This is a genomic window from Janthinobacterium sp. UMAB-60 (assembly GCF_900095235.1).
Taxonomy (GTDB): Bacteria; Pseudomonadota; Gammaproteobacteria; order Burkholderiales; family Burkholderiaceae_D; genus Janthinobacterium.
Genome location: NZ_LT607494.1, coordinates 1 through 48,389, shown reverse-complemented (window position 1 = coordinate 48,389; position 48,389 = coordinate 1). Strand labels below are relative to the sequence as shown.

The window sequence follows — 48,389 nt, the reverse complement described above, 5'->3', positions numbered from 1 at the left end:
CCGTGCGCCGTCGAACATCCTCGTGTATGCAGTGGCGGGGAAAAAATTTGCGTATTTCAAGACCAGCATGCCGGAACAATGGCGCTTCAGCCTGCGTGTCAGCGCGGAGCGCTTTGTCGAGCTGACGGACATGCCGGGCGTGAAACCGGCCCGCTACATGGGCCGCTTTCACTGGGTCAGCATCGTCGATGTGACACGCTTCCCGGCCGATTACCTGGCGGAACTGGTGCAGGATAGCCACGCGCGCGCCGTGGCCAGCCTGACGCGCGCGCAAAGAGCGGCCATCGCCTAGAGCGCTTCCTCGCCCGCCATGGCGCGGTCGATGTCTGCGCGCGTCAGATCCGGCGCCAGTTGCAGGATGAACTCGTAGGCGTAGGCGCGCAGGTAGGCGCCGCGGCGCACGGCCAGGCGCGTCGTGTTGGTGGCGAACAGATGCGACGCTTCTACCGCCCTTAGTCCCTTGTCGCGGCCATGGTCGAAGGCCATCGAGGCCACGATGCCCACGCCCAGGCCCAGCGCCACATATTGTTTGATGACGTCGGAATCCATGGCCGTCAGGATGATATCGGTGGCCACGCCCGCCTTGGCGAACGCATCGTCGATATGGCCCCGTCCCGTGAAACCCTTGTCGTAGGTAATCAACGGGTATTTCGCCAGGTCTTCCAGGCGGATGGGCGAATGTTCGAGCAACGGATGGCCGTCCGGCACGACGATCAGATGGCTCCAGCGGTAGCACGGGAACGACACCAGGTCGGGGAACTGGCTCAGGCCTTCCGTAGCGATGCCGATATCGGTCTTGCCTGACAGTACCCATTCCGCGATATGCTCGGGCGCGCTTTGTTGTAGCGCAATACGCACGTCGGGATAGGCGGCGCGGAAGCCCTGCACCACTTTCGGCAGCGCATAGCGCGCCTGCGTGTGCGTGGCCGCCACCGACAGGGTGCCGCTGGTCTGGCCGCTGTATTCGAGGCTGGCCTGCTGCAGGTTTTCCGCCTCGATCAAGAGGCGGTCGACGATTTTCAAAATGCCCTTGCCCGGCTCCGTCAAGCCCGTCAAGCGCTTGCCGTTGCGCTCGAAGATGACCACGCCCAGCTCGTCCTCGAGTTCGCGGATTTGCCGGCTCACGCCCGGCTGCGACGTGAACAGGGCGTTGGCCACTTCCGTCAGGTTATAGCCGCGGCGGGCCGCTTCGCGGATCGAACGCAGTTGTTGAAAGTTCATATATTTTCAGCCTTTAGGTTCTTGTTGGTTCAACGAACACATGGAGGCGTTTCGGGCGGACAACTAACGTCTCGCCCTCCTTCAGTTGCAGATGCGTAAACCGCTCGTTCGACATCACCGCTTCGATCAGTTCGCTGTTATCGATGCGCTGCAAGTCCAGCTGGGCCAGCGGGCCGATGGCATGCGCGCGGCTCAGTTTCACGACGATGCCTTCGGCGCCCTGCGTGTAGCGGTCGATTTCCAGGTCGTGCGGACGCACATAGGCCGTGCCCTTGCTGTCGCTCACGCCCGCATAGTCGGGCACTTCGAAGCTGGCGTCACCGGTCGCCATCACGCCGTCATGCACGCGGCCGTGGAACAGATTGACGTTACCCAGGAAGCCATACACGAAGGGCGAGGCCGGATGGTTGTAGACTTGTTCCGGGGAACCGAGTTGCTCGACGGTGCCCTTGTTCATCAGCACCACCTGGTCCGCCACTTCCAGCGCCTCTTCCTGGTCATGCGTGACAAAAATGCTGGTGACGTGCAAATCGTCATGCAGGCGGCGCAGCCAGCGGCGTAATTCCTTGCGCACCTTGGCATCGAGCGCGCCGAACGGTTCGTCGAGCAGCAGCACGCGCGGCTCCACAGCCAGCGCGCGCGCCAGGGCGATGCGCTGGCGTTGTCCGCCCGACAGCTGCGGCGGATAGCGGTCGGCCAGCCAGTCCAGCTGCACCAGCTCCAGCAAATCTTTCACTTTACGGCGGATCTGGTCTTCCGACGGGCGCTCGCTGCGCGATTTCACGCGCAAGCCAAAGGCCACGTTTTCAAACACGGTCATGTGCTTGAACAGCGCGTAATGCTGGAACACGAAACCGACTTGGCGCTCGCGCACGTGGCGGTTCGACGCGTCTTCCGCATCGAGCAGCACCTGGCCGCTGTCCGGATGTTCCAGGCCGGCAATGATGCGCAGCAAGGTGGTCTTGCCGCAACCCGACGGGCCCAGCAGGGCCGTCAATTCGCCGGCGGGAAAGTCCAGCGAGATATTGTCGAGGGCGACGAAATCGCCGAAGCGCTTGTGGATGTTTTTAACTGCGATGGTCATATCAGTGCTCCGTGGAACGTAAGGCGGAATCGTCGGCGTCGCTCTCGTTCAAACGCCACTCAATGAAAGCTTTCAAGGCCAGGGTCACCAGGGCCAGCAGGGCCAGCAAGGAGGCGACGGCAAACGCGGCGGCAAAGTTGTACTCGTTGTACAGAATCTCCACCTGCAGCGGCATGGTGTTCGTTTCTCCGCGGATATGGCCGGAGACGACGGACACGGCGCCGAACTCACCCATGGCGCGGGCGTTACACAGGATCACGCCGTACAGCAAGCCCCACTTGATGTTGGGCAAAGTCACGCGGCGGAAAGTATTCCAGCCCGAGGCGCCCAGCACGAGGGCAGCCTCTTCCTCTTCGCTGCCCTGCGACTGCATCAGCGGGATCAGTTCGCGCGCGACGAAGGGGAAGGTAATGAAGATGGTCGCCAGCACGATGCCGGGCACGGCAAACAGGATCTTGATGTCGTGTTCCTGCAGCCACGGACCGAACCAGCCCTGGGCGCCGAACATCAGCACATAGATCAGGCCGGAAATCACGGGCGAGACGGAAAACGGCAAGTCGATCAGGGTCAGCAGGATGCTCTTGCCGCGGAACTCGAACTTGGCGATGCACCACGACGCCGCCACGCCGAACACCAGGTTCAGCGGCACGGCGATGGCCGCCGTGATCAGGGTCAGCTTGATGGCGGAAATCGCGTCCGGATCGATGATGGCGGCAATGTACGCTTCCCAGCCCTTCTTGAACGCTTCGGCAAATACGGCCACCAGGGGCACGATCAGGAACGCCGTCAGGAACAGCAGGGCGATGGTGATCAATACCGTGCGCACCCACAATGGCTCCAGCACGACGGGGCCGACATTCGGTTCGAAACGGCGCGCTTTTGGCAGCGCATCTTCCACATTCGCCACGGCGGTGATATTCGTACTCATGATTTCTTCGCCTTTCCGCGCGTCCATGCTTGCAACAGGTTAATCGTCAACAACAGCAGGAAGGACACCACCAGCATCACCACGGCAATGGCCGTGGCGCCCGCGTAATCGTATTGTTCCAGCTTGGTAATAATGAACAGCGGCGTGATTTCCGACACCATCGGCATGTTGCCGGCGATAAAGATCACGGAACCGTACTCGCCCGTGGCGCGGGCAAAGGCCAGCGCAAAGCCCGTCAGCAAGGATGGTAGAATCGTGGGAAAGATGACGCGGATAAACGTTTGCAAGGAATTGGCGCCCAGGCTGGCGGCCGCTTCTTCCAGTTCCTTTTCCGCGTCTTCCAGCACCGGTTGCACGGTGCGCACGACAAACGGCAAGCCGATGAAGGTCAGCGCCACCACCACACCCAGCGGCGTAAACGCCACCTTGATGCCAAGCACGCCTTCGATGAACTGGCCGAACCAGCCGTTCGACGAATACAGGGCCGTCAGGGTGATGCCGGCCACGGCCGTCGGCAAGGCGAACGGCAAGTCGACCAGCGCGTCGATGATGCGCTTGCCGGGGAATTTATAGCGCACCAGCACCCAGGCCAGGATGCCGCCAAACACCACGTTCAGCAGGGCGGCGATCAGCGAAGCGCCAAACGTCAGCCGGTATGACGCCATCACGCGGTCGGACGTGACGGCGCTGAAGAAGGCATCCCACGTCATGGTGAAGGTTTTCAGGAACACCGACGACAGCGGAATGAGGACGATCAAGGCCAGGTAAAAGAGCGTGAAGCCCAATGACAGCTTAAAACCCGGCATGACCCGAAACGGCGCTCCGCGCGCCTTGATCGGTGCTGCTGATGCTGATGCTGCAGACATAGAAACCCCTTCTTATTACATTTTTGAGTTATAGGGTGCAATATTCACATGCATTCGTTATAAAAAGAACTAACTATTTCTCATTTGCTTAGATGGATTTTGCATACTTGCCGGCAGAATCTATGGGCGAAAAAAAACGCACCGGCGAGGTGCGTTTTTGGGTGCCACTTGAGAAACCCCAACGAAATACCGGGGTCGGACCCTAAGGGTCCGACCCCAGAACTTGCTTCTGGGGTACATCAGCGACTGCCCCCGGAATTACTTGTTCGGCTGCGGCGTCAGACGGAGATATGGCTTGGCAGCCGTAAAGCCCTTCGGATATTTCTGCTTGATCACATCCGGATCTTGCACGGTCAATGGAATGATGACGTCGTCGCCGTCTTGCCAGTTACCGGGCGTGGCCACCGTGTAGCCATCCGTCAGCTGCAGGGCGTCGAGGACGCGCAGGATTTCATTGAAGTTGCGGCCCGTACTGAGCGGATACGTGAGGATCAGCCGTACTTTCTTGTTCGGGTCGATGATGAAGACGGAGCGCACGGTGGCCGTGACGGACTGTTCCGGGTGGATCATGTCGTACAGCACCGATACCTTTTTGTCGACGTCGGCGATGATGGGGAAGCCCACCACCGTGTTTTGCGTCTCTTCGATATCCTTGATCCAGCTCTTGTGCGACTCGGCCGCGTCCACGGACAGGGCGATGGCCTTCACGTTGCGCTTGTCGAATTCCGGCTTGAGCTTGGCCGTCAGGCCCAGTTCCGTCGTGCACACGGGGGTAAAGTCGGCCGGGTGGGAAAACAGCACCACCCAGGAATTGCCGGCCCACTCATGGAACTTGAGCGTACCGATCGAGCTGTCTTGTTCAAAATCAGGGGCGACATCGCCCAGGCGTAAGGTCATCGTGATCTCCTTGATAGGTTGTGTAGCGGGATGTTCGTCGTATCAGGCTGCCTGACGGTGGCGTTTGTCGCTTTGCGCCAGATCAAACAGCGTTTGCAGTTGCGCCTGGCCGTAGACCCAGTCGCCAAGGCGCGACTCGGCGTTGATATGGCCGAGCTCTCCGCCATCGATGTATTTGCAATTCCAGCGCCGCGCCCACTGCGCCGCGTGCTCGGCCGTCATCCACGGGTCCGTCTGGCTGGCGATCAAGATGCCGGGGCAAGGCAGGCGCTTTTGCGGCAAGGCTTGCGCCACGCCGAACTTGTCCGGGTCGGCCGGCCCCACCAGCAGCACGCCGGCCACGCCCTGCGGGTCGCGCGCCAGGCTGTGCGCCGTCGCCAGGCAGCCGAAGCTGTGGGCGACGATCAGGGTCGGGCGCGCATCTTGCCGCCGCACCTGGTCCAGGCGCGCCGACCAAGTGGCCAGCTCGGGTGCGTTCCAGTCATCCTGCTCGACCCGCTCGAATTGCGGATACAGGCGCTGCCAGCGGCTCTGCCAGTGCTCGGGACCGCTGTTATGCAAGCCCGGCACGATCAGTACCCGGTAATCGGAAAAGCTGCGCAGCGCCATGATGTGTCCTTGCGTGATCTATTCCGGCAAGCGTTGCCGCCTGCCGGTGAAGATTACTTCGGCTGATAGATCTGGTCGAAGATGCCGCCGTCGGCAAAGTGCGCCTTCTGGGCCGCCGTCCAGCCACCGGCCACTTGCTCGATGGTGAACAGGTTGACCTTGGCGAACTGCGACGCGTATTTCTTCGCCGCCTTGTCCGTTGCGGGACGGTAGTAATTCTTGGCGATGATGTCTTGCGCTTCGTCCGTGTACAGGTAGTTCAGGTAAGCCTCGGCCACCTTGCGCGTGCCGTGCTTGTCGGCAAACTTGTCGACGACGGCCACGGGCGGCTCGGCCAGGATGCTGACGGACGGCGTGATGATGTCGAACTTGGTCGGGCCCAGTTCCTTGACGGCGAGATAGGCCTCGTTTTCCCAGGCGATCAGCACGTCGCCGATACCCCGTTCGACGAAGGTGGTGGTGGCGCCGCGCGCGCCGGAGTCGAGCACGGGCACGTTTTTATACAGTTTGCCGAGGAAATCCTTGGCCTTCGCTTCGTTGCCGCCCGGCTGGCGCAGCGCGTAGCCCCACGCTGCCAGGTGATTCCAGCGGGCGCCGCCCGAGGTTTTCGGGTTCGGCGTGATGACGGACACGCCCGGCTTGACCAGGTCGTTCCAATCCTTGATGCCTTTCGGGTTGCCCTTGCGCACCAGGAACACGATGGTCGAGGTATACGGCGCGCTATTGTGCGTCAGGCGTTTTTGCCAGTCGGCGGCCAGCAGCTTGTGCTCGGCCAGCGCATCGATGTCGTAGGCCAGGGCCAAGGTCACCACGTCCGCTTCCAGGCCGTCAATGACGGCGCGCGCCTGCTTGCCGGAACCGCCATGCGATTGCTTGATCTTGACGTTGTCGCCCGTCTTGCCTTTCCACTCCTTGGCAAATGCCGTGTTCACATCCTGGTACAGCTCGCGCGTCGGGTCATACGACACGTTGAGCAGGGTGATATCGGCAGCCTGCGCCGTTTGCAGAATGGCAAACGCGCTGATGGCGGCGGCAATGATGATTTTTTTCGACAGCATCTAAGATCCCCGTATGGTTGAACTTTCAGAGCCACCAGATTACGGCGCAACGGCCGCAAAGAGAACGAAGCGTTTCGCCGTTTGATATGCAATTTTCGCATATGGACGACGCGCAACGGGGATTTAGCAGTTAATAAAAACGGTTAAATAATATGACGGCCCAGGTGGCAAAGGCCAGGATGCAGGTCAGCAACACGGCGGCGCTGCCGAAATCCTTGGCGTTTTTCGACAACGGATGAAGTTCCAGCGAGATGCGGTCGACCACGGCTTCCAGCGCGGAATTGATCAATTCGACGATCAAGACCAGCAGCAGCACGCCGATCAGCACCAGTTTTTCAAAGGCGGAGATGCGCAGCAGCAAGGCGATCAGCGTGCCGACGACGAACAAGCCCAGTTCCTGGCGGAACGCATGTTCATGGCGCCAAGCCGCCTTCAAGCCGTCGAGCGAGTAGAAAAAGGCGGAGAAAATCCGTTTCAAGCCGCTCTTGCTCTTGAATTCATTGACAGGTTGCATAGTTTTCCATGGTTTAAAGTCCATCCAGCCGCCAATTATGACGTCCAACATGAGAATTGTGACAATTTATTCGCTGAATATCTCGGAACATTTCACTATTTTTTCACATCATGGTATAAAGATGCATGAATACTGCATCGCACCAAATCCATCATGAAAATTGAACCGGTCGCTGCCCCGAAGACGACGATCCAGGTGATCGAACGCATGGTCGCCCTGCTCGATGCCCTGGCCAAATATTCCGACCCGGTCAGCCTGAAGGAATTGTCGAAAGTTTCCGGCCTGCACCCATCGACGGCGCACCGCATCCTCAACGACATGGTGCTGACGCGCTTTGTCGACCGCATCGAACCTGGCACGTACCGGCTGGGCATGCGCCTGCTGGAACTGGGCAATGTCGTGAAAAGCCGCCTCAGCGTGCGCGAAGCGGCGCTGGACTTCATGCGCCAGCTGCACAAGAAAACCCAGCAAACGATCAACCTGTCCGTGCGCCAGGGCGACGAGATCGTCTACATCGACCGCGCTTTTTCCGAGCGCTCGGGCATGCAGGTGGTGCGCGCCATCGGTGGCCGTGGTCCGCTGCACCTGACTTCGACAGGTAAATTATTCCTCTCCGTCGACGAGCCAAAAGCCATCCGCGCGTACGCCACGCGCACGGGCTTGGCCGGGCACAACAAGAATTCCATCACGGATCTGCAAAAACTGGAACGCGAACTGAGCCTGGTGCGCGAGCGCGGCTATGCGCGCGACAATGAAGAGTTGGAACTGGGCGTGCGCTGCATGGCCGCCGGCATCCGCGACGACTCGGGCAAGCTGATCGCCGGCCTGTCGATCTCGGCGCCAGCCGACCGCCTGCAGGATGAGTGGCTGGGGGATCTGGTGGAAACGGCGAACCAGATTTCCGTCACCCTGGGTTTTATCCCGCAAGACTAAAGATAAAGGGCAGCAACGCTGCCCTTTATCTTCTTAACCGCCAGGCAAACTCATGTTGGCAGGTTTTAAAGCCTCCAGCCACTTGCGCATGCGCCCCGCGTCGGCCGTGCGCGACTGTTTCCCTTTGGAGTCGAGGAAAACCATGATCACGGCCCGTCCTTCGATGACGGCCTGCATCATCAGGCAACGTCCCGCCTCATTAATAAAACCCGTCTTTTGCAAGCCGATTTCCCAGCCCGGATTCGCCACCAGGTGATTCGTATTGCCGAACTGCATGGGCTGGCCGCTGGCTTCGACGATGGCTTTCGGGTCCGTCGAGTATTGGCGCAGCAGCGGATGGCGGAAGGCGGCCATGGCCAGCTTGCCCAGGTCGCGCGCGCTGGCCACGTTCATTTTCGACAAGCCGCTGGAATCGACGTAATGCGTATCCATCATGCCCAGCTGGCGCGCCTTGCTGTTCATGGCGTCGACAAACGCGGGCAAGCCGCCCGGATAATTGCGGCCCAGCGCCGAGGCGGCGCGGTTTTCCGAACTCATCAGGGCGATATGCAGCATATTCGCGCGCGTCAATTGCGAACCCACTTTCAGGCGTGAGCTGCTGAACTTGGCACGATCGACGTCCTCGTCCGTGATGGTCAGCAATTCATCCATGTCCTGGCGCGCTTCGACCACCACCAGGCCCGTCATCATCTTGGTGATGGAGGCGATGGGCAGGGCGACATTCGAATTCTTTTCAAACAGCACTTCCGAATTGGCCTGGTCCAGCACCAGCGCCACGCTCGATTTCAAGTCGAGCGGATCGCGCGTGAGGTTCAGGCCCGCCAGATCGCCCATGGTGGGCATCGGTGCGGCCATGGGCACGGCCACGCTGCTGACTTTTTGATAGATGACCTTGCGTTTGCCGCGCACCATGACGACCCGGCGCACGCTCTTTTCGCGCGGCGCGGCCGTCGTGCCCTTGCGCAGCACGACTTTGACTTTCTTGGTGTTGTGTTTCTTGGAGGCTGAGGATTTGCCGTTCGCTTCTTTGGCGTGCACGGCCGCAGCCGGCGCCAACGCAAACAGCAGGGAAGCCAGGACACCCAGCGCAAGTTTAAACTTAGCCATTCGATAATTCCCCGTGAAGCTGTTGCCTTATTGCAGTGTAGCGAAATGCAGAGTAATCGCAAGCCTATTTAACAGTTGGGACAGTATTTATTGCAGCAACGAAATACAAATCGTTGGCGATCAGCAAACAAACTCATCCTTAATCAACTGATTGCTTGTGCAAAACGCTAGCGTGTCTATTTATCCATGAATTTAACAAAGCCGGCCAGCGGCTCGCGTTCCGTGTTCAGGCGGTTCTCGATCTTGTCCGGGTCGGCATAGCCGAGGGCCATGCCGCACACCACCATTTCGCTGGCCGGCACGCCCAGTTCCTCGCAGATGATGTCATGGTAATGGATGAAGGCCGCTTGCGGGCAGGTATCGAGTCCCCGCGCGCGCGCCGCCAGCATGATGTTTTGCAAGAACATGCCGTAGTCGAGCCAGGAACCCTGTTCCAGCACCCGTTCGATGGTAAAGATCAGGCCCACGGGCGCATCGAAAAACTGGAAATTGCGTCCATGCTGGGCCGCCATGCCGGCCGTGTCGCCCCGCTCCAGGCCCAGCAACTGATACAGGTCCAGGCCGATCTTGCGGCGGCGTTCGATGAACGGCGCCGTCCACTGGCGCGGGTAATAGGTGTAGGACGCCGTGCGGGCGGGGGCGTCCGTCGCCTTCGGTGCGGCATAGACGTCGAGGATGCGGCGCGACAGGCGCAGGCGCGCTTCGCCCGACAGTACATACACTTTCCACGGCTGCATGTTGGCGCCCGAGGGCGCGCGCGCCGCCACTTCCAGGATGCGCGCGATCTCGTCCTGCGCCACCGGCGTGGGCAAAAAAGCACGGATCGAACGGCGCGACAGGATGACGCTATCGATGGCTTGCTGCGCCGACGGTGTTTCAGATGCTTGCTTGCTCACTGCCCTGCTCTCCCGCTATTTCTTGACAACAAACACCACGCCGACCACGGCCACCAGCATGCCGGCGATGCCCAGCATATTAAATGCTTCGCCAAACATCAGCCAGGCCATCACGGCCGTCGTAGGCGGTGTCAGGTACAGCAAGCCCGTCACTTTCGTGGCGTCGCTGCGGCGGATCAGGGCGAACAGCAGGAAAATGGCGCCGATGGACAGCACGAGTACCGACCACAGCAAGGCGCCGATAAAATTCGCCGTCCATTGCACGTTGCTGAAATGCAGGTCCAGTCCCTCGAAATACAGGGCGAATGGCAACACGACCACGATGGAGGCGGCGAACTGCACCACCGTGCCGGTGCGCAAGTCGAATTGCGGACAGTGGCGTTTTTGATACATGGTGCCGGCCGTCATCGACAGCAAGGCAAACACGCACAGCAGCACGCTTTCCACGGTCAGGCCCACGAGATTGATCTTGGCGTACACGACGAGGGCCACGCCCAGCAAGCCAAAGAGCAAGCCCAGCCACTGACGCGGGCGCACGGATTCGCCGATCAGGGGCGCGGCGCAGGCCGTCAGCACGGGCTGCATGCCAACGATCAGCGCGGAGAGGCCGGCCGGCATGCCCAGCTTGATGGCGCACCAGACGCCGGCCAGGTAGCCGGCCTGCATCAAAATGCCGGCCACGGCGATCTGGCGGAACTGCCCCACGGGCCACGGCGCGCGCAGGACCAGCACCAGCGGCAGCAGGATCACCAGCACGCCCAGGAAGCGCAGCAACAAAAAGGTCAGCGGCGGCGCATAGGGCAGGCCGAACTTGGCGACGATAAAACCTGTGCTCCATAACAACACAAAAAAGCCGGGCAAGGCCATCGGCGCCAGGGTCGTCAAGAAAGCGGCTTTGGGGGCTTTGCCGCTGGCGCCAGCCGCGACGGGAAGATTGGACATGGTATCAACTCGGGAAACGGGGTCGGCACCGGGGCGCTGCGCCAGTGCGGGAGGCAAAGTCTAGCATGCTGCGCCGCACCCGTCCTGAAAGGCGGGGAAATAACAGTTTAGGGCTAAACCATTAACACCCAGAAATCAAATATTTCTCTTTAGAAACAATGGTTTTTGATGCAAATCTATTCAATTGTTGCATCGCACAAGAATCGCTTGACTTCATTTTTTTTCGCCGTAGAATAGGGTTTGTTGCGTTGCACAATTCTTGTTCAGCTTGAAAATTTAGATTCACCTGCTTTCCCAAACGGTACACGCAGCATCAAATTAACCAGATTTCGATTTTTTGGAGATTTATATGTTTTCAATTCCTGAGCAATTTTCGTCCGCTACCAAAACCAACCTGGAAGCCCAATTCGCCCTGTTCTCGTCGCTGACGAGCAAAGCCTTCGAAGGCATCGAAAAGATCGTCGAACTGAACCTGACCGCTGCCAAGGCAACGCTGGAAGAATCGACCGCCGCCGCCAAGCAATTGCTGTCGGCAAAAGATCCACAAGAATTCTTCTCGCTGAGCGCTGCTCAAGCCCAGCCTAGCGCCGAAAAAGCCATCGCTTACGGTCGTCACCTGGCTGCCATCACGTCGGGCACCCAAGCCGAGTTCAGCAAAGCAGCTGAATCGCAAATCGCTGAAACCAACCGCAAAGTCCTGTCGCTGGTGGAAGAAGTCACCAAGAACGCACCAGCCGGTTCGGAAAACGCCGTCGCCATCCTGAAAAGCGCCATCGGCAACGCCAATGCAGGCTACGAGCAGTTCTCGAAAACCAGCAAGCAAGCCGTCGAAGCCATCGAAGCGAACCTGACATCGGCCGTGAACCAGTTCACGCAAGCGGCTGAAAAAGTCGTGCCACGCACGGCTGCCAAGTAATTATTGCGCGACCGCTACGGCGGTCCGCTGTTATCGGCTCCTCCAGGCATCCATCCGCACTTCTCCGACGGATGCCATTATGCCCCAGCCCAGCTGGGGCATTTTTTATGCCTGAGCACTTCCTGAACGCGCTTACTCCCCCAGATACGCCGCCTTCACGCGCGGGTCATCGAGCATGGCGGCCGCGTTGCCGCCCATGGTGACCAGGCCGGAATCCATCACATAACCGCGGTGCGCCGCTTGCAGGGCCAGGCGGGCATTCTGTTCGACCAGCAAGATCGTGATGCCTTCGGACGACACCTTGCGGATCACCTCGAAGATTTTCTCGACCATGATGGGCGACAAGCCCATCGACGGCTCGTCGAGCAGCAGCAGCTTCGGATGACTCATCAGCGCGCGCGCCATGGCCAGCATCTGCTGCTCGCCGCCGGACAGGGTGCCGGCCATCTGCGCCGCCCTTTCCTTCAGACGGGGAAAGACGTCGAACCACTTGGCAATGTCATCCTCGACACCGGCCTTGTCCGTGCGCGTGTAGGCGCCCATCATGAGGTTTTCGCGGATCGACATGCGGGTAAACACGCCCCGCCCTTCCGGCACCATCGCCAGTTTCTTTTCCACCAGGTGAAACGACTTCGTGCCCTTGAGCGATTCGCCCAGGTAACTGATCGTGCCCTCGACCTTGCAGGCCGGCAAGGTGCCCGTGATGGCTTTCAAGGTCGTTGTCTTGCCCGCGCCGTTCGCGCCGATCAGGGCGATCAGCTCGCCCTCATTGACTTCCAGGTCGATGCCTTTCACCGCCTTGATGCCGCCGTAGGCCACGTGCAGGCCCGCCACTTTCAATACCGTCTTGTTCAAGCCATTGTTACTCATGCGTGCGATCCCCCCAGGTAAGCCTCGATGACGGCCGGGTTTTGTTGTATTTCGGCCGGCAAGCCTTCGGCGATGCGCTTGCCATATTCGAGCACCGTGATGCGGTCGCACAGTCCCATCATCAGTTTCACGTCGTGCTCGATCAACAACACGGTCTTGCCTTCCGCCTTGATTTTCACCAGCAACTCACGCAGGGCCAGCTTTTCCGTCGCGTTCATGCCGGCCGCCGGCTCGTCGAGGGCCAGCAGCGTGGGATCAGTGGCCAGCGCGCGGGCAATTTCCAGGCGCCGCTGGTCGCCATACGATAAAAAGCGCGCCGTGCGGCTGGCGAACTGGGCGATGCCGACGAAATCGAGCAGTTCCATGGCCCGCTGGCGGATGGACGCCTCTTCCTCGCGCGCCGCCTTGTGGCGGAAGATGGCGCCGAACACGCCCTGGTGCGAGCGCACGTGGCGCCCCACCATGACGTTTTCCAGCGCCGTCATGTCGCCAAACAGGCGGATGTTCTGGAAGGTGCGGGCGATGCCCGCCTTGGCCACCTTGTGCGGCGCCGACGGCGAATACGGCTTGCCGGCCAGCTCGAAGGTGCCCGTGTCGGGCTGGTACAGACCCGTGATGACATTGAAAAACGTGGTCTTGCCGGCGCCGTTCGGGCCGATCAAGCCGTAAATCTGCCCTTGCCGGATGGTAATGCCCACATCGGTCAGCGCCTGCAAGCCGCCGAAACGTTTGTTCACGCCGGCAATATTCAAGATGATCTGTTCGCTCATGGTGCGTTCCTTCCCTTAAGCGGACACGACGCCGGTGGATTTGTTCGGCTGGTCCACGTCGTGGTCGGGCCGGTCTTCGTGCTTCGGCGATGGCCACAGGCCGGCAGGACGGTTGAGCATGATCAACACCATAGCCAAGCCGTACAGCAACTGGCGCAGCACTTCCGCCTCGATTACCACGTGGCCGAACAGCGCCTGCTGGGCCGGCTCCACCACGTGGCGCAGCACTTCGGGTATCGAAGCAAGGATCACGCCGCCGAGGATCACGCCGGGAATATGGCCGATGCCGCCCAGCACCACCATGGCCAGCACGGCGATCGATTCCGTCAGCGAGAACGATTCCGGCGAGACAAAGCCCTGGAACGAGGCAAACATGGCACCGGCCACGCCGCCGAACGAGGCGCCCATGGAAAAGGCCAGCAGTTTGACGTTGCGCGTATTGATGCCCATGGCTTTGGCGGCGATTTCGTCTTCGCGGATGGCCACCCAGGCGCGGCCCAGGCGCGAATGCTGGAGGCGCTTGGTGACGAACACGATGGCGATGCACAGGAAGAGGAATAAAAAGTAATAAGCATTGACGGACGGCATGGAAAAGCCGCCGACCACGACAGTGCTGTTGGTGCCCGCCTCGCCCGCCAGGTTGACGCCGAAGATACGGATGGGGTCGATCAGATTGATGCCTTGCGGCCCGTTCGTGAAATTGATCGGGTCGTTCAAATTGTTCATGAAGATGCGGATGATCTCGCCAAAGCCCAGGGTCACGATGGCCAGATAGTCGCCGCGCAGCTTCAAGGTCGGCGCGCCCAGCAGAGCGCCGAACAGGCCCGCCACGGCAGCGGCCAGCGGCACGATGAGCCAGATCGACAGGTGGATGCCGTTCTCGCGGATTTCCGGTCCCATCAGCTGCACCAGGGTCTCGTCCAGCATCGGATATTGATTCACCACCGATTCGAGCAGGATGGCGAACTGCGGCGATGCCAGCAAGGCCGTCAGGTAAGCGCCCACGGCGTAGAACGCGATGTAGCCGAGGTCGAGCAGGCCGGCGAAGCCGACGACGATGTTCAAGCCCAGGGCCAGCATGATGTACAGCAAGGCCATGTCGATGATGCGCACCCACGAGTTGCCGAACTGCGCGGCAAAGAACGGGAACACCATCAGCAGCGCGGCCAGGCCCAGCATGCCGGCGTAGGCTTTGGTCGGATTTTTCTTAGCGTCAAAATCGAGTAGTGCCATGATTTAATCTCCCAGTTTCACATCAGGCACGGTCGGCCACTCGTTCGCCCATGATGCCGGACGGGCGCAAGGTCAGCACGATGATCAGCACGACGAAGGCAAAGATATCCTGGTAGTGGCTGCCCAGAAAGCCGCCCGTGATGTCGCCGATATAGCCGGCGCCCAGGCTTTCGATAATGCCCAGCAAGATACCGCCCAGCATGGCGCCATAGATATTGCCGATGCCGCCCAGCACGGCCGCACAGAAGGCCTTCAAGCCGGGGATGGCGCCCATGGAAAATTGAATCGAGGCATAGTTAGCGCCCCACATCACGCCCGCCACGGCCGCCAGCGCGGCGCCGATGGCAAAGGTGGCAACGATGACCTTGTCGGAATCGACGCCCATGAGTCCCGCCACGCGGGGGTTTTCCGCCGTGGCGCGCATGGCGCGGCCCATGCGCGTTTTTTCCACCAGCAATACCAATCCACCCATCGACAAGGCGGCCAGGGCCAGCAGCAATACTTGCGTTTGCGAAATCACGGCGCCGCCTATGTTGATGGGGTCGGTCGACAGCAATTGCGGGAAGGGCAAGGGATTGCGCGTCCAGATCATCATGGCGAAGGTTTGCAAGAGGATGGAGACGCCGATGGCGGTAATCAGGGGGGCGAGGCGGGGGGCGTTGCGCAGGCGGCGGTAGGCGACCCGCTCGATGATGATGTTGACCAGAATACAGATGGGAATGGCGCCGAGAATGGCGGTGGCCAGTTTCAGATAGCCGGGCCAGTCCGGCACATAAATGCCCAGCAGCTTGAGGATGGTCAAGCCCACCATGGCGCCGATCATGAGCACATCGCCGTGGGCGAAGTTGATCAGGTTCAACACGCCGTACACCATTGTGTAACCGAGGGCGACTAAGGCATACATGCTGCCCAACACCAAGCCGTTGATGATCTGCTGGATGAATGTATCCATGATTGCCCTATCAAATATGCATTTTTCGGGAACAACTTCCACCAGAATATGTCGCTGATACAAAAACGGCACCGGAGGAAGAATTCCTGCAGTGCCATCTCTGGACCGTTCTCACCAGCATGGTGCACGCACTCAAAACGGGCGTGACCTTGCTTAGTCATAACGACAACATATTCAAGCTTGGAACAATCATAACGATCTTTTGCAAAAACTAAGCTTGGAATAAATCGATCATTTCCGAATTAAATTCGGTTTTGAGGTGACTCCTCATCGATACTCAATCGTCCTGCAGGCTCAGGCGACGTCGCGCTTGAGGCCATCGAGGCCTTTCGGCATCGGGAACGTGACGGCTTCCTGCACCCCGTCGAGCGGGCGCACGCTCTTCACGCCGCACTCTTTCAAGCGGTCGATGACGGCTTGCACCAGCACCTCGGGCGCCGAGGCGCCAGCCGTCACACCCACGCGCAGCTTGCCTTCCAGCCAGGCGGGGTCGATCTGCGAGGCATTGTCGACCATGTAGGCTGGCGTGCCCATCTTCTCGGCCACTTCGCGCAAGCGGTTCGAATTCGAGCTGTTCGGGCTGCCCACGACGATCACCACTTCCACTTGCGGCGCCATGAATTTCACGGCTTCCTGGCGGTTCGTGGTGGCGTAGCAAATGTCGCCTTTTTTCGGCTCGGCGATGTTCGGATATTTCGCTTTCAAGGCCGCAATAATGTCGCTGGTGTCGTCAACTGACAACGTTGTTTGCGAAACATAGGCCAGGCTGTCCGGATTGGCAACCTGCAATGCCGCCACATCGTCGAGCGTTTCCACCAGATGCATGCCCATATCAGCCTGCCCCATCGTGCCTTCCACCTCGGGATGGCCGTCGTGGCCGATCATGATGATCTCGCGGCCTTCGCGGCGCATCTTGCCCACTTCCATGTGCACCTTGGTGACCAAGGGGCAAGTCGCATCAAAAATGCTCAGGCCGCGCGATTCCGCCTCGGCGCGCACGGCTTTCGACACGCCATGCGCGGAAAACACGAGCGTATTACCAGCAGGCACGTCATCGAGGTCGTCGATGAAGATCGCACCCTTGTTGCGCAAGTCGGCCACCACATAGGCGTTGTGGACGATTTCATGGCGCACATAGATCGGTGCACCAAATTGCTGCAAGGCACGTTCGACGATTTCAATCGCCCGGTCGACGCCAGCGCAGAAACCGCGGGGCTGGGCCAGTAACAGTTCTTTATCCATCGCTATTCCTTACAGGACCGAAATGAGCTTGACTTCAAAGCGCAGCGGCTGGCCGGCCAGCGGATGGTTGAAGTCGAACAGGGCCGAATCTTCGCGCATTTCGCGCAGCACGCCGGCAAAGCGGCCGCCGCCCGGCGCGGCGAAGTCGACCAGGTCGCCGATCTTGTAGTCGGCACCGGGCACGGAGTTTTCGTCCAGGGTCGCGCGCGAGACGGATTGCACCAGCTCGGGATTGCGCTCGCCAAAGCCTTCGCCGGCGGCCAGCTCGAACGTCTGGTGCGTGCCTTCAGGCAAGCCCAACAGGCGCTGCTCGAGAAATGGTGCCAGCTGGCCCTGTCCCAGCATCAAGGTCGCAGGATTTCCGCTAAAGGTAGTGACAATATCAGTACCGTCAACAGTAGCAAGACGATAATGCAGGGTGAGGTAAGCCGCTTCGGTGACGACTGCTGGTTGCTCGTTGGACATAGTGAGTTTTCAAGTAGCTGATGCAAAACGATATTGTAAGCCACACTGGCCGCGCCTGCCCCATGGCTTCGTCAAAGAAGGCCACACTGGGACACGCGCCGGTGACAAACAGGAGAACAGCATGGGCATCAAGGACTGGCCGGCCAGCGAACGGCCGCGCGAACGCCTGATCGAGGATGGCGCGCACTCGCTGTCGGATGCGGAATTGCTGGCCGTCTTCCTGCGCACGGGCGTGCGCGGCAAGAGCGCGGTGGAACTGGCGCGCGACACGGTGGAGCACTTCGGCTCCCTGCGGGGCCTGTTTGGCGCCAGCCTCGTGAGTTTTTCCGCCGTGCATGGCATGGGCAGCGCCAAGTTCGCCCAGCTGCAAGCGGTGCTGGAGCTGGCGCGGCGTGCCATCATCGAGGATTTGCAGGCGGGCCAGGCCCTCAATTCGCCGCACGCCGTCAAAGACTATCTGCGCCTGACCCTGGGCAACCTGGCGCACGAAGCGTTCCATGTGTTGTTTTTGGACGTCAAGAACCGCCTGATCACGACCCAGGAAATGTTTCGCGGCACCCTCACCCACACCAGCGTGTATCCGCGCGAAGTGGTGAAACAGGCGCTGCTGCACAACGCGGCCAGCGTGATGCTGGCCCATAACCACCCGTCCGGCACGCCGGAACCGAGCGAATCGGATTTACTGCTGACGCGCGCGCTGGTGCAAGCGTTGTCGCTGGTGGACGTGCGCATCCTCGACCATTTCGTCGTGGCTGGTCGGCAAGTGCATTCGTTTGCGGAACACGGCCAGATCTAGGCCGGCACCGCCCTGGGTCACAGTTAACCATGTGTAAACAAGGACATACGTGACAGCAGCAAGATGCTTATCTACCAGTAAACAACGCGGTTTACCAGCGGTTTCCCTATGAAGAACAGGCAAACGTCAAATTGTTAAATTTTTCCAATACAACATGACACAATTGTTTTTCGCAAGTCATTGATAAATCTGCTTATTTTGGATATACTCTCGTTTTTCCAATTTGGAATATCTTTAAGGAGTGCGCCATGGCACGTGTTTGCCAAGTCACTGGGAAGAAGCCGATGGTCGGCAACAATGTTTCCCATGCAAACAACAAAACCAAACGTCGTTTTTTGCCTAACTTGCAGAATCGTCGTATTTTTGTTGAATCTGAAAACCGCTGGGTCTCCCTGCGTTTGTCCAACGCCGGTCTGCGCGTCATCGATAAAGTCGGCATCGACGCCGTATTGGTCGATATGCGCGCTCGTGGCGAAAAAGTCTAATTAGCAGAATAAGGGAGCTATCATGGCAAAATCAGGCCGCGACAAAATCAAGTTAGAATCGACCGCCGGTACGGGTCACTTCTACACGACTACCAAAAACAAGCGTACGACGCCTGCGAAAATGGAGATCATGAAATTTGATCCTAAAGCACGCAAGCACGTAACGTACAAAGAAACCAAAATCAAGTAATTGATATTGTGTTCTCTGATGAAAAAGCCGCTCCGATGAGCGGTTTTTTTATGGACGCGGCGCGCATGGAGCGATGCCGGAAAAGTGCCGCAGCACTCCTCCGGCCTCTCTCTAGCGGATCTTAGTGCCCAAGTTATAACCGATATACATGAATTTATCCGAACTGAAGCCGACCGGTAACAGGCTAGGCCGCAGAATGGTGTTCATGTAGCGATATGTTCCCGATGCCGATATGTACGCATAACCATCGAAATCCGGACCGATATCCGTTTCATTACAAAGACTGGGGTTCCACGACGGCCCATAAAATGTCAGCTTCAGGCGGAACAGATTGGCTTTGGATCCGGGAATGGCGGCGGCAATGCTGCCGCGCAGCTTGCAGCCTCTCTCCGTTGTTCCGCTGATAGCACCACTCGGGGAAATATACGTCGCCCCCGCTCCCACATAGGTGCCGCTGATATCCTCCAGGCTTAGCGCCAGGGCATTGTCCACAGCGTAGGAATCAAAAGATAAGGTAATCGGTTTTCCGCCGGCCACGCTGAGAGTGCCGATGATGCGCTCGCCGGGGACAATTGTGCCGCTTGCCTGCACTTGGTCGATGCTCTTCGATCCATACATCTTGCCATCGGCATTCAGTACCCAGGCATTCCCATTGCGGACAAAGCCGCCGAACACATGAGCAGACCCCAAGTCGGGCGATGGAGACGCACTCACCTGCCAAGCCGTTTCCCCATTCGGAAGAACCAGCGCGAACTCGGGAAATACCTGCTGGGTCGGCCGTCGCCAGATTCCCGCCATCGCGTCTTTGCTGGCGGCGATGGAACCGGCCTCCGGATTGCTGAGTGTGGGTGATACCTGCCGCTCTTCTGCCGCATAGCGCGTAGCGGTCCAACTGCCTTGCGCGGCGCTGTTCGCAATGCTCCAGGTACCGCCCCCGGTGCCATCGGCTTTTAACACACCATAAAAGATGGCGGCCACTTGCGTGCTGTCGGGCGCTTGCGGATTGATTCGCATATTGAGCGTCACCTTCCCATCATTCTCCACCCGCCCACTCAGGAAAAAGTCCCCCATCAGCTTGTCTCGGGACGTGCATAAGCCCGGCGTATAACTACTGCCATAACGCGATACCGAAAAGACATCGCAGTAGCCGGAATTCGTCCCCGCATATTCGATTTTCCAATACTCTTGAGAGGAAAGATTGGGTCCGGCAGGCGGGATGAGATCAGGCGTGGTCAGGAACGGTACATCCTGCGCGACGATCACATCGGTGTAGGCATAACTGGTAGACACCTTGCTGTCGTCGCTGACACCCACGCTGACCATGTAGCGACCTGGCCTGTCCACCTGAAACGTAGCGTGGGCAGTATCGGCATTACGCAATTGCGCTGTACTGGCCAGCGGCTTGGTCACTATTTTCCAGGCATAGCTCAACTTCCCGGCAACAGGCCCGACGCTGGCACTGGCATCAAGCGTGACCGTGGTACCGATAGGGACGCGCTGCTCGGGTCCTGCAACGGCATCAGGAACGGTTTTCATGCTCTCGATCAGCTTATTCATTTCAGTCATCGTCTGCTTGCCTGCCAAGGCAGAGTTAATCAGATGCAACTGATCCTGATTGAAGCGTGCGGACAACTGATCAAGCGCCTTGTCATGTGCGTCGCCAGCACCCATATCGGCTGCCGAGGCGGCCCTCAGTGGCGAGCCGATGAAGTCCTTGAGGGAACCGAGATACAGTGTCGCCCCCAATACGCTGATCACATCCGTGTGCGCATGTACCAGCGCCGCAGCAGTCACGGTTTTTGACAACAGTGACGCATCGAAATTGGCAAACATGGCGCCGGCAGCGCCGCCCAGGACGCGCGCGCTGATCATGGAAGTCAGAGGCGTGATATTGGCCACGGCTTGACTGCCCTCCCCCGCCACGACCGTATGCAGCATAGAGCCATCGGATGGATTAGTAATTTGCAGGATACAAGGCAATTTCCCATCAGGAATAGCCATCTTGTATGTGCCGTCCTCGGCGGTCGCTGCGGATGCCGCGCCTACCTGGCATTTGGCGTGAAGTGCAACTCCCCCCATGGCCTTGCCCGTCGCCGCGGTGCCGCTCACGACCAAATTGACCTTTTCAATCGGATCGGGCTTGACGGGCTCCGTCATGGGCGCAGGAGCCGAGGATCCACCGCCACAGCCTGAAAGGACCGCAATCACACCAGCAAACGTTACATGTCTTGCAAACTTTAACATCACTACATCCCTTCCAATTGAATAAACTGCAATGGAAAGGATTTTACATTATTGTCATTTACGTCAACTCATTACTGAACAAAAAAGCCGGATCCTTTCCAGGATCCGGCTTTGGGTGCTTAAATCCATGAAACCGCTCAATGCACAGGGCATGACGCGCAGTGCCAGCCTATCGTGATACCACCACGAAAGACTCAGGCATAGCTACGCAGGCGCAAGGAGAAATCTTGCAGCGACTGGATGCCCGACGCTTCGGCGCGCGTGCACCAGTCTTGCAGCTTCTGCAGCAATTGCTCGCGCGTAAAGTGCGAACGCTCCCAGATGGCGCCCAGCTCCACGCGCATGTGGTGCATGGTTTCCAGCGCCTTGCTGTGCTGGAACAGTTCCGACAGCTGCTCGTGGTGCGCATCGGCCAGCTTGCCCGGCTCGCGCTGCATCAGCTTGCGCGACGATTTCAGGAAGCGCTTTTCCAGCTCGGCCTTGTGCTTCAGGTGCTCCAGCTCTTCCTTCCAGGCATGCTTGATCGATTTCGCGTACTTGGCCATCACGTCGTAACGGTTGGCAATAACCGACTGCAAGGTCTCGAAGTCCGCTTCCAGCTTGCCGTGCGAGAACTTCGGTTCCGGCGCCAGCTTTTTCACCTTGGCCAGGCCCAGCATTTCCAGCGCGCGAATATACGCCCAGCCGATATCGATTTCATACCATTTCGACGACAGCTTGGCCGACGTCGCATACGTATGGTGGTTGTTATGCAACTCTTCGCCGCCGATCAAGATGCCAAACGGAATGATGTTGGTGGCCGCGTCGGCGCAGTCGTAGTTGCGGTAGCCCCAGTAGTGGCCGATGCCGTTGATGATGCCGGCCGCGGTGATCGGGATCCACATCATTTGCACGGCCCACACGGAAATGCCGATCACGCCGAACAACACAAAATTGATGACGAACAGCGACACCACGCCCAGCCAGCTGTACTTGGTGTACAGGTTGCGCTCGATCCAGTCCGTCGGCGTGCCGTGGCCGTACTTGGCCATGGTTTCCATGTTCTTCGATTCAGCGCGGTACAGCTCGGCGCCTTCCCAGAACACTTTCTTGATGCCGCGCGTCACGGGGCTGTGCGGATCTTCTTCCGTATCGCACTTGGCATGATGCTTGCGGTGGATGGCCGCCCACTCCTTGGTCACCTGGCCCGTCGTCAGCCACAGCCAGAAACGGAAGAAATGGCTGGGGATGGCGTGCAATTCCAGCGCCCGGTGGGCCTGGTGGCGGTGCAGATAAATCGTGACGCTGGCGATCGTGATATGCGTGACCACCATGGTGTACAGGAAAACTTGCCATGCGGACAGATCGGTAATGCCAGTGGCCATGAACTGCAAAACGTCGTGTAAAACGGAACTCAATGTCATTACTGCTACTCCAAGTGGACAGGGCATGCGCACGGTCGCTCCAGTGACTCTAGAGGTCCGGCAGAGTTAATTTTAGGCGTGATTGTACGCCCTAATGGGTGCTATCAGGCAAAATCGGAGGCAGGCAGCGAGGTTAAGGCTGGGTGCCAGATGGCGCGGACTCACCGTCTGCCGCGCTGGCAAGCGGGGCAGGAGGCGTAGCAACAATACGCAATTCGCGTTGCGGAAACGGTACAGTGACCTTATGTTCCTGCAAGGTGCGCCAGATGGCGCGGTTCACATTCGACTTCACGCCGCCGGTGCCGTTTTCCGGGTCTGCGATCCAGAAGCCGATCTGCACATCGAGGCCGTCGGCGCCGAAACGCACAAGGGTCGCCGAGGGCGGATTGCTTTGCGACACGCGCGGCACCTTGGCCGTCGCCGCTTCCAGCAAGGGGAAGATGACATCGATATCCGTTTCATAGCCGACCGACACGGCCGTCGACAGCCAGACCATGCGGTTGCTCAGCGACATATTCTGCACGCCGCCGGAAATCAGCATTTCATTCGGCACGATGGATTCAACGCCATCGCCACCCAGTAATACAGTATAGCGCGTATTGATCTGCGTCACCTTGCCCGTAAATTGACCGACGGTGATCATGTCGCCGATGGTGAGGCTGCGGTCGAGCAGGATGATGAAACCGGAGACGAAGTTGGCGGCGATCTTTTGCAAGCCGAAGCCCAGCGCCACGCCGAAAGCGCCGCCAAACACGGACAGCACCGTCAGGTCGATGCCCACCAGCGACAGGCTGACCAGCACGGAAACGAGGATCAGCACGGCGCGGCCCATGCGCGACAGCACCACGCGCAAGGAAGTGTGCAAGCCCGGCATTTTCATCAGGCGCTCGTCGAGCGAGGTGCCGGCCCACATGGCCAGCACCAGCAGCACGGCCACCGAAATAGCGGCTTGCAAGATGGCAGCCACGGAGACCTTGTTGCGTCCCAGCGGCACGACGATGCCCTCCAGGAAGGCATGCAATTCCGGCCACAGGCCCGTGATGTACAGGGCCATGCCGGCCCACACCACCACCGTGAATATCTTTTCCAGCAACAACATGGTGGGGCTGATATCGCCATGGCGGGCAAAAATGCGGCGCAACACATAAAAACCGAAGCGCACCAGCGCCATCGAGGTACACAGAGGGATGGCGATACTGAGCAGATTCACCGACTGGAACTTGGCCAGGAAATGTTGCGCAATGCCTAGCAGCATGGCCGCCAGCACGGGTGTCAGGATGCGGATGAAACTATCGGTGCGCTGCAAGGTTTCCGGCGTGGCTGGCGTCGTCGCCGCTTCCGCCCGCTTGTGCAGGAACACGCGCAACTGCCGCACCAGCAGCCAGCTCAGCGCCAGGCAGGCAAGGATGACCAGCGCCTGCCACAGGATGGCCGGTTGGCGGAAATCATTGACAAAATCAGTGATCAGGTTGAGCAGCGGGGTTTCATTCATGGCGGATGCGGTCCGGAAGGTGGGACGAAGATGGTACGGATGGGGAGTGATCCCATGCCGCCAGGCGGGCTGGCGGCATTGAAGGCCGCCACTGCAGGGTGCAGCGGTGGCCCGTGACAGGCTTACTCGGCGGGTTCAGCGTCAACGTCGTCGGCCGGTTTCTCATCGGCGTAGACTTTTTTCGGCATGACCTTGCGTTCGAACACGGCGGCGAAGAAACCGTCGGTATGGTGCAGGTGCGGCAGCAATTTCAGGTAGTCGCCCATTTCCAGCTCGATCTTCTGTTCCGCCAGCACCTTGCTCATTGGCACCAGGGTGAAGTCGGGATTGGCCGCCAGGAATTGCTCGGCGATAAAATCATTTTCTTCGTTCAGGAAGCTGCAGGTGGCGTACACCAGGCGGCCGCCGCCCTTGACCAGGCGCGCCGCGCCGGCCAGGATGGCTGCCTGCTTGGCTTGCAGTTCGACGATGGAGTTCGGCTGCTGGCGCCATTTCACGTCCGGATTGCGACGCAGGGTGCCCAGGCCGCTACACGGGGCATCGACCAGCACGCGGTCGATCTTGCCGGCCAGGCGCTTGATCTTGGCATCGCGCTCATGCGCGATCTGCACCGGATGCACGTTCGACAGGCCGCTGCGGGCCATGCGTGGCTTCAGCTTGGCCAGGCGCTTTTCCGATACGTCAAACGCATACAAGCGGCCCGTGTTGCGCATCAGCGCGCCCAGTGCGAGCGTCTTGCCGCCCGCGCCGGCACAGAAATCGACCACCATCTCGCCGCGCTTGGCGCCGACGATCTGCGACAGGATCTGGCTGCCTTCATCTTGCACTTCGATGGCGCCGCTCTGGAACAAAGGCATGTTTTGCAACGATGGCTTCTTGATCACGCGCAGCCCCAGCGGCGCATACGGCGTCGGCGTGCTGAGGATCGGCGCTTCGGCCAGGGCCAGCATCACGTCTTCACGCGTGGCCTTGAGCGAGTTGACGCGCAAGTCCAGCGGCGCAGGCGCGTTCAGCGCATCGGCCAGCTTCATGGTTTCCGCTTCGCCGAACTGGGCGATCAGCTTGTCGAACAGCCAGGTCGGCATGTTGGCGCGCATGTTCGACGGCATCAGGCTACGGTCGATTTGCGTGATGCGCTCCAGCCATTCCACTTCTTCTTCCGTCAGGCCGCCCAGGGAGTCGGCACCCACCGCTTCGGCCAGGCCGAGGATGGTCAAACGGCGCATGGTCGGGCCACTGCCCGCTTCGGCGAAATCGGTAAAGAACGATTTGTTGCGCAGGACGGCATAAATGCCTTCGGCGATGGCGCCGCGTTCGCGCGAACCGAGGCGCGGATGGTCGCGGAAATAGCGCGACAGGGTGGTGTCGGCCGGGGCCGTGAAACGTAAAATTTCGCGCAATACTTCTTCAGCATTGGCAAGTATCGCTGGTGGCAATCTCATTGTTATTCTTCCTGTAATATTTTATTGAGGGTCCACGCGGACCTGGCCATGCTCGACTGACAGTTTATCGTCAATGAACAGGCGGATGGCGCGCGGGTAAAGCAAATGTTCCTGTACCAGCACGCGCGCCGATAAGCTGTCTTCTGTGTCGTCTGGCAGGACGGGGACTTTCGCGCTCGCCACGGCCGGGCCATGATCGAGCTCGGCCGTCACGAAATGCACGGTCGCGCCGTGCTCCGTCACGCCCGCCTCGAGCGCCTGGCGGTGCGTCGCCATGCCCGGGAACAGCGGCAGCAGCGACGGGTGAATATTGAGCATGCGCCCCGCGTAATGCTCGACGAAGGGCGGCGTCAGGATACGCATGAAACCGGCCAGCACGACCAGGTCGGGGGTGTAGCCGTCGATCACGGCTTGCAGCGCCGCATCAAACTGCTCGCGGCTGGCATAATCCTTGTTGGCAACGACTGCCGTCGCTATCCCGTGTTCCGCGGCAAAAACCAGTCCCTGGGCGTCGGCCCGGTTACTGATGACGGCGGCAATACGGGCTGGCCATTGCTCGGCTTGCGCCGCGCGCACGACCGCTTCCATGTTGCTGCCGCGTCCGGAAATGAGGATAACGATATTTTTCATAGCGCGCATTGTACCCGCTATGGCGATGCGAACCAAGAAAGGCCGGCGATATTGTTGCGCCGCAACATGCTCGCACAACACCGGCTTCTGCCGGACAATGCCGGCTGCCTAGCGGGAAAAAGGCGGACTTTACGCTACTGTAACGAGAGTAAGTATTTACTCGAACGAATAGAAGACGCGGAACGGCACTTTCTTCTCGGCCCAGTAGTCGGCCGCATCGCGGAACACGTCGAGCAGGATCTCGCGCGCTTCCTTGTCGAATTTTTGCGTATTTGGCAATTGCTCGAGCACCACCAGGAAGCCCGTTTGCGTACCGGCCTTGTGCATGGTATCCGTCAGGCACAGGCGCAGGGCATCGAAATTCTTTGCCAGGTTTTTCGGAAACAGGAATGCTTCCGCAATAATGCCGATGACTTGTTGTTTGGTCTGTCCAGCGTTGCAATGCGCATATAAAAAGTGCTGCCCGAGACGGATCGCCTCGTCTTGTAACTCGGTCACGCGAAAGGCACGAATGGACTGGACAAGGTTGGGCGGCACGGTTAGTAACAAACTCATTTTTCCCTCAAATCGACCTGTTATGTATGGATTTGTTCTAGCTGCTCTTCTTATTGCATCCCCGCACGCGGGTCAATGCGCACGCGGTGATTCGATCTGTATCAACTTTTATGCGATTCAGTGCGATTTTATATAAGCCATACGCGTATTAGGGTAACGTGTTGTCCTGTATGAATCAACCCGAATATGATGTCAAACGCAAGATTTGTTACAAACCGCTGGTTTCAAGTCATCCAACATCATGTATCGATTGAAAGTGCATGTTACAGACTGTGGGGCAAGGGGCTTGGGCTGTTACATTTTGTTGCCATGCGAACGACAACCGGCCAGCGAGTCGGATTACTATAGACTCAAGTTGTAAAAAATACCCTGAAAGATTCTCTACATAATGAGGTTAGAAATGAACTTGCAAGCCAAATTGATGATGTCAGCCCTTTGTATCGGTGCATTGCCACTCGCCCAGGCCGCCGACTTTGAAGATTTCGGCAAGGTCGTGCGCGTCGTGCCGCAAGTGGAGCAGATCAATCGTCCACGCCAGGAATGCCGTACGGAATACGTGCAAGTGCAAGCGCCGCCGCAACAGCGCAGCGCTGGCGGCTCCATCGTCGGCGGTATCGCCGGCGCCCTGCTCGGTAGCCAGGTCGGTGGCGGCAATGGCCGCACGGCCGCGGCAGCCGCTGGCGCGATTGCCGGCGCCGTCGTCGGCGACCGTGTCGACAACCAGAACAATTACCAGGGCGGCATGCAGGAACAAGCCGTCAAGCAATGCCGTCAGGTCGACCACTGGGAATCGCGCAACAACGGCTACCAGGTCACCTACGACTACCGCGGCCGCAACTACACGAGCATCATGTCCTACGATCCGGGCGAGCGCATCCGTTTGCGCGTCTCCATCGAGCCAGCTCAGCAGTAAGCGCAGCAAGCGGCCCGTACCATGCCAGCCCCAGCGGCTGGCATTTTTTATGGCACGCTATAATGCGGCACACTTTCAGGCCGCCTTATGCTTATCAAACGAAAATCCATCGAACAAGTCGAATCCTCGCGCCCCGCGCGCAAGCCCCGCTACGCCCCTGTCACCCTGTCCGAAATGGATGGCGTGCGCTATCTGCATTTCGGCACGGAATGGGTGCAGGGCGCCATGCGCATCCGCAAGCCGGACTGGCCGGAGCTCGAATACGCGCAGCAGATGATGGCGTGGATGCTGTGGATCGAGCAACCGCAGCGCCTCGCCCAGCTGGGCCTGGGCACGGGAGCGCTGACCAAGTTCTGCTACCGCCAATTTCCCCAGGCGCAAGTCGAAGCCATCGAGCTGAACCCGTCCGTCATCACCATCTGCGCCTCGATGTTCAAGCTGCCGCCCAACGACGAGCGCCTGCACGTGCGCGAGATGGATGCGCTCGACTACGTCAACGACGACGCCAACCATGGCACCCTGGACGCCCTGCAGGTGGACCTGTACGACGCCACGGCGCGCGGCCCCGTGCTCGACAGCGCGGACTTCTATTCCGCCTGCTGCGCCTGCCTGGCGCCGCACGGCATCATGACGGTCAACCTGTTCGGCGACCACCCCAGCTACGCGAAGAACATCAAGGCGATGAAGTTTGCGTTTGCACAGGTGATCTGCCTGCCGGAAGTCCATGATGGGAATGTGGTGGCGATCGCGTTCAAGACAAAAGTGGCGCTCGATGCCGACGCGCAAGCGGCCCTGCTGGAACGCGCCAAGCAAATCGTCGCCGCGACCAAGCTGCCCGCCAAGACCTGGGTCAAGGGCATCGTCAGCACCCTGTAAGCGCCGGTCCCCCCACGCAAGGCCGGCAGCCCTGAAAGGCGCCGGCCATGTCCGCTTCCCCTCCTCCCTCCCCCATTTCACCCGACACGCCGCTGCAACTGCCGCAACTGCTGGCCTGGCTGCAGGAAGACGGCTTGCTCGATGCGGCGCAAGCGGCCGCCATCAGCGCCCAGGCCACCCTGCTGCCGGCGCCGGCCTTGCATCCGCTGTGCAGCATCGCCCATGGCGCACTCACGCTCGACACCCTGTGCGCGTGGCTGGCGCAACGCGCAAGCCTGCCGTATGTGCGCATCGATCCCCTGCACATCGATTTCAGCCAGGTGGCCGACGTCATGACGGCCGGCTATGCCGCCCGTTTTAATATCCTGCCCGTGGAAAGCACGCTTGACCGCATCGTCATCGCCACGGCCCAGCCCTACGCGCTCGCCTGGCAGGCGCAGCTGGGCAAGCTGGCGCCGCGCAAGCTGAGCCTCGTCATCGCCAATCCGCTGCACATCGCCGATGCCATTGCGCAATTTTTCAGCCTGGCCAGTTCCGTCAAGGTGGCAAAACTGGCGTCCACGCAGGACCTGGCACTGCGCCAGAATGTCGAGCAGCTGGTGGAGCTGGGGCGCAACAAGGGCAACCTTGACGCCAACGACCAGCACGTGGTGCGCATCGTCGACTGGCTGTGGCAATACGCGTTTGCCCAGCGCGCCTCCGACATCCACCTGGAACCGAAGCGCGATGCGGGTCTCGTGCGCCTGCGCATCGACGGCCGCCTGCACCAGGCCTACCAGCTGCCGCCCGTGGTGCTGCTGGCCATGACGGCGCGCATCAAGTTGCTCGGGCGCATGGACGTCGTGGAAAAGCGCCGCCCGCAGGATGGCCGCATCAAGACGCGCAATGCGCAGGGCCAGGAAATCGAGCTGCGCCTGTCGACCTTGCCCACCGCCTTCGGCGAAAAGCTCGTCATGCGCATCTTCGACCCGGAAGTGGCCGTCAAGAGCCTGGCGGAGCTGGGCTTTCCGCCCGCGGACGCCGAACGCTGGCGCCAGCTGACGGCGCGCACGCACGGCATCGTACTGGTGACGGGCCCCACCGGCTCGGGCAAGACCAGCACCCTGTACAGCACCCTGAAGGCGCTGGCCGGCAGCGAAGTCAATGTGTGCACGGTGGAAGACCCCATCGAAATGGTTGAACCGGCCTTCAACCAGATGCAGGTGCAAAGCCAGGCCGGCATCGAACTGTCGTTTGCCGATGGGGTGCGGGCGCTGATGCGGCAAGACCCCGACATCATCATGGTGGGCGAGATCCGCGACCTGGCCACGGCCGAGATGGCCATGCAGGCGGCGCTGACGGGCCATCTGGTGCTGTCGACCCTGCACACCAACGACGCGCCCTCGGCCGTCATGCGCCTGCTGGAACTGGGCTTGCCCGCCTATTTGCTGGAAGCGTGCCTGATCGGCGTGCTGGCGCAGCGATTGCTGCGCTGCCTGTGCCCGGGCTGCAAACAGCCGGGCGCCGCCCCGGACGCCGCCGCATGGCAGCGCCTGACGGGCGGCCAGCTGGAACGGCCGCAGGCCATGTACCACGCCGTCGGCTGCGCCCTTTGCCGGCACAGCGGCTACCTGGGGCGTGCCGGCATTTATGAACTGCTGAGCGTGACGGAAACATTCGGCCAGCTGGTCAAGGCGGGCGCCGACCTGCACGCCTTGCGCCGCCAAAGCATCCTCGACGGCATGACGCCGCTGCGCATCGCCGGCGCCCGTAAAATCATTAATGGCACGACCAGCATCGACGAAGTGCTGAAGCTCACGGCAGCCCTGCCTTAGCTGGCCAGCACTTTCTCGCAGGAATGCTTTGCATTCTTTTTCAACTGATATATAATGCGGCCTCTTTCGGGTCGTTAGCTCAGCTGGTAGAGCAGCGGACTTTTAATCCGTTGGTCGCAGGTTCGAATCCCGCACGGCCTACCACGAATGCGCAGTACCAAAAAGCCTATCCTCACGGATGGGCTTTTTGCATTTCCGCGCCCACGGTTATACTGGCCTTTCGTCTGGCCAGCCATGAAAGAAACGCATGAAACTTGCAGCCCTGCTTTTCCCCGCCCTGCTGCTGTGTGCACAAGCGCAGGCGCAAGCGCCCATCGTGCTCGACGGCCAGTACAGCGCGCGCACGGACGAAACGAGCCTGGAGATCATTGGCGACCGCGTCTGCTTCGCGCCCGACAAGGCGCAGTGGGGCCGTCTGCCCCGCCCTGCCGCCACGCACGACGCATGGTTTTGTTTCAGCAACGATGCCCAGGCGCGCCGGCTGCTGCGCGTGCCCGCGCGCCAGGCCGACAATTGCGGCTGGCAAGCGCGTGCGCGCATCGTCATCGATACCTATCAACCGTACGTCGAGCAAGGCGACAGCAACGACATGGCGCGCCTGGCGTCCGTGGTCAAGGTGGCGCAACCGAACGCCATCGCCTGCGAATAAATCAACCTAGCTCGTATTCCCGCAAATAGCGGGCGAACAGGTCGCCATCGGCCAGCGGACACGCAAACCCGGCCCCCCAGTCGGCCAGCAACAACTGCGCTTTCAAGGGCAGCAGCAACAGCTCAGGCATGGCGTAGCTGCACCACAAATCCACCACAATGCCGTCCTCGCCCAAGCCCGCAAACAGGGTTTCCGTCTTCTCGCCGCCAAAGGCCAGCACATTCTTGCATTCCGCGCGATAACTGCTGTAGCCCGTGTAGACGGCGTCATACGGCGGCATGGCATCGGCCAGCGCCAGCCGCAGTTGCCCGGCCGTGAGGCCCAGCGCGCGCATCTGCGACGGCGGCGCCTCGGGCACGTACATGTCCGTCCAGCCGGCGCCGCTGCGGTGCGCATCGGCGAACACCTGCTGCTCGCCCATCTGCGTCAAACAGTGCTGCAAGTTATCCAGCGGCAGCAGTTCGATCATGCAAAAATCATCTTCGTGATAATAGGCTTCGCGCATGCGTCAATTCTCCAGCAAATCTTGTAATTGGGCATTGCGCCGCGCCGTCAGCAGGCCGGCCCAGGTGTCGCTCGTCACGGACGGATAACGCACGGCGCCAAAGTTCATCCAGGCATCGCGGTACGCCAGCCACAGGCGCTGGGTGGCGCGGATGCCCTCCTTGTCCACGGTGCCAGCATGGGTTTCCGCCGGCTTTTTCATCAGCTTGCCATAGATGGCGTTGAGCTCCTTGTCGAGCGCCGCCACCTGCGCCTTCGACATGCTGGCAGGCAGCTTGCCCGCTTCATATTCGCGCACATCGTGCGCCAGCAGATCGAGCTCGGCCGTGCGGGCCGCGATGCTCAGGGCGGCGCGCGCCGTGCCGCTCAAGTCCGTTTCACTGGCTGCGCGCGCGTCGGCAAACTTGCTTGCCGCCGTCTGCAGCTTTTGCAGCGACGCTTGCGCAACGGCCGGCATGCTTGCGCTGACCTTGCCTGTCGCCTGCGCGCGCACGCGCTGCTTTTGCCGCGCATCGATGGCGCTGCACACGCCCATCATGTAGCCGCTGGTGATGTCGTCGCACCAGTCCATCATGCCGCGTCCGCTGGAATTGATCTGCTGCAAGTGTTCGATGCGGCCCTGCATCTCGGCTGGCGCCGCATCGATGCTGCACGCATACTTGAGGGCCAGCAATGGGTCTTTCTGCACGCCCTGCCCATTCTGGTACAGCATCATCAGCACGGCACTATTTTGCGTGGCCATCGCGCAATGGCGCGCAGGACGCCAGTCTGCCGACTTGGGCGAGGACATACTCTTGGTATCGTAATACAGCTCGCTCGCCTGGCACTGCTGCAGCGATGCCACGGCGGACGGTGCCGGCAGGTCGGCCGGTGGCGGCGCCGCATCCTTGACCTTCAGGCAAGTCGCATACCAGGCCGTACTTTCCGCGTGGCCCACGCCCATGGCGCTGGTATTCGGGTAGGGGGCGGGCGCGGCGGCAAAAACCGGAGCGGCCAGCAGGCAGCTCGCTCCCAGCAATGCCGTTTTCAATAAGGAAAGACAAATTTTCATGTTCAGGCAGCGCCAGCGTGAGTAAAGCGGCAAGTTTAACTGATCGGATACGCGCTGCCCGCCCGATACGCGGCTATCCCGCCTGGTAAGTAACGGTTCAAGGCCTTGGCAGTGGCCGAATCGATGGGCAATAATGTTTCCCGCTGTACTCTTTTTCACTACCCGGACCACGCCCATGACCTTACCCCGTCTTCGCCGTTCCCTCGGCTCCCTGCTGATCGCAGCAGCCTGCGCCTCGCTGGCAACGACCGTCCACGCCGCCGATACCACGGCGGCTATACCCATTGCCGCCGCGCAAACGCAAGCCAGACACGCCATCACGCATGAAGACGTGTGGCTGATGAAACGGGTGGGCGCGCCCGTCGCCAGCCCGGATGGGCGATGGGCCGTGTTTTCCGTCGTCGACAGCGCCTACGACAGCAAGGATCAATGGTCAGACCTGTGGATCAAGTCCCTGCTTGACGACAGCCCCGCGCGCCGCCTGACGCATTCCAAGGGCGGCGAAAGCGCCGTGGCCTGGTCGCCGGACAGCCGCCAGCTGGTGTTCGTTGCCAAGCGCGACGGCGATGACGCGGGCCAGATTTACCGCCTCGACGTGGCCGCCGGTGGCGAAGCGCAGCGGTTGACCTCGCTCACCCTGGGCGCGCGCATGCCGAAATGGAGTCCGGATGGCAAGCAATTGCTGTTCATCAGCGACATCTATCCAGGCAACAAGACGGAAGCCGACGTCAAGCAAAGCGCGAAAGAGCGCAAGGAGCGCAAGGTCAGCGCCCGTTCGTATGAAACGACGGCACCGCGCTATTTCGACAAATGGCTGACGGACAAGCAGGTGCGCCTGTTCATCGTCGACGCCGACGCCGCGGCACGAGGTGATAACACCGCGCGCGACATCCTGTCGGGCACGCAACTGGTGGCGCTTCCCGGCTTTGGCGGCGGCCAGGGCGACGAGGGACAGTCCTTGGACGCCGTCTGGACGCCCGATGGGAAGGCTGTCGTCTTCAACGCGGCCAGCAACCGCGATGCGGCGCAGCGCGAAGCCGTGGTTTCGCAACTGTATCTGCTGTCCGTGGCCGGCGGCGAAGCGCAGCGCTTGACGCAGGACAAACATAGCTACGGCTCCCTGAAATTTGCCGCTGACGGCAAGACCCTGTTCGCCCTCAGCGACGCGCAAACGCCCGGTAAAGTGTATGACGTGAAACGCCTGGCCAGCTTCGCCTGGCCGATGAGCAACCCTGCGCCGAGCATCCTGACGGCCCAACTGGACCGTTCGATTTCGCGCTTCGTGCTGCCAGAAGGCGGCAAGCGCGTCATCTTCAGCTATGAACATGCGGGCCTGGAAAAGCTGTACTCGATCGACATCAAAGGCGGTGACGTGCGCGAAGAGCCATCCTTGCCGACAGGCAGCATCAACTCGCTGAGCAGCGGCGGCAAGGCTTTGGTCGGCGTGTGGGAGTCAAGCATCAATCCGCCGGAAATCTATGCGTTCAACGGCAAGCAGCCAAAGCGCCTGACGGCCTTCAACACGGAGAAAGCGAGCAAGATCGACTGGCAGGCACCCGAGCACTTCTGGTTCACCACGGCCGATGGCCGACGCATCCACAACATGCTCGTCAAGCCCGCCAATTTTGATCCGAACAAGAAATACCCGCTGTTTACCGTCATCCACGGCGGCGCGGCCAGCATGTGGCGCGACCAGTTCGTGCTGCGCTGGAACTATCACTTGCTGGCCAAGCCAGGTTATGTCGTGCTGCTGACCGACTACAAGGGCTCCACCGGCTATGGCGAGGAATTCTCGCGCTCGATTCAATTCGACCCCTTGAAGGGTCCGGGCGATGAAGTCAACCAGGGCGTCGATGAAGCCATCAAGAAATATCCATTTATCGACAGCACGAAGCTGGCGGCCGGCGGCGCCAGCTATGGCGGCCACCTGGCCAACTGGCTGCAAGCGACCACCACGCGCTACAAGGCCATCGTCTCGCACGCGGGCGAAATGGACCTGATCATGCAATGGGGCACCAGCGATGGCGGTTTCGGCCGTGAAACGAATGCGGGCGGCCCCGTCTGGTCGAACCTGCCCGTGTGGCGCGATCAAAGTCCCGTCATGCAAGCGGGCAATCACGAAAAAGGCACGGGTTTTACCACGCCCATCCTGATCACCGTGGGCGAACTCGATTACCGCGTGCCGGCCAACAATGCCTTGATGAACTTTGCCGTGCAACAACGCCTGAACGTGCCGGCGAAATTGCTGGTCTTCCCGGATGAAAATCACTGGATTTTGAAGGGCGAGAACAGCCGTTTCTTCTACAGCGAAGTCGAGGGATGGCTGGCAAAGTATTTGAAATAATCGTGTTGCGCACTTCTTGAAAGGCCAGGCTCCGCTCACGCGGGCCTGGCTTTTTTCATGCGGGCTGGACGGCAGCCACGGCCGCCTTCTGGCGGGCGATCGCCAGCACCAGCAGCGCGGCGACGAGGCAGGCGGCACCGGCCGCGAACAGGGCCGGATTGTAGGTCAGCATCAGGGTGCGGATGCGGCCCGCGCCGTACGCGGCCACGGCGGCGCCCAGCTGGTGGCCGGCGAAGATCCAGCCAAACACCATGCCCGCCCGCTCCCGCCCAAACGTGGCGCCCACCAGTTTCACGGTAGGCGGCACGGTGGCGATCCAGTCCAGGCCATAGAACATGGCGAACAGCGACAGGCCGTACAAGGTGAATTCCGAATAAGGCAGCCAGAACAGCGACAAGCCCCGCAAGCCGTAGTACCAGAACAGCAGTTTGCGGTTGTCATAGCGGTCCGACAGCCAGCCGGACAAGATTGTGCCGAACAGATCGAAGGCGCCCATCATGGCCAGCACGGAGGCGGCCGGCACGGCGGACAGACCCGAGTCGCTGCACAGCGAGATGAAATGCGTCTGGATCAGGCCGTTGGTGCTGAGGCCGCAGATGAAAAACGTGCCGAACAGTATCCAGAAGGTACGATTGGAAGCCACGCTGCGCAGTATCAAAAAAGGCGTGGCGAACGTCATGGCCGCCGCCGGCGCCGCCACCAAGGGCGTGGCCGGATCGGCGCCATACGGACGCAAGGCCACGTCCTGCGGCCGGTTGCGCATGCACAGGAAGGCCAGCACGGCAACGATGGCGCAGGCGACAAACACGGGCAGGACGGCCGTGCGCCAGCCGAAGTGCTCGATCAGCCAGGCGCCCACGGGCAGGAACAGCAACTGGCCCGTGGCCGAACTGGCCGTCAGCACGCCCACCACCAAGCCCCGGTGCGTCTCGAACCAGCGGTTGGCCACCACGGCGCTCAAGACGAGCGCCGTCATGCCCGAACCGAGACCCAGCAGGATGCCCCACAGGGCCACCAGGTGCCAGAACTGCGTCATGCGCGTGGCCAGCAGCGTGCCGCAAGCGATCAGGCCCAGGGCCACGCAGATGACATTGCGCAAGCCGAAGCGCTCCATCAGGATGGCGGCAAACGGCCCCATCAAGCCAAACAGCACGAAGCGCACGGCCAGGGCCGAGGAAATCTGCTCGGCATCCCAGCCGAATTCGCGGCTCAGCGGCTGCATCAGCGCGCCGGGCAAGCCCAGCGCGGCAGACGAGGTTAATGCCGTGAGGAAAGTGATGGCGACGATGACCCAGGCGAAATGGATGCCGCGCCGCTCCAGCCATTGCGAAAAGGGAAGAGAAAGCATGCTGTCCTCATGAGAAAGAGTGACGAGAAGAGTGGATGCCGGTCAGCATCAGCCGATGGGATTCTTCATGTTATATTATGATCGTAATTTATACAATCAAAAAAAAACTGGAGCCACACTGCTGCGTGCCGCTCCAGTCCTCGCTTCAAGCTTGTGAAATGGGGTCAGACCCGGCGGGGACATGTGCCCCAATGGGGCACATGTCGATCCCGCAGGAACTGACCCCAAACATTACTTCACCTTCAAGCCATTCTTCACGTCCTTCACGCCTTCCACGCCACGGGCCAGGTCGGCGGCTTTCTTGACTTGCGCCTGGGAAGGCACAAAGCCGCTGAGCATGACGACGCCGTTGACCGTTTCCACGTGCACGTCGAGCGCCTTCAAGTCATTGTCCTTGACGAGGTCCGCCTTGATCTTGGTGGTGATGACGGAGTCTTCCACCGCCACCTTGGTGCTGCCGGCCGCATTGCGCGTCATGCAGGCGGCCTTGGCCGTCGCATCCATGGCATCGCAGTTTTCCTTCGTGGTGGCGGGCGGATTCTGCGCCACGTTGGTGCCGGCCCTGGCGCCCGTATTGGCGTCGGCCAGCGCGGCCGTTTTCGCCGCCTTGGCATCGTTCATGCACGTGGTTTTGTCGGCGCCCGTGCGGTCGCCGCACTTGGCCTTGGCCAGGTCATACTCGGCATTGGCGACATCCTTGCGGGCCTTGCCCAGTTCGCGCGGCGTGTTGCGATATTGCGCCACGGCGTCCGAGTCCGCCTTGGTGCGCGCCACCTTCGCTTCTTCTACGCAGACTTTTTTCGCGTTGCCGCTCTGGCTGTCGCAGGCGGCCTTGGCCTGCTTGTAGTCGGCCGTTGCCTTGTCCGTCAAGCTCTTGTACGAGGCATCCTGCGCATACGCGGGCGCGGCGGCAAGCAGGGCGCTGGCACTGGCGGCCAGCATGAGTGCGATCATTTTGTTCATGGTGGTTCCTCTCTGGTTAGTTGATGCCCAGATTAGACCCCTGCCGCACGCAAAGCTCCGTGCGACAGCACACGCTGACAGGCCATCCGCGTAAAAATCAGCGTTTATTTGTCGCCGCTCAAGCCCTTCCGCCACAATACTTGCGCCTGTTCAAATGGTGAAGCAGAGTCATCAAATGCGCCTGCGCCATCGGCCAGCGCCAGCCAGCCTTGCGTGGCGTGCGAACCGCCCGCCGCCTCGTCAGCCGTGCGCACGCCGCGCATCCAGGCCAGCACCTCGCGGTACTGGCCGGGGTGGCGTCCATGCATCCAGGCCAGGGCCACCAGGTCCGCATAGGCCTCTTCGCGACGCATCTCGCGCAGTTCCTGCGCCAGCGCTGTCAACTTGCCCCGCTGCCTGCCGGGCGGCTCGACAAAGCCGTGCGGCAAGGCGTGCCAGTCGCCTTGCGCCTAGCGCTGGCAATGGCCGATTTCATGCGCCGTCATCGCTTCCATCATCAGGCCCTGGCGCGCGGCGGGCACGCCCTGCAAGACACCGTCCGCCTGCGCATTGCCGCGCAAGGACAGTACCAGCTTGCAGCGCCCTGCTTCGTAGCCCAGCGCCAGCGGCACGGCGCCGGGCGCATCCTGCGGCTGCACGATGATATCGATGGGCAAACCTTGCGCACGCGCAAACGCGATGACGGGCTGGCCCGCCTGCAGCCAGCGCGTTTCCAGTTCGGTCAGCGTGGGACCAGCCACGGCGGGCAAAACGATGAGCAAGCTCATCAGCAAGAGCGGTTTCAACATGGGATCGACGGGAAGAACTGAGGATTTACCACTGCAGAGTAAGCGGTGGATGTATTTCCACAAGGAAAAACTGGCAACTTTTCGCAAATAAAGACGAAAAAAAACCGGCGCAGTGAACGCCGGCTTTTCAGACTGATAATAATCAGGATCAAGCTTATCGCTTCGTCGCCTTGTCCAGGGCGCGGGCCGTGACGAATTCCGGACGGATATCGTTGGGCACGGCCTTCATCTTGTCGAGCGCCACCTGCACTTCAGGGCGGATCACCACGTACTTGCTCATCATCGCTTGCGCGCGCGCATAGTCGCCCGTCGCCTCGATGGTCAGAAATTCACGGTCCAGGTCGATCACGGCCTGCTTGATCTTGCCAAAATCGACGCCGAACTTGCCGTCGCCCAGCGAGACAAAGCCGCCCTTGTCGAGGATGTAATTGATCTGGATGGCCATGCCGCGCGCATGCGAATCCGTCAGGCCGAAATGCAGGGTGCGGAAACCGGAGGCGAGAAAAGTGTTATACAGCTTGCGCTCGGCCGCCTCGCCCTGGCCCAGGGTATCGTTGAGCTGGCCCTTGTCCATCATGTAGCGCAGCGCGAACAGGCCCGTGATGTCAGCCTTGGCTTCCTCGATGGTGGAATAGGCTTCCTTCAAGTCCTGGCGCGGCGTGGAAGCCTTGCCGTCGACCACGGTGGCGTGCGGGCCCAGGCCATGCATGATTTCATGCGCGAGGATGTGCGTGAAGAAGGAATTGAAATCGACGTCCTGCTGCGCTTCGGCGGTCAGCACCAGTTTCGAGATCGGCGTCAGGGTAGCCTTGAACTTGGCTTCCTGCACGTTTTTCAACATGACGCGCTTGGAGCCGCGCGCGCTGATGATGCGCTCGTCATTGGGCAGGTTGTAGGCGGCCGTCTGCACGGCCATGTTGCCGTCGCCGGCGCCATACACCTGATTGACCACCACCATCGGCGCCAGCGCGCCCACTTTCGGGTTGCGGTACTGGGCGTCGAGCGGCAGGTTGTCTTCCAGCTCCTGCATGTGCTTGGCGAAGAAATTGAGCTTTTGCGTCTCGGCCTGGTCGCGGATGTTCACGTACGCCTCGAACGCGGCCTTGTAGCCGAACAGTTCATCGTTATACGTTTCATACGGGCCGATGGTGATGTCGACGGGCGAATCGAGGTCCATCCAGGCAAAATCGGACGGCAAATAGTCGTTGTCGAGGAAAGCCTTGGCGCGCAAGGTGAGGAATTTCTTCAGCGATCCGTTGTCCGTGGCGGCCGCCGCCTCGTCGAGCAGTTTTGCCAATTGCTTCAGTTCTACCTTGTATTCGTCCGAGTATTTGACGGTCTGGTATTGGCCATCCTTGCCCGCGCGAATCGTCGTGAAGAACCATTGCGCCTGCTGCTTGTCGTCCGCCGGCAAGCCGTTCATCCACGTTTCCAGGCTGGCCTTGGTGGCACCCTGCGGATAGAAGTTGCCCGCTTCCGGCTTGTGCGCGGGAATGGCGATGCCCGCATAGCTGGCCGGCATGAACGAAGCATGCGCGTCGAGCACCGACCAGGGTCCCTTGTTGATCCAGAAATAGTTCAGGCGGGCCTGGCCCAGGGCCGACTTGTCCTTCTTCAGGGCCGCCCACAGCGCTTCATTGCCGGACCAGCGCTGGCGCAGCTGCAGCACGTCGACCAGCTTGGCCGCTTCGACCAGCTTGGCGATGGCCTGGCGGTCGCCTGCGGACAGGTGGGTGACATCGGCCGTCAACGCGACGGGCGCGTAGCGGGCGCTCATGGCCGTCAGTTGTTGGGCGGTGGCCGGGGTGGCTGGCGTTGCGGCGCAGGCGCTGCCGACGGCGGCGGCCATCAGCAGGGGAATCAGGAGTTTTTTCATGGGGCCTCGGTTAAATTCTGGGGTCAGACCCCAAGTGAGGCAAATTGTAATCCACCTGCGCCCCCGCCTGCAGGGCAGGTTTTACCAAACCTTGTACACCTGCCCCGTCTGCGCCCCTTCCACGCTGCGGCTGTAGGCCAGCGCCACTCTGCTGGCGGCGGCCGGCTCGAAGCCGTAGAAGAAGGGGCCATACGCGTCCAGCGATTCGGCCAGGACCGTGGGGCTGACGACATTGATGCGCACGCCGCGCGCCAATTCGATGGCGGCGCCCCGCACGAAGCCTTCCACGGCCGCGTTGGTCATGCTGGCGGCCGCGCCGAAGCGGATCGGCTGCTCGGCCACGATGCCGCTGGTGAGCGTGATGGAGCCGCCGTCGTTCAGGTATTCCTGCGCCACCAGCGCCACGTTGACCTGGCCCATCAGCTTGCTGTCCAGCCCTACCTGGAATTGCTCGGGCGTGAATTCAGCCAGGGGGCCGAAATGCAGCTTGCCGGCCGTCACGACGACGGCGTCGACCTTGCCGATGCGCTTGAACAGGGCGCGCACTTGCGCGATGTCGCCCATGTCGGCCTGGTGCGTGCCGCTGCGGCTGCCCACTTCGATGATTTCATGGCGTTGCGCCAGTTGGGCGGTGACGGCCGTGCCGATGGTGCCGCTGGCGCCGATGATGACGATTTTCATGCTGCTTCCTTGTCTGCTGTTGAACGATGGAGCCAGTATGCGCCGCTTACAAAAATGAATAAATACGCTAGAATTTACAAGATTACTAACTCAAAATTTGCAATCAAGGCGTATGGATAAATTGCGCAGCATGGAGATTTTTGTCGCCGTCGTCGATGCGGGCAGTTTCACGGCTGCCGCCGAGGCATTCCAGATTTCGCCCGTGATGGTGGGCAAGCACATCAAATATCTGGAAGAACGGCTGGGCGCGCGGCTGCTGGCGCGCACCACGCGACGGCAAAGCCTGACGGAAATCGGCCAGCAGTATGTGGAACAGTGCCGCCAGATCCTGGCCAGCATCCATGCGGCGGAACGGGGCGCCGAAGCCATGCGCACGGCGCCGCGCGGCAAGCTGAAAATCACGGCGCCCGTGTCCTTCGGCAGCGAGTGCATCGCGCCGCTGCTGGCCGACTACCTCGATGCGTATCCCGAAGTGAGCCTGGAATTGAACCTGAACGACAGGACCGTGGACCTGGTGGAAGAAGGGTTCGATGCGGCCATCCGCATCGGCAAGCTGGAAGATTCCGCCATGGTGGCGCGCGTGCTGCGGCCGTATGCGATGGTGATCTGCGCCGCGCCCGCCTACCTGGCAAGACACGGCACGCCACGCACGCCGGCCGACCTGGCGCGCCACGAATGCCTGGACTTCATGCAGTGGACGCGCCACGTGCGCTGGCGCCTGGCCAGGAGCGGCGACGACGATGGCAGCCCCGTGCGCGAAAGCCGCTTCCGCTCGAACAATGGACAGGCGCTGCGCGTGGCGGCCCTGCACGGCTTCGGCATCGTCATGCAGGCAGAGATCCTGATGGCCGGCGATATCGCCGCCGGCAGGCTGGTGCCGCTGCTGGCCGACTACGTGCCGGCGCCGCGCCCCATGCACCTCGTGTACGCGCGCGACCGCCAGCCCACGCCGAAGCTGACGACTTTTATCGATTTTCTGCTGGAACGCTACGGGCCGGCGGCGACACCGCCACCGGCCACGCTCACGTAACTAGTTGGATAGCCTTGTCATTTGTTGCTCATGGTTGATCTTGCGACACCTGAGAAAACCGTAGCGAGCGGCAGCGATTTGTGGCCGAGAAGCGCAACCGTACTTTAGTACGGTGAGCATCGCCGGCCGCAAAGCGCGACGCGCAGTAGGTTTTATCTGGTGTCCTTCAATGCTGCCAGCCGGCGCCGAGAGACCTCGCTACGGCGACCGTCGCCAGCAGGCGCTGGGTCTTGATCTGCACGGCGGCGCGGTCCGCCGTCAGCGAACTACGCTGGGCATCGGTGACGTCGAGATAGGTCGAGATGCCGCGCTCGTAGCGCGTGCGCGCCACCAGATAGGCGCGCGCCGCGGCGGCCTGCGACAGGGCCTGGGCATCGCCCTGCAACTGGCGCTGCTCCACGTCGGACAGCGCGTCTTCCACTTCGCGCAAGGCCGTCAGCAGCTTCGTTTCGTGGTTCGCCACGGCTTCCGCATAGCGCGCCTTGGACAGGTCCAGATTCGCCTGGTTGCGGCCACCGTCGAAGATCGGCAGGGACAGGGCCAGCGGGCCAAAGCTGAACTGGCGCGAACCGCCCTGCGCCAGGTCGCGCAGTTTTTCCGAGGCGTAGCCGAAATTGCCCGTCAATTGCAGCGACGGGTAAAACGCGCCTTCGGCCACGCCCACTTGCGCGTTCGCCGCGCGCAGGTTCGCCACGCTGGAAACCAGATCCGGGCGATGCGCCAGCAGGCTGGCCGGCAAGCCGACGGGAATGGCGGGCGGCAGCGGCAAGCTCGATGGCTCGGCCGCCACCGGCAATTGCAGCGCCGACGGCGGCTTGCCCGTCAGGGTGGCCAGGCTGTTTTCCAGCTGGTTGCGTTGGCGCTTGACTTCATGCAGGTCGGCCTGCGCGTTCGACAGTTCGACTTTCGCGCGCGCCAGGTCCAGCTCATTCGTCAGGCCCGCATTGAAGCGCGCCTCGACCAGCTGGGCCGATTCGCGGCGCGTATCGAGCGCACCATTCAGTATCGCCATTTCCGCATCGAGTCCGCGCAGCTGCCAGTAATTGCTGGCCACCTGCGACGACAGCATCAGCAGCACGCCGTCGCGGTCGGCCTGCGCCGCCAGCGCCTGCGAGTCAGCCGCTTCGACCATGCGTTTGACACGGCCCAGCAAGTCGACTTCATACGACAGCGAACCGCCCACGGAGAAGTTATTGCCGCTGATGGAGCGGTTGCCCAGGGCCAGGCCCTGCGAAGTGTTGGCCGAGGTGCGCGAGTTCGAAATACCCGTGCTGACGTTCACGCTCGGGCCCTGGTTGGCGCGCGCCGTGCCGCTTTGCGCCAGCGCCTGCAGCAGGCGTTCGCCGGCCGCCTTTACGCCGGGATTGTCCTGCAGCGCGCTTTGCTCCAGGCGGTTCAGGGTCGCGTCGCCGTAGATGCTCCACCACTCCTTGGGCAGCTGCGCGGCATCCGCCGCCGCCGCGCCGTGGCGGAAGGTGTCGGTGCCGGCCACATTCGCCGGGGCGGTGAAATTCTGGCCCACGGTGCCGCAGGCGGACAGCGCCACGGCAAGGGAAGCGGCCAGCGCGATTTTCGTCAATACTGTTTGCATGATGTGTACCTTCTTGTTCTTGAGGTGCTGCACGTGCGCGCTGTGCGCGGTCAATGACCGCCGCCACCGCCACCGGGAGCTTTGAGTTTGTCGGCCAGCCACAGGGGCACGATACAGGCCAGCAGGATGGCGCCGATCAGGAAGAAGCCGTCGTTGTAGGCCATCACATACGCTTCGCGGCGCACGATGCCGTCGATCGCCTGCAAGGCCTGGTTGCCGGCCGTGACGGCGTCATAGCCCTTGGCCATGAACGAGGACGTCAACTGGTCGATGCGCAGCTGCGTGGCGCTCGAATACGCGTTGATCGCTTCGCCCAGGCGCTGCGAATGAAAATGCTCGCGGGTGCTCAGGGCCGTGGCCAGCAGGGCGATGCCGATCGAGCCGCCCAGGTTGCGCGTCATGTTGAACAGGCTCGATGCGGACGGCATGTCCTTCGGCGCGATGCCCTTCATGGCGAAGTTCGACAGGGTCAGCATGACGAAGGGCTGGCCCAGCGCGCGCACCACCTGCGACCACAGCAGCTGGTCGTAGCCGGTGGATGCGTCCATGTAGGCATTCATCATGCACGAGCCGCCGAACAGCAGCAGGCCGAACGAGCACAGGATGCGGTTGTCCACCACGGACGACAGCTTGGCGACGAACGGCATGATGAACAGCTGCGGCAAGCCCACCCACATGATGACTTCACCGATCTGCATCGGCGAATAGCCGGCGATCTGGCCCAGAAACAGAGGCAGCAGGAAGGCCGAACCGTACAGGCCCATGCCCGTCACGGCCGACAGCACGGTGGCGACGAGAAAATTGCGCTGGCCGTACAGGGCCAGGTTGACGAACGGCTCGGCGCGCGTGGCGCTGGTGACGACCCAACCCAGGATACCCGTCAGGGCCAGCGCGGCGAAGGCGATGATAAAGCCCGAATCGAACCAGTCCTTCGAATTGCCCTCTTCCAGGAAGATGGTCAGGCAGCCCAGGCCCAGGGCCATGAAGAAGATGCCCAGCCAGTCGGCCTTCCAGAACATCGCCAGCTTCATCGGCTCCTTGTCCAGGCCATAGATCATGCCGGCGATCAGCAGCACGCCCGGCACCCAGTTGATGTAGAAGATCGAGGGCCAGCCATACAGCTCGGAGAGATAGCCGCCCAGGGTCGGGCCCATGGCCGGCGCCAAGGTCGCCGTCAGGCCGAAGATGGCCATGCCGACGGCGCGCTTCGACGGCGGCAGCTTGAGCATCACCAGCGTGAACGCCATGGGGATCAGGGCGCCGCCCGTAAAGCCCTGCAGCATGCGGAAGACGATCATGCTTTCCAGGTTCCAGGCCGCCCCGCACAGGGTGGAGAACAGCAGGAAGAAAGCGGTGGTGCCGATCATGTAGGTGCGCAAGCCGAACACGCGCGCCAGCAGCGCGGTGAGCGGGATGACGATAATTTCAGCCACCAGGTAGGCCGTGGAAATCCACGAGCCCTCTTCCTGGGTGGCCGACAGCGAGCCAAGGATATCCTTGAGCGAGGAGTTGGTGATCTGGATGTCGAGCACCGCCATGAAGGCGCCCAGCATGCCGGCGGCGACCGCCAGCCAGGTGCGCCCGGAGACTTTCTCGCTAATCACGGGAAACGCCGGCGTTGCCGCCGGTGTGGTGGAAGGGCTGCTCATGGAAGCTTAGCGGGCGGTGGTCTGGGCTGCAGGAGCGGCAGGAGCGGCGGCGTGGCGCGCGTCCTTCTCCTGATCCGCATTGGGCTGGTTCACTTCCACTTCGGCGATCACCGACATGCCCGGCACCAGGCGGCCATTCATGGCCTTGATGTCTGCCGGCTGGAAGACGATTTTCACGGGCACGCGCTGGACGATCTTGGTGAAGTTGCCGGTGGCGTTATCGGCCGGCAGCAGCGCGAATTGCGCACCCGAGGCAGGCGCGAAACTATCCACGGTACCCACCAGTTTCTTGCCCGGCATGGCATCGATCGTCACGTGCACGCTCTGGCCGCGGTGCAGGTCGGCCAATTGGGTTTCCTTGAAGTTGGCGGTAACCCAGACGTTGTCCTGCACGATGGCCGTCAGTTGCTGGCCAGGCTGCACGCGCATGCCCGTTTCCACGTTGCGCTTGCCGATGCGGCCGGCGACAGGCGCCAGGATGCGGTTATATTGCAGCTGCTGTTCCGCGTCTTTCAATTGCACGCGCAGCACGGCCACTTGCGCCTTGGCCACGTCGCGCGCAGCTTGCGCCGCACCGATCTGCGCCTTGGCGGCCGAGGCGCTGTCGCGGCGGGCGGCCAGGTCGGCCACGGCGCTCGAGCGGGCCGCGTTGGCCCCGTCCAGTTCCGCTTTCGAGACGGCTTTCATCTGGCTCGTGTACAGCTGGCCATAGCGCTCCGCATCCTGTTTCGCGCGCAGCAGTTGCGCATCGGCTTGCGCCACTTGCGCCTGGGCGGCGCTCGCTTGCGCCTGCACTTGCGCGATCTGTGCGTCGGCCTGCAGCACTTGCTGCTCAGCGCTGGCGATCTGCGCGGCGATCTGCTCGGTTTTCACGCGCTGGTCGAACGGATCGAGTTCCGCGATCACGTCGCCCTCTTTCACCATTTGATTGTCGTCGATGAAGACCTTGGTGACGACGCCGGAAATGCGTGCCGAGACGGGATGTACGTGGCCGGACACATAGGCGTTTTCCGTTTCCACGAAATAGTGGCTGCGGTACCACATGCGCGCGCCGGCGCCCAGCGCGACGAGGACAATCAGGCCGGCGATGATTTTCACGCGGTTGTTAGGGGGGGCGGAGCTGGCGGAAGCGGCGGGCGTGGAAGGTGCGGCGGGGGCCGCGGGTGGGACGGCGCTCAGCACCTTGTGCTCTGCTTGGCCTGGCTGGTTGGACATACTCGCTCCGAAAATGAAATGATATAGGTTCATTATTGGACAAAGAAAAGCCAAAGTCAAGAAATGAAACGATTGCATTTCATTTTAATTTGCACTACAGTGTGAGCCATCACTTACCTTCCAACTTATAAAGAGACCCAGACCATGTCCGATCCCGGCCTCAGCGATACCTTGCCCACCGATACAGAATCCGACGACGCCGCCCACGAGCTTTCCTGCTGCGGCAAGCCAGCCGGGCGCCCGCGCGCGGCCGACATGGAGGCGCGCATGGAAAACCTGCTGCACACGGCCGGCTGCCTGTTTCTGGAAAAAGGGTATGGGAAGGTGAGCCTGGAAATGATCGCCCGCGAAGCCCATGTGGCCGTGCGCACGATTTATGTGAAGTTTGGCGGCAAGTCGGGCTTGTTCAATGCCGTGGTGGAATTGCGCCGCGCCGCCTACTTCTCGACCATGCCGGCGCTGGAAACGGATATGCGCCCCCTGGCCACCATCCTGGGCGAGTTCGGCCTGCTGTTCGTGCAACTGGTCACCATGCCCGCCGCCATACGCCTGAACCGCATGGTGGTGGCCGAAGCGGCCACGCATCCGGAACTGGCGGAAACGTTTTACAAGGTGGGGCCGGGACAGACGCGCGAGATGCTGACCAAGTTTTTCAGCCGTCCCGACATCGCGCCGCTGTTTCGCGCGGAATTGACGCCCGCCATCCTGGCGCTGCACCTGCTCAATTGCCTGCTCGGAGATCAGATGTCGCGCCTGCTGTTTCCGCCGCCGGCCCAACCCGATGTGGCGCAATTGCGCACCAAGGTGGCGCTCAGCCTGGACCTGTTCTTGCGCGGTACCTTGCGCCAGCAGCTCGCGGCCTGATACGCGACGGCCTGGCGCGGAAGTCAGCCGGGACGGCTGCAGTCTTCCGGCACCGCCACTTCGGCACACGCATCGTTCAAGCCCAGCGCGTGCAGGAAAGGCTGAACCGCCGACGCGCCATCCAGGCTAAGTGAAGACTCACTTCCATCATGCCGTTCCGGGCCATAACGCATCAGGTCGAACGAGGTTTCAAAGCGCTGCGCCAGGAAATAGGTGCGAAAATAATCGAAGGAAAACGCCACCTGGCCATCGGTCCGCAGCAGCAAGCCGTGCGCATACAGCGGCGCCAGCCAGTCCCCGGCAGCCATACTCCAGCCCTTCACGCCGCAATAGTCGCTGGCAAAGCGTTCCAGCGCCGCCTCGTTGAGGAATACGCTCTTGGCTTCGAACATCACGAATGCCAGCTCGATCAGGAATTCGCGTGCATCGGCAGCCACGCCGGCGCCCACGCGCTGCGGCGCGCCCGCCTGGCCCAGCAAGCCATCGAGATAAGCGCGTTCGCCTGCCAGCTGCGGCAGCAAGGTGGCAAACACATGCTCGGCATCCATCTGCCCCGTTTCCTGGCCATTCGGCGTGTACAGTACCGACAGGGCGAAGTTCTTGCTTACGTCGTCGAACTCGCGCAGCGACACCGTCCACTGCGCGCCTGGCGCGTCGCCATCTGCCCCGCCCGTGCCGAACTCAAGCACGGAAAATGCCGCCATCTGGCCATCCGCACCGTACAAGCTGCCGGGATTGCTCTTGAACAAGATGCCCAGCGACTTCATCAGCGAACTGGCATCGCCCGTATGCTGATGGCCGTGGAACACGGCGTGGATATTCTTGTAGTGCGCGCGCCGCTCGGCACTGGCGTGCTCATCGGCCGAGAAAAAGCTGAAGCCCGCATTGCCCTGCGCCGCCGCCGCGACACCCTGCACCCGGCTGCCCGGCACCAGGTAGAAACGCGCGCCGGGCAAGCTGGCCGCCTGCAGCAAGGGGCGCAGGAAGTATTCGTAGACATACACGGGTGTCGTGCCGGCACAGGCGTCCAGCGCCACCAGCTGGCCCGTGAAGAAAATCGCGTCGATCTGCTTGCCCGCCGCCAGGATAGCGGCCACATCCTGGTACAAGGCATGCAGCATCACGGCTTGCTCTTGCTCATCGGCCCGGCGCAAACGGACATCGGCGATATGAAGGGCGGTAAACTTTTTCATTGTTGCAAAACTTTCTTAGAGCCTATCCCACGCTGGCAACATTTCTGGAAAAATCACACGCTTCTGTCGAAGCCGAACATGGTGACAGACCTCCATTCTGCCACTTTTTCCATACGGCAATACTCACCAATTTTCACATGGCGCCGCCGCGCCACGTTTTAACATGCTGAAGGTCAAGGGAAATAAAAAGAACCGGGAACAAGTCCCGGTTTTTTGTACTGAAAGTTAACTCTTTATCAGCGCTTGCGCGGCGGCGGCAAGTCCGTGCATACGCCTTCGTACACTTCAGCAGCCATACCG

Annotated in this window: 48 protein-coding genes and 1 tRNA gene; 14 read left to right on the top strand and 35 right to left on the bottom strand. The window is 61.1% G+C overall.

The annotated features are described in order from the left end of the window. Window positions 1-292: MmcQ/YjbR family DNA-binding protein (locus K0F86_RS19690; protein WP_219135944.1), on the top strand; the 292-nt coding region annotated here is incomplete at its 5' end. Here K0F86_RS19690 and K0F86_RS19685 read toward each other — a convergent pair. The 8 genes from K0F86_RS19685 to K0F86_RS19650 form a co-directional block, all read right to left on the bottom strand. Further along, window positions 289-1,221 (bottom strand): CysB family HTH-type transcriptional regulator, encoded by a 933-nt coding sequence (locus tag K0F86_RS19685; RefSeq protein ID WP_219135943.1) that lies wholly within the window; start codon window positions 1,219-1,221, stop codon window positions 289-291. The two genes, K0F86_RS19690 and K0F86_RS19685, sit on opposite strands and share 4 nt — an antisense overlap. Window positions 1,222-1,234: 13 nt before the next feature. Beyond that, entirely contained in the window at window positions 1,235-2,305 is a 1,071-nt protein-coding gene (locus tag K0F86_RS19680; RefSeq protein WP_096237561.1) for a sulfate/molybdate ABC transporter ATP-binding protein, read from the bottom strand. 1 nt (window position 2,306) lies between these two features. Next, complete coding sequence (gene cysW / locus K0F86_RS19675) at window positions 2,307-3,233, bottom strand: sulfate ABC transporter permease subunit CysW (protein WP_257572251.1); 927 nt, start codon at window positions 3,231-3,233, stop codon at window positions 2,307-2,309. After that, window positions 3,230-4,039 carry a sulfate ABC transporter permease subunit CysT gene (gene cysT, locus K0F86_RS19670; RefSeq protein ID WP_099408869.1) on the bottom strand — a complete coding sequence of 270 codons (810 nt, stop codon included), beginning with the start codon at window positions 4,037-4,039 and terminating at the stop codon, window positions 3,230-3,232. Before cysT ends, cysW begins: the two co-directional genes overlap by 4 nt. A 318-nt stretch (window positions 4,040-4,357) precedes the next feature. Beyond that, window positions 4,358-4,996 carry a peroxiredoxin gene (locus tag K0F86_RS19665; protein WP_219135941.1) on the bottom strand — a complete coding sequence of 213 codons (639 nt, stop codon included), beginning with the start codon at window positions 4,994-4,996 and terminating at the stop codon, window positions 4,358-4,360. A 42-nt stretch (window positions 4,997-5,038) separates the two neighbouring features. Further along, window positions 5,039-5,605, bottom strand: coding sequence for an alpha/beta hydrolase (locus tag K0F86_RS19660; RefSeq protein ID WP_219135940.1), 567 nt, complete (start codon window positions 5,603-5,605; stop codon window positions 5,039-5,041). A 53-nt stretch (window positions 5,606-5,658) separates the two neighbouring features. Continuing rightward, a complete protein-coding gene (locus K0F86_RS19655) occupies window positions 5,659-6,663 on the bottom strand; it encodes a sulfate ABC transporter substrate-binding protein (protein WP_219135939.1) in 1,005 nt (334 codons plus the stop codon). A gap of 130 nt (window positions 6,664-6,793) precedes the next feature. Further along, on the bottom strand, window positions 6,794-7,177 hold the full coding sequence (locus K0F86_RS19650) for a diacylglycerol kinase (protein ID WP_257572250.1): 384 nt from the start codon (window positions 7,175-7,177) through the stop codon (window positions 6,794-6,796). A 153-nt stretch (window positions 7,178-7,330) separates the two neighbouring features. On the opposite strand from K0F86_RS19650, the gene K0F86_RS19645 reads away from it, so the two are divergent. Next, window positions 7,331-8,110 carry an IclR family transcriptional regulator gene (locus tag K0F86_RS19645; protein ID WP_096237566.1) on the top strand — a complete coding sequence of 260 codons (780 nt, stop codon included), beginning with the start codon at window positions 7,331-7,333 and terminating at the stop codon, window positions 8,108-8,110. 33 nt (window positions 8,111-8,143) lie between these two features. On the opposite strand, the gene pbpG is transcribed toward K0F86_RS19645, so the two are convergent. From pbpG to K0F86_RS19630, 3 genes are all read right to left on the bottom strand, one after another. After that, the gene (gene pbpG / locus K0F86_RS19640; RefSeq protein ID WP_219135938.1) at window positions 8,144-9,217 is read right to left on the bottom strand and encodes a D-alanyl-D-alanine endopeptidase; all 1,074 of its coding nucleotides are present in this window, start codon (window positions 9,215-9,217) and stop codon (window positions 8,144-8,146) included. A gap of 176 nt (window positions 9,218-9,393) precedes the next feature. Next, window positions 9,394-10,113: a nitroreductase gene (locus K0F86_RS19635; protein ID WP_219135937.1), complete on the bottom strand. Its 720-nt coding sequence runs from the start codon at window positions 10,111-10,113 to the stop codon at window positions 9,394-9,396. Window positions 10,114-10,128: 15 nt separating this feature from the next. After that, window positions 10,129-11,055, bottom strand: coding sequence for a DMT family transporter (locus K0F86_RS19630; protein WP_374197307.1), 927 nt, complete (start codon window positions 11,053-11,055; stop codon window positions 10,129-10,131). A gap of 349 nt (window positions 11,056-11,404) precedes the next feature. Here K0F86_RS19630 and K0F86_RS19625 point away from each other — a divergent pair, with 349 nt between their 5' ends. Continuing rightward, the gene (locus K0F86_RS19625; protein WP_141170480.1) at window positions 11,405-11,971 is read left to right on the top strand and encodes a phasin family protein; all 567 of its coding nucleotides are present in this window, start codon (window positions 11,405-11,407) and stop codon (window positions 11,969-11,971) included. Between the two features lie 132 nt (window positions 11,972-12,103). Here K0F86_RS19625 and K0F86_RS19620 read toward each other — a convergent pair whose 3' ends face one another. The 6 genes from K0F86_RS19620 to K0F86_RS19595 all read right to left on the bottom strand — a co-directional run bounded on the left by K0F86_RS19620 (window position 12,104) and on the right by K0F86_RS19595 (window position 17,503). Continuing rightward, a complete protein-coding gene (locus tag K0F86_RS19620; RefSeq protein ID WP_219136073.1) occupies window positions 12,104-12,826 on the bottom strand; it encodes an ABC transporter ATP-binding protein in 723 nt (240 codons plus the stop codon). 11 nt (window positions 12,827-12,837) lie between these two features. Then, window positions 12,838-13,611, bottom strand: coding sequence for an ABC transporter ATP-binding protein (locus K0F86_RS19615; protein ID WP_071075779.1), 774 nt, complete (start codon window positions 13,609-13,611; stop codon window positions 12,838-12,840). Between the two features lie 15 nt (window positions 13,612-13,626). Next, window positions 13,627-14,844 (bottom strand): ABC transporter ATP-binding protein, encoded by a 1,218-nt coding sequence (locus K0F86_RS19610; RefSeq protein ID WP_219135936.1) that lies wholly within the window; start codon window positions 14,842-14,844, stop codon window positions 13,627-13,629. 22 nt (window positions 14,845-14,866) lie between these two features. Beyond that, on the bottom strand, window positions 14,867-15,796 hold the full coding sequence (locus tag K0F86_RS19605; RefSeq protein ID WP_034747477.1) for a branched-chain amino acid ABC transporter permease: 930 nt from the start codon (window positions 15,794-15,796) through the stop codon (window positions 14,867-14,869). 294 nt (window positions 15,797-16,090) lie between these two features. Further along, on the bottom strand, window positions 16,091-17,038 hold the full coding sequence (gene ispH / locus K0F86_RS19600) for a 4-hydroxy-3-methylbut-2-enyl diphosphate reductase (protein ID WP_100874213.1): 948 nt from the start codon (window positions 17,036-17,038) through the stop codon (window positions 16,091-16,093). A 9-nt stretch (window positions 17,039-17,047) separates the two neighbouring features. Further along, window positions 17,048-17,503 carry a peptidylprolyl isomerase gene (locus tag K0F86_RS19595; protein ID WP_070224501.1) on the bottom strand — a complete coding sequence of 152 codons (456 nt, stop codon included), beginning with the start codon at window positions 17,501-17,503 and terminating at the stop codon, window positions 17,048-17,050. Between the two features lie 121 nt (window positions 17,504-17,624). Here K0F86_RS19595 and radC point away from each other — a divergent pair, with 121 nt between their 5' ends. From radC to rpmG, 3 genes are all read left to right on the top strand, one after another. Next, the gene (radC, locus tag K0F86_RS19590) at window positions 17,625-18,299 is read left to right on the top strand and encodes a DNA repair protein RadC (RefSeq protein WP_219135935.1); all 675 of its coding nucleotides are present in this window, start codon (window positions 17,625-17,627) and stop codon (window positions 18,297-18,299) included. 248 nt (window positions 18,300-18,547) lie between these two features. After that, window positions 18,548-18,784, top strand: a complete 237-nt coding sequence (gene rpmB / locus K0F86_RS19585; RefSeq protein WP_010400928.1) for a 50S ribosomal protein L28 — start codon at window positions 18,548-18,550, stop codon at window positions 18,782-18,784. A gap of 22 nt (window positions 18,785-18,806) precedes the next feature. Continuing rightward, on the top strand, window positions 18,807-18,974 hold the full coding sequence (gene rpmG / locus K0F86_RS19580) for a 50S ribosomal protein L33 (RefSeq protein WP_010400929.1): 168 nt from the start codon (window positions 18,807-18,809) through the stop codon (window positions 18,972-18,974). Window positions 18,975-19,085: 111 nt separating this feature from the next. Here rpmG and K0F86_RS19575 read toward each other — a convergent pair whose 3' ends face one another. The 6 genes from K0F86_RS19575 to K0F86_RS19550 form a co-directional block, all read right to left on the bottom strand. After that, window positions 19,086-21,131 carry a PKD domain-containing protein gene (locus K0F86_RS19575; protein ID WP_219135934.1) on the bottom strand — a complete coding sequence of 682 codons (2,046 nt, stop codon included), beginning with the start codon at window positions 21,129-21,131 and terminating at the stop codon, window positions 19,086-19,088. A gap of 281 nt (window positions 21,132-21,412) precedes the next feature. After that, window positions 21,413-22,621 (bottom strand): fatty acid desaturase, encoded by a 1,209-nt coding sequence (locus K0F86_RS19570; protein WP_141170484.1) that lies wholly within the window; start codon window positions 22,619-22,621, stop codon window positions 21,413-21,415. Between the two features lie 133 nt (window positions 22,622-22,754). Then, window positions 22,755-24,113, bottom strand: a complete 1,359-nt coding sequence (locus K0F86_RS19565; protein ID WP_219135933.1) for a mechanosensitive ion channel family protein — start codon at window positions 24,111-24,113, stop codon at window positions 22,755-22,757. 122 nt (window positions 24,114-24,235) lie between these two features. Beyond that, a complete protein-coding gene (locus tag K0F86_RS19560) occupies window positions 24,236-25,555 on the bottom strand; it encodes an RsmB/NOP family class I SAM-dependent RNA methyltransferase (protein ID WP_219135932.1) in 1,320 nt (439 codons plus the stop codon). A 21-nt stretch (window positions 25,556-25,576) separates the two neighbouring features. Beyond that, window positions 25,577-26,185: a phosphoribosylglycinamide formyltransferase gene (gene purN / locus K0F86_RS19555; protein ID WP_219135931.1), complete on the bottom strand. Its 609-nt coding sequence runs from the start codon at window positions 26,183-26,185 to the stop codon at window positions 25,577-25,579. 156 nt (window positions 26,186-26,341) lie between these two features. Then, window positions 26,342-26,740, bottom strand: coding sequence for a barstar family protein (locus tag K0F86_RS19550; RefSeq protein ID WP_071075771.1), 399 nt, complete (start codon window positions 26,738-26,740; stop codon window positions 26,342-26,344). A gap of 400 nt (window positions 26,741-27,140) precedes the next feature. On the opposite strand from K0F86_RS19550, the gene K0F86_RS19545 reads away from it, so the two are divergent. From K0F86_RS19545 to K0F86_RS19525, 5 genes are all read left to right on the top strand, one after another. Further along, entirely contained in the window at window positions 27,141-27,653 is a 513-nt protein-coding gene (locus K0F86_RS19545) for a glycine zipper 2TM domain-containing protein (RefSeq protein ID WP_034785134.1), read from the top strand. A gap of 87 nt (window positions 27,654-27,740) precedes the next feature. Then, window positions 27,741-28,529 carry a spermidine synthase gene (locus tag K0F86_RS19540; RefSeq protein WP_219135930.1) on the top strand — a complete coding sequence of 263 codons (789 nt, stop codon included), beginning with the start codon at window positions 27,741-27,743 and terminating at the stop codon, window positions 28,527-28,529. 47 nt (window positions 28,530-28,576) lie between these two features. Further along, complete coding sequence (locus K0F86_RS19535) at window positions 28,577-30,343, top strand: GspE/PulE family protein (RefSeq protein ID WP_257572249.1); 1,767 nt, start codon at window positions 28,577-28,579, stop codon at window positions 30,341-30,343. A 68-nt stretch (window positions 30,344-30,411) separates the two neighbouring features. Further along, window positions 30,412-30,487: transfer RNA gene (locus tag K0F86_RS19530), tRNA-Lys, on the top strand. A gap of 103 nt (window positions 30,488-30,590) precedes the next feature. Further along, entirely contained in the window at window positions 30,591-30,992 is a 402-nt protein-coding gene (locus K0F86_RS19525; RefSeq protein WP_219135929.1) for a hypothetical protein, read from the top strand. A 1-nt stretch (window position 30,993) separates the two neighbouring features. Here K0F86_RS19525 and K0F86_RS19520 read toward each other — a convergent pair whose 3' ends face one another. Further along, the gene (locus tag K0F86_RS19520; RefSeq protein ID WP_219135928.1) at window positions 30,994-31,497 is read right to left on the bottom strand and encodes a hypothetical protein; all 504 of its coding nucleotides are present in this window, start codon (window positions 31,495-31,497) and stop codon (window positions 30,994-30,996) included. A gap of 3 nt (window positions 31,498-31,500) precedes the next feature. Further along, window positions 31,501-32,547, bottom strand: a complete 1,047-nt coding sequence (locus K0F86_RS19515; RefSeq protein WP_219135927.1) for a lysozyme inhibitor LprI family protein — start codon at window positions 32,545-32,547, stop codon at window positions 31,501-31,503. A 175-nt stretch (window positions 32,548-32,722) separates the two neighbouring features. On the opposite strand from K0F86_RS19515, the gene K0F86_RS19510 reads away from it, so the two are divergent. Continuing rightward, a complete protein-coding gene (locus K0F86_RS19510) occupies window positions 32,723-34,891 on the top strand; it encodes a S9 family peptidase (RefSeq protein WP_219135926.1) in 2,169 nt (722 codons plus the stop codon). A gap of 55 nt (window positions 34,892-34,946) precedes the next feature. Here the strand turns inward: K0F86_RS19510 and K0F86_RS19505 are convergent, their stop codons facing one another. The 6 genes from K0F86_RS19505 to K0F86_RS19485 form a co-directional block, all read right to left on the bottom strand. After that, window positions 34,947-36,239 carry an MFS transporter gene (locus K0F86_RS19505; protein WP_219135925.1) on the bottom strand — a complete coding sequence of 431 codons (1,293 nt, stop codon included), beginning with the start codon at window positions 36,237-36,239 and terminating at the stop codon, window positions 34,947-34,949. A 231-nt stretch (window positions 36,240-36,470) separates the two neighbouring features. Continuing rightward, window positions 36,471-37,202 carry a BON domain-containing protein gene (locus K0F86_RS19500; protein WP_219135924.1) on the bottom strand — a complete coding sequence of 244 codons (732 nt, stop codon included), beginning with the start codon at window positions 37,200-37,202 and terminating at the stop codon, window positions 36,471-36,473. Between the two features lie 104 nt (window positions 37,203-37,306). After that, window positions 37,307-37,630 (bottom strand): hypothetical protein, encoded by a 324-nt coding sequence (locus K0F86_RS27655; RefSeq protein WP_257572248.1) that lies wholly within the window; start codon window positions 37,628-37,630, stop codon window positions 37,307-37,309. Between the two features lie 21 nt (window positions 37,631-37,651). Beyond that, window positions 37,652-37,990, bottom strand: a complete 339-nt coding sequence (locus K0F86_RS27650) for a hypothetical protein (RefSeq protein WP_257572247.1) — start codon at window positions 37,988-37,990, stop codon at window positions 37,652-37,654. A 154-nt stretch (window positions 37,991-38,144) separates the two neighbouring features. Then, on the bottom strand, window positions 38,145-39,866 hold the full coding sequence (locus K0F86_RS19490) for a hypothetical protein (RefSeq protein WP_219135923.1): 1,722 nt from the start codon (window positions 39,864-39,866) through the stop codon (window positions 38,145-38,147). Between the two features lie 81 nt (window positions 39,867-39,947). After that, window positions 39,948-40,547: a short chain dehydrogenase gene (locus tag K0F86_RS19485; RefSeq protein WP_219135922.1), complete on the bottom strand. Its 600-nt coding sequence runs from the start codon at window positions 40,545-40,547 to the stop codon at window positions 39,948-39,950. A 112-nt stretch (window positions 40,548-40,659) separates the two neighbouring features. Between K0F86_RS19485 and K0F86_RS19480 the strand changes: the two genes are divergently transcribed. Further along, window positions 40,660-41,577, top strand: a complete 918-nt coding sequence (locus K0F86_RS19480; RefSeq protein WP_219135921.1) for a LysR family transcriptional regulator — start codon at window positions 40,660-40,662, stop codon at window positions 41,575-41,577. Window positions 41,578-41,743: 166 nt separating this feature from the next. On the opposite strand, the gene K0F86_RS19475 is transcribed toward K0F86_RS19480, so the two are convergent. From K0F86_RS19475 to K0F86_RS19465, 3 genes are read right to left on the bottom strand one after another with little or no spacing between them, the layout of a single operon-like run. Next, window positions 41,744-43,168 carry an efflux transporter outer membrane subunit gene (locus K0F86_RS19475; protein WP_219135920.1) on the bottom strand — a complete coding sequence of 475 codons (1,425 nt, stop codon included), beginning with the start codon at window positions 43,166-43,168 and terminating at the stop codon, window positions 41,744-41,746. Window positions 43,169-43,218: 50 nt separating this feature from the next. Then, window positions 43,219-44,817, bottom strand: coding sequence for a DHA2 family efflux MFS transporter permease subunit (locus K0F86_RS19470; RefSeq protein WP_219135919.1), 1,599 nt, complete (start codon window positions 44,815-44,817; stop codon window positions 43,219-43,221). A gap of 6 nt (window positions 44,818-44,823) precedes the next feature. Next, complete coding sequence (locus tag K0F86_RS19465) at window positions 44,824-46,032, bottom strand: HlyD family secretion protein (RefSeq protein ID WP_219135918.1); 1,209 nt, start codon at window positions 46,030-46,032, stop codon at window positions 44,824-44,826. Between the two features lie 144 nt (window positions 46,033-46,176). Between K0F86_RS19465 and K0F86_RS19460 the strand changes: the two genes are divergently transcribed. Then, window positions 46,177-46,896 (top strand): TetR/AcrR family transcriptional regulator, encoded by a 720-nt coding sequence (locus K0F86_RS19460; RefSeq protein ID WP_219135917.1) that lies wholly within the window; start codon window positions 46,177-46,179, stop codon window positions 46,894-46,896. Window positions 46,897-46,919: 23 nt separating this feature from the next. Here K0F86_RS19460 and K0F86_RS19455 read toward each other — a convergent pair whose 3' ends face one another. Then, on the bottom strand, window positions 46,920-48,089 hold the full coding sequence (locus K0F86_RS19455; RefSeq protein ID WP_219135916.1) for a hypothetical protein: 1,170 nt from the start codon (window positions 48,087-48,089) through the stop codon (window positions 46,920-46,922). Window positions 48,090-48,389 lie beyond the last annotated feature (300 nt).

What these genes read in the sequence shown, in the direction of transcription:
- K0F86_RS19485 (WP_219135922.1), bottom strand. Translation starts at nt 40,547, where the DNA reads ATGAAAATCGTCATCATCGGCGCCAGCGGCACCATCGGCACGGCCGTC.
- K0F86_RS19545 (WP_034785134.1), top strand. Translation starts at nt 27,141, where the DNA reads ATGAACTTGCAAGCCAAATTGATGATGTCAGCCCTTTGTATCGGTGCA.
- K0F86_RS19540 (WP_219135930.1), top strand. Translation starts at nt 27,741, where the DNA reads ATGCTTATCAAACGAAAATCCATCGAACAAGTCGAATCCTCGCGCCCC.
- K0F86_RS19470 (WP_219135919.1), bottom strand. Translation starts at nt 44,817, where the DNA reads ATGAGCAGCCCTTCCACCACACCGGCGGCAACGCCGGCGTTTCCCGTG.
- K0F86_RS19685 (WP_219135943.1), bottom strand. Translation starts at nt 1,221, where the DNA reads ATGAACTTTCAACAACTGCGTTCGATCCGCGAAGCGGCCCGCCGCGGC.
- K0F86_RS19525 (WP_219135929.1), top strand. Translation starts at nt 30,591, where the DNA reads ATGAAACTTGCAGCCCTGCTTTTCCCCGCCCTGCTGCTGTGTGCACAA.
- K0F86_RS19465 (WP_219135918.1), bottom strand. Translation starts at nt 46,032, where the DNA reads ATGTCCAACCAGCCAGGCCAAGCAGAGCACAAGGTGCTGAGCGCCGTC.
- K0F86_RS19655 (WP_219135939.1), bottom strand. Translation starts at nt 6,663, where the DNA reads ATGCTGTCGAAAAAAATCATCATTGCCGCCGCCATCAGCGCGTTTGCC.
- K0F86_RS19570 (WP_141170484.1), bottom strand. Translation starts at nt 22,621, where the DNA reads ATGACATTGAGTTCCGTTTTACACGACGTTTTGCAGTTCATGGCCACT.
- pbpG (WP_219135938.1), bottom strand. Translation starts at nt 9,217, where the DNA reads ATGGCTAAGTTTAAACTTGCGCTGGGTGTCCTGGCTTCCCTGCTGTTT.
- radC (WP_219135935.1), top strand. Translation starts at nt 17,625, where the DNA reads ATGGGCATCAAGGACTGGCCGGCCAGCGAACGGCCGCGCGAACGCCTG.
- K0F86_RS19480 (WP_219135921.1), top strand. Translation starts at nt 40,660, where the DNA reads ATGGATAAATTGCGCAGCATGGAGATTTTTGTCGCCGTCGTCGATGCG.
- K0F86_RS19625 (WP_141170480.1), top strand. Translation starts at nt 11,405, where the DNA reads ATGTTTTCAATTCCTGAGCAATTTTCGTCCGCTACCAAAACCAACCTG.
- K0F86_RS19515 (WP_219135927.1), bottom strand. Translation starts at nt 32,547, where the DNA reads ATGAAAATTTGTCTTTCCTTATTGAAAACGGCATTGCTGGGAGCGAGC.
- K0F86_RS19595 (WP_070224501.1), bottom strand. Translation starts at nt 17,503, where the DNA reads ATGTCCAACGAGCAACCAGCAGTCGTCACCGAAGCGGCTTACCTCACC.
- rpmG (WP_010400929.1), top strand. Translation starts at nt 18,807, where the DNA reads ATGGCAAAATCAGGCCGCGACAAAATCAAGTTAGAATCGACCGCCGGT.
- K0F86_RS19575 (WP_219135934.1), bottom strand. Translation starts at nt 21,131, where the DNA reads ATGACGGAGCCCGTCAAGCCCGATCCGATTGAAAAGGTCAATTTGGTC.
- K0F86_RS19505 (WP_219135925.1), bottom strand. Translation starts at nt 36,239, where the DNA reads ATGCTTTCTCTTCCCTTTTCGCAATGGCTGGAGCGGCGCGGCATCCAT.
- K0F86_RS27650 (WP_257572247.1), bottom strand. Translation starts at nt 37,990, where the DNA reads ATGTTGAAACCGCTCTTGCTGATGAGCTTGCTCATCGTTTTGCCCGCC.
- K0F86_RS19500 (WP_219135924.1), bottom strand. Translation starts at nt 37,202, where the DNA reads ATGAACAAAATGATCGCACTCATGCTGGCCGCCAGTGCCAGCGCCCTG.
- K0F86_RS19615 (WP_071075779.1), bottom strand. Translation starts at nt 13,611, where the DNA reads ATGAGCGAACAGATCATCTTGAATATTGCCGGCGTGAACAAACGTTTC.
- K0F86_RS19680 (WP_096237561.1), bottom strand. Translation starts at nt 2,305, where the DNA reads ATGACCATCGCAGTTAAAAACATCCACAAGCGCTTCGGCGATTTCGTC.
- K0F86_RS19455 (WP_219135916.1), bottom strand. Translation starts at nt 48,089, where the DNA reads ATGAAAAAGTTTACCGCCCTTCATATCGCCGATGTCCGTTTGCGCCGG.
- K0F86_RS19475 (WP_219135920.1), bottom strand. Translation starts at nt 43,168, where the DNA reads ATGCAAACAGTATTGACGAAAATCGCGCTGGCCGCTTCCCTTGCCGTG.
- cysW (WP_257572251.1), bottom strand. Translation starts at nt 3,233, where the DNA reads ATGAGTACGAATATCACCGCCGTGGCGAATGTGGAAGATGCGCTGCCA.
- K0F86_RS19645 (WP_096237566.1), top strand. Translation starts at nt 7,331, where the DNA reads ATGAAAATTGAACCGGTCGCTGCCCCGAAGACGACGATCCAGGTGATC.
- K0F86_RS19665 (WP_219135941.1), bottom strand. Translation starts at nt 4,996, where the DNA reads ATGACCTTACGCCTGGGCGATGTCGCCCCTGATTTTGAACAAGACAGC.
- cysT (WP_099408869.1), bottom strand. Translation starts at nt 4,039, where the DNA reads ATGCCGGGTTTTAAGCTGTCATTGGGCTTCACGCTCTTTTACCTGGCC.
- K0F86_RS19490 (WP_219135923.1), bottom strand. Translation starts at nt 39,866, where the DNA reads ATGAAAAAACTCCTGATTCCCCTGCTGATGGCCGCCGCCGTCGGCAGC.
- K0F86_RS19630 (WP_374197307.1), bottom strand. Translation starts at nt 11,055, where the DNA reads ATGTCCAATCTTCCCGTCGCGGCTGGCGCCAGCGGCAAAGCCCCCAAA.
- purN (WP_219135931.1), bottom strand. Translation starts at nt 26,185, where the DNA reads ATGAAAAATATCGTTATCCTCATTTCCGGACGCGGCAGCAACATGGAA.
- K0F86_RS19550 (WP_071075771.1), bottom strand. Translation starts at nt 26,740, where the DNA reads ATGAGTTTGTTACTAACCGTGCCGCCCAACCTTGTCCAGTCCATTCGT.
- K0F86_RS19510 (WP_219135926.1), top strand. Translation starts at nt 32,723, where the DNA reads ATGACCTTACCCCGTCTTCGCCGTTCCCTCGGCTCCCTGCTGATCGCA.
- K0F86_RS19520 (WP_219135928.1), bottom strand. Translation starts at nt 31,497, where the DNA reads ATGCGCGAAGCCTATTATCACGAAGATGATTTTTGCATGATCGAACTG.
- K0F86_RS19565 (WP_219135933.1), bottom strand. Translation starts at nt 24,113, where the DNA reads ATGAATGAAACCCCGCTGCTCAACCTGATCACTGATTTTGTCAATGAT.
- K0F86_RS19605 (WP_034747477.1), bottom strand. Translation starts at nt 15,796, where the DNA reads ATGGATACATTCATCCAGCAGATCATCAACGGCTTGGTGTTGGGCAGC.
- K0F86_RS19650 (WP_257572250.1), bottom strand. Translation starts at nt 7,177, where the DNA reads ATGCAACCTGTCAATGAATTCAAGAGCAAGAGCGGCTTGAAACGGATT.
- K0F86_RS19610 (WP_219135936.1), bottom strand. Translation starts at nt 14,844, where the DNA reads ATGGCACTACTCGATTTTGACGCTAAGAAAAATCCGACCAAAGCCTAC.
- K0F86_RS19560 (WP_219135932.1), bottom strand. Translation starts at nt 25,555, where the DNA reads ATGAGATTGCCACCAGCGATACTTGCCAATGCTGAAGAAGTATTGCGC.
- K0F86_RS19460 (WP_219135917.1), top strand. Translation starts at nt 46,177, where the DNA reads ATGTCCGATCCCGGCCTCAGCGATACCTTGCCCACCGATACAGAATCC.
- ispH (WP_100874213.1), bottom strand. Translation starts at nt 17,038, where the DNA reads ATGGATAAAGAACTGTTACTGGCCCAGCCCCGCGGTTTCTGCGCTGGC.
- K0F86_RS19660 (WP_219135940.1), bottom strand. Translation starts at nt 5,605, where the DNA reads ATGGCGCTGCGCAGCTTTTCCGATTACCGGGTACTGATCGTGCCGGGC.
- K0F86_RS19535 (WP_257572249.1), top strand. Translation starts at nt 28,577, where the DNA reads ATGTCCGCTTCCCCTCCTCCCTCCCCCATTTCACCCGACACGCCGCTG.
- rpmB (WP_010400928.1), top strand. Translation starts at nt 18,548, where the DNA reads ATGGCACGTGTTTGCCAAGTCACTGGGAAGAAGCCGATGGTCGGCAAC.